Source organism: Pseudarthrobacter sp. rb (genome assembly GCF_056389225.1).
In genome coordinates this window covers 94,214-145,396 of sequence record NZ_JBWJAR010000012.1, presented here as the reverse complement: position 1 = coordinate 145,396, position 51,183 = coordinate 94,214, and the positions used below count along the sequence as shown (strand labels likewise).

Genomic DNA, 51,183 nt, shown 5'->3' with positions numbered 1-51,183 from the left:
GCCTCCACATCCAAATACCCGCACTGCGCGTCCTCGCGTCCCTGCATATGACAAGTCTTAACCACCAGACCCACCAGTCCAGTCGACGCGCCCCACATCCGCCGATTAGTTCAGCAGTCTCCTAGGGCCATGCCCCGCGGCTTGAAAGACTGGCCTAACCGCCTGCCCGAAGAACGCAAGGAACAGGATCATGGCCAGTCATATCCGCCCCGCCACGCAGCCTCTTCGGCCGTGAAGTTTCTCGATAACCCGCCGCGGTTCCTGTTTTTCACCGGCAAGGGCGGGGTGGGCAAGACCTCGGTGGCCTGTGCCGCTTCACTCTCCCTGGCCAGGGAGGGCCGGAAGGTACTGCTGGTCAGCACGGACCCCGCCTCGAATATCGGTCAGGTCTTCGGCATGGCCATTGGAAATACCATCACCGCCATTCCTCAAGTGCCGGGCCTCTCTGCACTGGAGATTGACCCGGAACAGGCGGTCGACGCATACCGGGAGCGGATCCTGGCCCCGGTCCGTGGAGTACTGCCCGAGCAGGAACTGGCCGGTATCACGGAGAGCCTGTCCGGTTCCTGCACCACAGAGGTGGCGTCCTTCGACGAGTTCACCAGCCTGCTTGGAGACGACGCCTCGTTTGCGCAGTACCACCACATCGTCTTTGATACGGCGCCTACCGGCCACACCATCCGCCTGTTGCAGCTTCCCGGGTCATGGACCGATTTCCTCGCTACCGGTGCAGGCGAACCGTCCTGCCTGGGACCTCTGTCTGGACTGGACAAGCACAAAGAAGTGTATGCAAAGGCGGTCCAGGCGCTCACGGATCCCCTGCGCACCCGGCTTGTCCTGGTGACCCGTGCGCAGGCGTCGTCCCTGAAGGAGGTTGAACGGACTTACCTCGAGCTCCACCGGATCGGAATCAGCGGAGGGTACCTGGTGGTCAACGGCGTCTTTCCCCAGGCCGGCGGCGAGGAGGAACTTGCACAAGCCGTTCGTGCACGGGAAGCAGCGGCCCTGGCGGTGATTCCCGAGCCAATCGCCGCTCTCCCCCGCGACGTTCTCGACCTCAAACGCGTAAATATGGTGGGTATTACAGCGCTCGAATCCCTGTTCAGCACCGCTGACGGTGCTGGGGAGGACCCCGCGTCAATCCCGGAGATCGAGGATGCTCCGCTCGCTGCCTTGGTGGACGGCATCGAGCGCGACGGCCACGGGCTGGTGATGTGCATGGGCAAAGGCGGCGTGGGAAAGACCACGGTTGCCGCCGCACTCGCGGTCTCCCTGGCCAAAAGGGGACATGCCGTCCACCTCACCACCACCGATCCGGCAGCACACCTTGCCGAGACACTCCATGGGCCTGTTGCAGGGCTGAAGGTGTCCCGGATCGACCCCGCAGCGGCCATCGAGGAGTACCGCGCCCACGTGATGGATACCAAGGGCCGCAGCCTGGATGCTGAAGGACGCGCAGCCTTGGCCGAGGATTTGATGTCTCCCTGCACGGATGAGGTGGCGGTGTTCCGGCAGTTTTCCCGGGTGGTCCAGGAGTCACGCCGGAACTTCGTGGTAATGGACACCGCTCCCACTGGACACACACTGCTGCTCCTGGATGCCACGGGCTCGTACCATCGGGAGATTTCCCGCCAGGTGGGGAGCTCGATGGGGTTCGTGACCCCGCTCATGCGCCTGCAGGACCCGGCAATGACGAAGGTCATCCTGGTCACCCTGGCTGAAACAACGCCGGTGCTGGAGGCCAAGGAACTAAAAGACGATCTGGAACGGGCCGGGATCGAGCCGTGGGCCTGGGTCATCAACAACTCGATCGCCGCTGCCCACCCTCACACCCCACTGCTTCAGGCCCGCGCCGCACACGAAATTCAACAGATCGCCAAGGTGCGGTCCATGACGGACAGGGTTGCCCTGATTCCCCTGTTGCCGGAAGAGCCCGTGGGGGAAGCGAGATTGACCACGCTGACCGCGTTCACCAGCCAGCGGGTGTAGGGAACGCCAGAAAGCGGACGACGACGGGTGGGCGCCCGCCGTCGTCCGCTTCTTTTGGCTGCTACTGGCTGAAGGGGACCTTTTCCCAGTTCAGCACGTCGGCGCCTTTGGCGCTGTTGCCGGCCACCGTGAAGCGGACGTAGTCCACGGCGTTGTTGGCGCCGTCCACGGTGATGCGCTGGAGGTTGTCCGCGGCGGGTGCGCCGTAAATGTCCAGCCAGGGCGAGCCCGCGGCGAGGGGCTGGTTTTCGGCGAAGACGTGGCTGTCACCGTTGATGAGGTAGACCGGGGCGTCGAAGTTGTTGGTTTCCTTGATAATCGCCTGCACAATCTTCCGGAAGCCGGAGACGGTGTCAGGGTTGGCGGTGGCGTCGGCCAGCAGCGACGGATCGAACATGTCCGCCTGCTGCATGAGCACCACGGCGCGGTCGTTGCTGCGCCTGGCGTCGGCGAAGGTCTGGTGGATCTGGGCGATGACCGCGTCCGTGCGGTGTTCCACCTCGGCGAGCTGCTTGGGCGTGGCGGCCGTCTTGCCCAGCCCGGTCCACGGCAGGAGGGAGTTGTTGCTGCCTTGGACGTTCAGCACGGAGAAGGCCACCCGGTTCTGCTCGAAGCGGACGTCTTCCGGGAGCCCCAGGTTCTCCTGCGACTTCACCGGCATGGTGGCGCCCAGGGTCTTGCCGGGCTGGTTGAAGAACACCTCCCGGATCTTGTCCAGGCGCTCCAGCGGATTGTAGGCCCCGTTGTTGGTGCGGTGGCAGTCCACCCACTCGTTGTCGCCGGGCGTGTAGACCAGAGGATGGGTGAAGGTGTCGAACTGGGCGCGGATGGAGGAGAAGTACTCGTCCGAGCAAACGGAGGAACCGTTCTTGATATCGCCCACGTGTGCTACAAACGTCAGGTCCTTGTCTGCGTTGAGATCCTGGATGCGGGACGGAAACTTGGCGATCTCGGCGGCGCCGTAGGGGATGTCGCCGATGGCGGCGAAGGTAAAGGCCTGGTTGCTGTCGCTGGTGCTGTCCGCCTGGCTTGTTTCGGCGAAGGCGGGCTGCGACGCAAGGAGGCCGAATGCCAGGGTGAGCGCCGCCGTCGTAATGGTCAAAGTCTTTGAAGGCATGGGGAGGGTCCTGTTTCTGGTGGATGTTGGAGTAGGGGCTCAGGCGCCGCGGGCGGTGAGGAACTGCTGGAGGCCGGCGAGATCGTCGGTGTTGATGTGGTCCACGCCGGCGTCGGCGAGTTCGGTCCAGACAGCGTCGCGGGCGGCACCGGGCTGGTCCGGGGTGGCCCAGAAGCGGACGCGGTAACCGTTGGCGTGTGCGGTGGCCACGAAGGCGCGCAGCTTGGCGCGCTCGGCCTCCGGCATGGGGCCGACGCCCTGCCAGGTGAAGAGCTTGGTCCAGTTGTCGCTGACCAGCGGCATCAGGGCGGCGGGCAAGCCGGATGTGAGGTCGGTGGAGCGGCCGTCGTAGAAGCTGAAGCGCTTGTCCTGGGCCTGCATGGTGGCCAGCGGTCGGTTGCCGCTGATGACGGCGGTGACCGGGCCGGTCTTGACGTTGCCGTTGGTGTAGCGGCTCATGATGTCGCGGTGTTCGGCCAGTTCCTGCTCCGGGGCGGCGTAGGTGGCCTCGCCCTCGCTCTTGATATCGATCAGGAGTTGCAGGCTGCCGTCCCACGTGGGGTAGACGCTGTGGCCTGGCTGGCTGCGGACCAGGTCCTGGAGTGGGTCGAGGTAGAGGCTCTCGAGCGTGACTCCCTGTTTGGCCTCAGCGAGGTCGTGGGCCACGCGCAGCTCACCGTCGACCAGCCACACGTCCGCCTCGACGCTGGTGAAACCGTGCTCCAGTGCGTCGAACAGAGGGCGGTCATGCTCGTAGTCGTTGTGGGCGTGCGTCCCGGCGAGGGGCTGGCCGACGACGGGCGCCGGATTGGGCGCCTCGGCCCCGGCCTGGGCGGGGGCTACGGCTGTCCCGGCCAGGGAGGCAAGGATGGCGACGGCGGCGAGGGTGCTTTTCACGAACACGGGAGTACTCCTGGTACCTCGGGGATGTCCGCCCGGTGATGGGGTGTTCCGGGCGTGGGGGTGCGTGAAAAGACTGCTGTGCTTGGCGAAACGGTTCAGGGCGTCTTGGTTGCATCATGGTGAACGGCCGGGAACATCAATGTCGAGGAGGGCATGAGTTTCCCAGCCGTGATGGAGGTGGCGGGAGTGTCCTCCGGGCAGCCAACTAACCGTTCGCTAGGAGACCGCGAGATAATCCACAACCAATACCTCCAGCACGCTGGCCTCTTCCGGAAGCCAGCCCGGCGGCCAGAGTGTCGGTGCCCGGTCCGGCTGCTCGGCGTTGTACTGACGGCCACTTGGAGAAGTCCAGCCCGGCGGCTCATTCCTGGAAGCCGGACCCGGGCTCCAGCGGGTTCGGTGCTTGAGCCGGTGATGCTTGGGGCACAACTGTCCCAGGTTGCTGATTCCGGTGGTGCCTCCGCGCTCCCAGGCCCTGAGATGGTCCGCCTCATTGTCTTGGCTGTGGTTGCTGCAGCCGGGGAAGGTGCATTTTCCATCCCGCATCCTCAGCCACCGCTTGAGCGACTCGGTGAGCCGGTAGTTGGTGCGGCCAAGTTCAAGCGGAGCTCCGTCGCGGGGGTCCACCAAAATCCGGTAGAACGAGTTGGCCCCTTCCGCGACCAGTTTGCGCGCCATCGATGCCGGGATGGGCCCGTAGTTGTCGAGTTCGGCGGGTGCGTCCGTGGCACCGAGGAGGGAAAAGACCGGCACTGTGACCAGCACATCAGCCTTGAGGGATGACCCAGGCCCGGCGAGGTCCCCGGTGTCACCGAGCAGCAATTTTGCGGCCACGTCTGCCCTGAGCTGGGTAAGGGTTCTCGGCTCGTCCGGTCCCTGCAACCCACGGGCCAGGGCAGACGTCCTGTTCCAGGCGGCACAGGCCTTGTCCGCAGCCATGTACAGCGAAACCCAGGCCATACCGTCCCGGTCCGGCGAGTACTCCATCCGCCGATCCGCAACGGACTTCACATGCCTGATCGTCAGGGACTCGGGGTGATGGCGTTCCCGCCAGGCACGTACTTTCCGACGGAAACGGCCCGGGACCAGCTCTCCGGCAGATGCACCCCGCGCCGCGTTAGGCGCCTCCGGGTCCAGGAAGTGGGCTTCCAAGTCAGTTGCTGCTGCAGCGTCCAGGCTGCTGGTTTCGTCGACCATGATCTGGGCATGCCGCCAGGAGACGGCGCCAGCCTCCATGGCGTTGAGCGTCGCCGGAAGAGAGGTGGTGAGCGCATGGGCGTCCTGCAACAGCGCGGATGCGGCTCCTTCGCCGATGGTGAGCGTGCAGGCGACTTCGGCGACGACACTCATGTCCCGCGCCGATGATTCAGAGGCGCTTTGCGCCGGCGCTTCCATGGCGGCTGCGGCCTCCGAATACTCTGCGAGCAGCCGCACTTTCACGGCTGCAGTAGCAGCTTCGATTCGGGCCACGATGCCCAAGCCGTCCAGGCAGGACTCGGCAAGTTCCCGAAGCGGATCAAGACTGTCGACGCCGTGAGCATTATCCGCGGCTTCCGAAGAACCGCTCAGGGCTCCTGTTAGTTCGTCCACCAGCCCGGTCAGGGATGCGACGGCACCAGCGAGTCCGGCCGCACCCTTCGCATCCATAACCGTTCCGGTTTCCATAACCAAAGACTGTCACTCGGGTCTGACATTTTGAGTCCGTCGCCGCAACCCATCCGCATCGGCCATTGGCCGCCGCTTCTGCGTCCCGCCGATGGCAATCGCATCTTCGTTCCTGCTGTCCACGGGGGCAGCGGAGTTCTCGCAGACTTCCGGCACTGGCACTGAATTAGTAGCAGGCGGCCTGTTGGGCGGCCTGCGGCGAACCGGGCGACGGCGGGCGGTTCCCGCCGTCGAGAGGGCCCAAAGTACGTGTGAACGGTATGGCACACGTCGGCACCGGCGGCGCCATACCGTTACTCCTGGCGGAACGCCGAGATGCCGGTGATCCGGTGGCCCAGGATAAGGGTGTGGACCTCATCAGTACCTTCATACGTGCGCACTGATTCAAGGTTGTTCGCGTGCCGCAGGGGCGAGTAGTCCAGGGTGATGCCGTTACCGCCAAGGATGGTGCGCGCTTCCCGGCAGATGGCGATGGCCTCGCGGACGTTGTTCAGCTTGCCCACGGAGATCTGCACAGGCTCCAGCGTCCCGGCGTCCTTCAGCCGACCGGTATGAAGTGCCAGCAAGGTCCCCTTTTGAATTTCCAGCAGCATATTCACCAGCTTTTCCTGCGTGAGCTGGTACCCGGCCAGGGGCGTGCCGAACTGGAGCCGGTCCCCGGCATAGGCGAGCGCTGCTTCGTAGGAGTCCCGGGCCGCGCCCATGGCGCCCCAGATGATCCCGTAGCGGGCTTCATTAAGGCACGAGAACGGGCCGCTAAGCCCGCGGGCGCCGGGCAGGAGTGCAGTGGACGGCAGCCGTACTTCATCGAGGCTGATGTCACATTGGATTGAGGCGCGCATGGAAAGCTTCGAGTCGATGGGCGTTGCGGTGAAGCCTGGGGTGTCCGTCGGGACGATGAACCCGCGGATGCCCTCGGCGGTGTTCGCCCAGATGACCGCAATCTGGGCCACTGAGGCAAGACCGATCCAACGTTTCGCCCCGTTGATGACCCAGCCGCCGTCCCCGTCGGGTGCGGCAAAAGTCGCCATGCTGGATGGGTCGGAGCCTGCCGTCGGCTCGGTAAGCCCGAAGCAGCCGATCTTCTCACCCCGCGCCATCGCCGGCAGGTGCTCGTTCCGTTGCTCCTCGGACCCCCACTTGTGGATGGCACTCATGGCCAGGGAGCCCTGGACGCTAACGAAGGTCCGAAGCCCTGAGTCGCCGGCTTCCAGCTCCATGGCGGCGATACCGTACTCGACGGCGCTGCGGCCTGGGCATCCGTAGCCCTTCAGGTGCATCCCGAGGACCCCCAACTTCCCAAGCTCGGGAACAATCTCGAGCGGGAAACGGGCATCCTCGTACCAGCCGGCAATGTTGGGCCGGATCCGTTCATCCACAAAGTCACGGACCGTGCTGCGCAGCTCCAGTTCCCTGGGCGTCAGGAGGCTGTCGAGGTTGAGCACGTCGTCGAAGACCAGGGCGGGTGCGGGTGCGGTTACGGTCACGGTGGTTCTCCTGGCGGGTCAAGGGGCGGGTCGATGTCCGTGCGGGCGTGATTTGCACCACCCGGTGACCTGAACCGCTGTGCCAGTCCGATTGCCGTCAGATCCAATACCTAATAAGGATTCGGCTGATGCCCGAAGCGCATCAATGGACACTTCAGTCCGGTGACGGAAGGACCTCTTCCGAGAGCCGGAGTACCTCGCGCAGCGCCGGGCTGGCATTGTCCTTCCGCCAGACCAGCCGCAGCTGGATGACGTCAGCCGGGTCGTCGAGGGGAAGAAACACGACACCCGGGTGGCTGAAGTTCTCGGGCACGGAGGACACTGTCAGGGCTACACCGATTTCGGCTGCCACGAGCGCCATCAGCGTCTGCGAATCCGGCGCCACTTGGGCGATTTCCACGACATACCCCGCGGCACTGGAAAGCCTCCGAAGGTGGTCGTGGAGGATCGCGCCCGGATGCTCCGGCAACGTAACGAAAGGCTGCTCCGCAAGGTCTGCCATGCATAGCGAAGCCTGTCCGCTCAAGGGGTGGCTTTCATACAGGGCCACCACGAGCCGTTCGTTGGCCACGATCCGCGAGTCGAGGACAGCGGGAATGAAATTCCAACGGCCCAGGCCCACTTCCATGGCCCCGCTCATCACCTTGTCCATGGCCGGTAGCGCGAAGTTGGAGCTGGACAGCTCAAAGTCGATTCCGGGATGTACTTCCCGGACACGCTTGGCGAGCCTGCCGACCATCACATGCGAGGAGACCCCGGCAAAGGCGACCCGAACCCGCCCGGTTTCGCCCCGGCCCACCGAAGCGACCGCCAGGCGGCCCCGCCGGCAACCTTCGAGTATGTCGCGAGCCGGGCCGACAAGCGCCTGGCCCTCGGCAGTCAACTGCACAGTCCGCGTGCTGCGGATAAACAGGGGCGCCTTCAGTTCATGCTCAAGCCGCTGGATGGATCGGCTCAATGGCGGCTGGGCCATATGGAGCCGACGCGCCGCCCTGCCGAAATGTAGTTCCTCGGCCACGGCGAGGAAGGCCCGGATCTGATGTATTTCCACTCCCGCGCTCAGCTCCTGCCCAGGTAAACGTCATTGTCCATACGCCCAAGATACCCAAATGAGTTCGCCCACATTAGTGACAGCCAGGTATCAGTCCAGCACCAAATACGTATTGGACGTGAATCAGTCCACTTGCAAGGGTTAGTGATGCAGACCACATTGCGGAGGATTTAGATGACACACCCGATCGACGAATCGGTCTCCAGAAGCCAGGACCATTCCGCTGGAGGCGACGATAAGCATGACTTTGATGCCTTGGGCCGGGCAAGCGCAGGGCCCCTCGCAGGCGTTGTGGTCGCAGATTTCAGCAGAGTGCTGGCTGGCCCGTACGCCACCATGCTCCTAGCTGACATGGGCGCCACAGTGATCAAGGTGGAGGGACCAGAAGGAGACGACACCCGTACGTATATGCCCCCGGTCCGGGATGGCGAGGCCACATTTTTCCTCGCGGTTAACCGCAACAAACACTCCATTGCCCTGGACCTGAAGGATCCGGAGGACCTCGACGTAGCGCGTTCACTGATCAGCACCGCCGACGTCATGATCGAGAATTTCAAGCCCGGCAACATGGCGCGGCTGGGCTTGGATTATGCCGCTGCGGCCGAATTGAACCCAGACATTATCTACGCTTCCATTACTGGATTCGGCACCGGAGCCGGCGCACATATTCCGGGATATGACCTGTTGGTGCAGGCTGCCTCGGGAATGATGAGCCTGACCGGGGACCAGGACACCCAACCGTACCGGGCAGGCGTCGCCCTGTTCGATGTCATCACAGGCCTGCACGCTGCCATCGGCATCCTGGGGGCGCTGCACCATAAGGACCGGACCGGCGAGGGTCAGCTGGTGGAGCTGAATCTGCTGACCTCGGCCCTGTCCGGCATGGTGAACCAGTCTGCGGCCTACGTAACGGGCGGTGTGGTACCCACCAGGATGGGCAACGAACACCCCAGCATGTATCCATATGCCCCAATGCAGACCGGGGACGGCACCATCATCATCGCGACGGGAAATGACGCCCAGTTCGTCCGGCTCTGCGGGGCTCTGGGGATTCCCGGAGTCGCCCGGGATCCGAAATTCGCCACGACACTGCAGCGCAACGCCAACCGCAACGAACTGCGGGGCATCCTCCACGCCCAGTTGGCCGCCCAATCAGCCGACGAATGGTTCCGTGAGCTCTCCTCGGCAGGGCTGCCCTGCGCTCCCATCCAGGATGTCCGCGGCGGTGTCGAGCTGGCCGAACAGCTGGGGCTCAACCCGGTAGTGATGGCGGGCGAAGGGCCACGGAAGATACCCACCGTCCGCCACCCCGTTGAATATTCCCTTACGCCGGTGGACTATTCACTCGCGCCGCCCGGATTGAACGAAAGCTCCGGGCTGGTGCGGGACTGGCTGCTGCACCGGAAAGCACTGGTCCATGCCTGAAACCTACCGGACCCGCGTCTCCCCAAGGTGGTCCGACCAGGACCTCAACGGGCATGTCAACCACGCCGCCGTCGTCACGCTCCTGGAGGAGTCAAGAATCAAATGGCGGTCTTCAATGCCGGGTATACGTCAAGGTGACGCGACCCCCACGGTGGTAGCCAGCCTCGAAGTGAACTATCGGCGGCCCGTTCACCACGGCGAAGACCTGGAGGTTGAACTGACCGTGACCAGGATCGGCACGAGTTCATTCAGCCTGGAATTCAGGGGTAGCCAGCGCGGGGCAGTCGCCGTAGACGGCCGGACCGTGCTGGTTTCAGTCAATCCGGGCACCGGCAAGTCCCGGCCCTTGGCGAAACACGAGCGCCACTGGCTCGCCCTTTTCCAGCCTTCACAAGGAAACACGGACCCGCAGCGTAAGCAGGTTCCCGATCACACACCATTGGAGCTCACTCGATGACACCGGAAACCGCCGCGAACGGCGTCGATTTTTACCTCATGGACGATTTCCTCAGCGCTGAGGACCGGGCGCTCCGGCTCAAAGTCCGCGCCTTCGTGGACAAAGACCTGCTGCCCGTCATCAATGGCTACTGGGAACGCGCCGAGTTTCCTTTCGAACTTGTTCCCAAGCTTGCCGGGCTCGGAATTGTCGGAACAACCATTCAGGGTTACGGATGTCCTGGGCTAAGCCGGCTTGCCGCCGGGATTGTTGCCGCGGAAATCTCCCGCGGCGATGGTTCCGTCAATACTTTCCTCGGCGTCCAGTCAGGACTGGCGATGGGAACCATCAACATGCTCGGCAGCGAGGAGCAAAAGCAACGCTGGCTCCCTGAAATGGCTGCCCTGGCCAAGATCGGCGCCTTCGCCCTGACCGAACCCGAGCACGGATCCGATTCGGTGGCACTCGAAACCAGCGCGCGCCGGGACGGGGACAGCTACATCATCAATGGACGCAAGCGCTGGATCGGCAACGCCAGCATGGCCGACGTCGTCATCATCTTCGCCCGCGACGAGGCGGACGCCAAGGTCAAGGCCTTCGTGATGGAGCGTAACGAAGACGGCAGCTTTCCGGACGGCTACTCCGCCGAAGTCATCACCGGCAAGATCGGCAAGCGGGCGATCCTCCAGCCGGACATCACCCTCGAAAACCTGCGGGTCCCGGCCGCCAACCGGCTCACGGAATGCCACTCATTCAAGGATGTCACCCGTGTGCTCACCTCCACGCGCAGCGGCGCGTCCTGGGAGTCCTACGGCCATGCAATGGCCGCATACGAGATCGCCTTGGACTACGCGAAGACCCGGCAGCAGTTCGGCAAACCGATCGGCAGTTTCCAGCTGGTGCAGAACAAGCTGGCCAACATGCTCGCCGAACTGACGGCGATGCAGCTGATGTGCTTCCGGCTGGCCGTGCTCGCCGAGGACGGCCGAATGACCGGGCCCATGGCCTCGCTGGCCAAGATGCAGACTGCCCGGAAAGCACGCTGGATCTGTTCCGAAGCGCGGGACATGCTCGGCGGCAACGGTGTGCTGCTGGAGAACCACGTGGCCAGGCACATGACCGACATGGAGGTCGTCTCCACTTACGAGGGCACGGACTCCATCCAGTCACTTCTCGTTGGCCGGGAGATCACCGGCCTCTCCGCCTTCAGTTAGCGCCCCGCCGGGCTGCCCCGGCTTCCACAGGCACGAAACCAACAGATCCACACATGCAAAGGAAAAGTCATGAGCAATTTCACCAACCGGGTGGCCGTGGTCACCGGCGGGGCGCAAGGAATAGGCGCGGCCACCGCGCTGAAACTCGCCACCGGGGGTGCCACCGTCGTCGTCCTTGACCTCAACGAGGGCGGTGCCAAGGCCACCGCGCAGCGGATCTCGGACCACCCGGACGTCTTGGCAGCCGGCGGAAAGGCCGTTGCCGCCTGCTGCGATGTCACGGATGAGGCAGCCGTGGACGGCGTATTCGGTGACATTCACCGGGAGTTCGGCCGCCTCGACATCCTGGTGAACAATGCCGGCATCACCCGTGACAACATGTTTTTCAAGATGGAGCGGCCTGACTGGGATTCGGTCCTGGCCACCAATCTCACGAGTGCCTACCTCTGCACGCGCGCTGCCCAGCGCTACATGGTTCCGGCCAAGTACGGCAAGATCGTCTCGCTCAGCAGCCGCAGCGCGCTGGGCAACCGCGGGCAAGCCAACTACGCAGCTGCAAAGGCAGGCATCCAAGGCCTGACGGCGACGCTTGCCATCGAACTCGGCCCGTTCAACATCACGGTCAATGCCGTGGCACCGGGTTACATCGCCACTTCGATGACCGCCGCAACGGCCCAGCGTGTTGGCGCCAGCCCGGCCGAGCACCAGCAGGCGGTGGCGGAACGCACCCCGTTGGGACGTGTAGGCCAGCCCGAGGAAGTAGCCGCGGCCGTCGCGTTCTTCGCCGGCGACGACTCCTCTTACATCTCGGGACAAACCCTTTACATCAATGGCGGAGCCCGCTGATGCCCGAGGCATTCCTCGTCGGGGGCGTCCGCACCCCGGTGGGTCGACACGGCGGCGTGCTGGCCACCGCCCGCCCCGACGACCTGGCCGCGCTGGTGCTGCAGGCCGCAGTGGACCGGGTCGGTGTCGATCCTGCCACCATCGACGAGGTGATCCTGGGCTGTGTGAACCAGGCCGGGGAGGACAACCGTAACGTTGCCCGGATGGCCTCGCTGCTGGCCGGGTTCCCGCACGCCATTCCGGCGGTGACGGTCAACCGGCTTTGCGCCTCCGGCCTAACCGCCATCAGCATGGCGGCGCAGTCGATACGCAACGGTGACGCCGACCTTGTGGTCGCGGGCGGTGTGGAGTCGATGACCCGCGCGCCCTGGGTGATGGCCAAGCCGGACAAGCCATACGCCAAACCGGGTGAACTCGCGGACACCTCAATCGGTGCGCGGTTCGTCAACCCGCGGATGGAGCCGGGGGCGCTGTTTTCCATGCCGGAGACGGCAGAAGAGGTAGCCAAGCGGGAAAACATCTCCCGTGCCGACGCGGACAGCTTTGCACTGCGCTCGCACCATCTGGCTGTGGCGGCGATCGACGCCGGCCGCTTCAGTGATGAGATAGTCCCGGTTCCGGTCAAAGACAGACGGGGGGAAGTCTCGCTGGTGGACACAGATGAGGGACCCAGGCGCGGCTCAACCGCCGACGCTTTGGCCGCCCTCCGGCCGATCGTGGCGCCCGGAGGGGTGGTCACCGCCGGCAATTCCAGTTCCCTTAACGACGGCGCATCTGCCGTAGTGGTGGCCAGCGGCGAAGCCGTGGAACGCTACGGGCTCACCCCACGGGCCCGCATCGTCGCCAGCCAGGCGGCCGGTGTAGCGCCGCAGGTAATGGGCATCGGCCCGGTGCCTGCGACACAAAAGGCACTGGCCAAGGCCAACTGGGACCTGGACGGCGTGGGGGCCGTCGAACTCAACGAGGCGTTCGCTGCGCAGGCGCTGGCCTGCATGCGGCTGCTCGGAATGGATGCGGGAACCGTCAACAACGACGGCGGTGCGATTGCTCTGGGCCACCCCCTGGGCTCCTCCGGAGCACGGATCGTCGTCACGCTGCTGGGCCGGATGGAACGCGAAAACGCCGACCGGGGCCTGGCCACCATGTGCGTGGGCCTGGGCCAAGGCGTCGCCATGCTGCTGGAGAGGGTTTAAATTGAAACTGTTCAAGGACGCCGCCGAGCTGGCCAGCATGGTTGGTCAGGAAATCGGGGTGAGCGGGTGGCATACCCTGGACCAATCCCAGATCCAGGCGTTCGCCGACGCTACCCTGGACCAACAGTGGATACACACGGACCCGGAGCGGGCAGCAGGCGGACCCTTCGGTGCCACGGTTGCCCATGGATACCTCAGCTTGTCGCTGCTGCCATACCTGGCCGGTCAGGTGTACCGGGTCGACGGGGCCGCAATGATCATCAACTATGGGCTGAACAAGGTCCGGTTCCCTGCGCCCGCCAGGGTCAACTCGCGCATCAGGGACCGGCTGACACTGGCCTCGGTGAGCGAGACAGCCAATGGGCGGCAGCTGCAGTTCCATCACCTGATCGAACTGGAAGGCTCGCAAAAGCCTGCCTGCATAGCGGAGACTGTCTCCCTGCTCCCGAGCTGAGCTGCTCCTGAAGACCTTGCACCACCATCCGAACAACGACGTTACGGCCGAGCCTGCCTGCAGGCTCTTTCCGAGGGAGAAACCCCATGAGCACAGAAAACTCAAACCTGAAATACGTCGACGCTGACCTCCAGGGGCCGGCGTCGGAACTGAAGGTGTCGCCTGCTGAACTGCGCCGCACCTCCGTGTCGTCCTTCCTTGGTTCCGCTTTGGAATACATGGACTTCACGCTTTATACCCTGGCGGCGGCGCTCGTTTTCGGGCCGCTGTTCTTCCCCAACACAGACCCGGCCATGGCATTGCTCGCCAGCTTTGCCGCGTTTGGTTCCGGATTCCTCGTCCGGCCCCTGGGCGGGGTCTATTTCGGCTACCTTGGGGATAAATACGGGCGGAAATCCGTCCTGGTCATAACCGTGGGAATGATGGGGATCGCCACTCTGGGAATGGGTCTTTTGCCCACGTTTGCCCAGATCGGGGTCATGGCCCCCATCCTCCTGGTGCTCCTGCGGCTTATCCAGGGCTTCGGCGCCGGCGCCGAGCTGTCCGGGGCCTCGCTGCTGCTGGTGGAATCCGCCCCGTCGAATAAGCGCGGCTTTTACGGCGCCGTGGTGGCACTGGGAACGGCAACGGGTGTGCTGTTGGCCAGCGGACTGTGGCTGCTGCTCTCGCAAATGCCCAAAGACGAGTTCCTCGCCTGGGGGTGGCGTCTTCCCTTCCTACTGAGCGTCGGTACCACCCTTGTGGCCCTGTATTTGCGGCGCAGTGTGAGCGAATCACCGGTCTTCGAGGCGGTGAAGGCGCGGCGGGCAGCGGCGCGCCTGGAGGCCAAGCAACAAAGCGTCTGGCGTGACGTTGCCGATTCCAAGAAGGCCTTCCTCGTCTCACTGGGCATCAAACTCGGCGAAAACGGCTCCGTGTACCTCGTCAAGGGATTCCTTATCGGATGGACGGTGTCTGTGGTGAAGATGGATCCCAATCTGGTCACTACGGGCGTGACGCTCGGCTCCGTTTTGGGCGTGCTCACGGTCCTGCTGACCGGTAAGCTCACTGACCGGTTCGGCCGACGCAAAGTTTGGCTCTGGCTCTCCGGGTTCCAGTTCGCCTTCACCATTCCCGCGATGCTGATGATCGAAACACGGAACCCCGTATTGGTGGCCCTGGTCTTCGTTGTCTATGTAGGCGGTCCGCTGCCGAACCTGTATGGCGTGGAGTCCACTTGGCTGGTGGAGATGTTCGGCTCCAAACGCCGCTTCTCCTTTATGACGACGGTCAAGGAAATCGGCGCGGTCCTGTCCGGCGGTCTCGGCCCCATCATTGCAGCCAGCGTCGTTGCTATGACCGGGCCGGGCTGGATCCCAGTTGCCGGAATCCTCATGGCCTACGCGGCGATCGGCCTTGCGGCCGGGTTCTTCGCGCCGGAGACCAAGGGCCGGGACCTCAATGCGGAGGCGGACGCGTTCTAAGTCCACAAAAGCGGGCGACGGCGGGAGCAATGCCCTGCGTGGCGGCGAGCGGACGACGGCGGGTGGGCACCCGCCGTCGTCCGCTTTGGTTGAAAAGGCCGGACGTTCAAATCCCCGGTTGGTCGCGGCGGGCTGGCGGGTGCAACATGACGGTTCCGAGCGACCAATGCGCGTAAATGTCGCCGCTCGGATGTAAGTTTTTGCTTCATCAGCTTGAACTTGATGGACACATGGTTGTGTTCGACGTTAACGGCCTTACTGGGGGTAAGTCATGGAGTTTGCAGAGAAACTTTCAGCGCTGGCAGCAAAGGTGCGTCAGCAGCGAGGTGTTATTCAGACGGAAGAGGCAACGAAGAATGCCTTCGTCATGCCGTTCATTTCAACCATTCTTGGCTATGACGTCTTCAAGGCCGTGACCACTCCAAGCGGAGTTGAAAACAGCGTGGACATTGGCCGTGTCTACTCCACGACCTCACACCCGGACGGCACCACCGATTGGTATGCAAGTACTTACAGGGACCATTCCATGACACGAGGAGGCGAACTGCAGGAAAGAAGCACCCACGTGAACTTTTCAGCAGCCAACTGCACTTACTTGGCCGACATTCACTACGCGAACGTCGCGTACCAGTTCCACAGAATCAACCTTGACTGCCCGCACTGACCCGGATCTCTTAACGGGCTCTTTAGACCTCCGCGACAGGAGCCGCGAACTGCGCCTCGTACAGCCGCGCGTAGGCCCCGCCCGCAGCCAGCAGTGAAGCGTGCGTCCCCTGCTCCACGATCTGCCCAGCCTCCATCACCAGGATGAGATCGGCGTCGCGGATCGTGGAGAGGCGGTGCGCGATCACAAAGGACGTCCGGTCCGACCGCAGCGCGCTCATGGCCTTCTGCACCAGCACCTCCGTCCGGGTATCCACCGAAGATGTCGCCTCATCGAGAATCAGGACAGACGGCTGCGCCAGGAACGCCCGGGCAATCGTCAGCAACTGTTTCTCGCCGGCGGACACGTTGGACCCTTCGTCGTCCAGCACGGTGTCGTATCCCTCGGGCAGGGACTTCACAAAGCGATCAACATAGGTCGCCCGGGCAGCTTCCAACACGTCTGAAGAGGAAGCAGCAGGGCGCCCGTACGCAATGTTGTCCCGGATGGTCCCGCCGAACAGCCACGTATCCTGCAGCACCATCCCCATCCGCGAGCGCAGGTCGTGCCGGCTCATGGTGGTGATGTCCACACCATCCAGAGTGATCCGCCCGCCGTCCAGCTCGTAGAACCGCATCATCAGGTTCACCAAGGTGGTCTTGCCCGCACCCGTTGGCCCCACAATCGCCACAGTCTGCCCCGGCTCGGCCACCAAAGACAGCCCGCTAATCAGCGGCTTGTCCGGCGAATACGAGAAGGACACATCCTCAAACACCAGCCGCCCCCGGGCAGCACCGTCAGGGCTCTGCAGCGAAGCCCCAACAGGATCCGGCGACTGCTCCTCCGTGTCCAACAGCTCGAACACCCGCTCGGCAGAGGCCACCCCGGACTGCAGCAGGTTCGCCATGGACCCCAGCTGCGCCAGCGGCTGGGTGAACTGCCGCGAGTACTGGATGAACGCCTGCACATCGCCCAGCTGCATCGCCCCGGACGCCACTTGCAGGCCGCCCACCACCGCGATGCCCACGTACACCAGGTTCCCGATGAACGTCATGGCCGGCATGATCAGCCCGGAAATGAACTGCGCCCCGAAGCTCGCCTCATACAGCTCTGCGTTCTTTTGCCGGAACCGCTCCCCCACCTCGCGCTGCCGGCCGAACACTTTCACCAGTGCATGCCCGGTGTAGGTCTCCTCGATCTGCCCGTTCAGCTCGCCGGTGTTCTTCCACTGCTGCACGAACAGCTTCTGCGAGCGCTTGGCAATCAGCGTGGTGATCCCCAGCGTCAGCGGAATGGTCACCAAGGCGATCAGCGCCAGTGTGGGCGAAAGAATGAACATCATCACCAGCACACCCAGCACCGTCAGGACGGACGTCACCGCCTGGCTGATGGACTGCTGCAGGCTCTGCGAAATATTGTCCACATCGTTGGTCACCCGGCTGAGCAGCTCGCCGCGCTGGATCGAATCGAAATACCGCAGCGGCAGCCGGTTGATCTTCGCCTCAATCTGTTCGCGCAGCCCGTACACAGTCCGCTGCACCACGCCGTTCAGCACATAGGCCTGCCCCCACATGAACGCCGAGCCCAGCACGTACAGCACCAGCGCCCACGTCAGCACACTGGCCAGCGCGCCGAAGTCGATCCCCGCGCCCGGCGTCAGCGTCATGGCGCTGAGCATGTCCGCCTTCTGGTTCTCCCCCGACGCCCGCAGCATCGCAATCAACTGCGCCTGCGTCATCCCCGGCGGCAGCTGCTTGGACACCACACCGGAAAAAATCAGGTTGGTGCCCTCGCCCAGCAGCCGCGGCCCAATCACCTGCAGCACCACGCCCGCCACAGCCATGGCCAGCACCAGCATCAGCCAGAACCGCTCCGGCCGCAGCGTGCCCAGCAGGCGCTTGGCAGAACCACTGAAGTTCATTGCCTTCTCGGCCGGGACATTCATCCCGGCGAACGGTCCGCCGTGCCCGGGGCCGCCGCGCGGCCTGGGAATGCGTACGACGTCGGCCTGGCCGCTTCCGGAGGCGGGCGCACCTTTGGTGCCGCGTGCTGGAGTGGGCCCGTGGCTCATACCGTCTCCTCGGCTGCCAGCTGGGACGAGACAATCTCGCGGTACGTCTCTGAGGTCTCCAGCAACTCGTGGTGCGTGCCCTGCGCCACGATCCTGCCGTCGTCGAGCACCAGGATCTCGTCCGCGTCAACAATGCTGGACACGCGCTGGGCGATGATCACCATGGTGGCGCCGGCGATGTTCCGCTTGAGTGCCTGGCGCAGCCGCGCATCAGTGCCGGTGTCCAGGGAGGAGAACGAATCGTCAAAAATGTAGAGTTCGGGCCGCTTCACCAAAGCCCGGGCAATGGCCAGCCGCTGCCGCTGCCCGCCGGAGACATTGGTGCCGCCCTGGGAGATGGGCGCATCCAGCCCTTCCTCCATCTGCTCCACGAAGTCCCGGGCCTGGGCGATTTCCAGCGCGGTCCACAGCTCCTCCTCGGTGGCATCCGGGTTGCCGTACAGCAGGTTGCTGCGAACAGTGCCGGAAAACAGGTAGGGCCGCTGCGGCACCAGGCCGATGTGCCCCCAGAGCAGGTCCGGATCCAGGTCGCGGATGTCCACGCCGTCCATCAGCACCGCCCCCGAGGTGACGTCGAAGAGCCGCGGCATCAGGTTCACCAGGGTGGTCTTGCCCGAGCCGGTGCTGCCGATGATCGCCGTGGTCTGCCCCGCGCGGGCGGTGAAGCTGATCCCGGACAGGACGGGCTGGTCGGCACCCGGGTAGGCGAATCCGACGTCGCGCATTTCCAGCTCACCGCGGCGAACCGCGCTGGTGACCGGCTGCTCCGGCGGCAGGACGCTGGAACGGGTGCCCAGCACCTCGCCGATCCGGTCCGCGGACACCGACGCCCGAGGAATCATCACCGCCATGAACGTGGCCATCATGACGGACATCAGGATCTGCATCAGGTAGCTGAGGAACGCGATCAGGGTTCCCACCTGCATTGACCCGTCCTCGATCCGGAACGCCCCGAACCAGATCACCGCCACGCTGGAGACGTTCAGGACCAGCATGACCGTGGGGAACATGAGGGCCATCAGCCGGCCGGCGCGGAGGGCAACATCGGTGACGTCGGTGTTGGCGCCCGCGAACCGTTCCGTCTCCATGTCTTCCCGGACGAACGCCCGCACCACCCGGATGCCGGTGAGCTGCTCGCGCAGCACCCGGTTGACGGTGTCGATCCTGGCCTGCATCTTGCGGAACAGCGGCACCATCCGCGTGACAATCAGGCCGACGGCGATCAGCAGCACCGGGACGCACACGGCAATGAGCCACGACAGTTGGGCGTCCTGCCGGATGGCCATGATCACCCCGCCGATGCTGAGCATGGGCGCGGCCACCATGAGCGTGGCGGACATGAGCACCAACTGCTGGACCTGCTGGACGTCATTGGTGGAGCGGGTGATCAGGCTGGGGGCGCCGAAGCGGGTGACCTCCTGCTCGGAGAACTGCCCCACCCGCTCGAAGATGGCCCCCCGCAGGTCCCGGCCCAGCCCCATCGCGGCCTTGGCGCCGAAGTACACCGCCACCACGGCGCACGCGATCTGCGCCAGGGTGATGAGCAGCATGACGCTGCCGGTGGACATGATGTAGCCGGTATCGCCCCGGGCCACGCCCTGGTCAATGATGTCCGCGTTCAGCGTGGGCAGGTACAGCGACGCGATGGACTGTGCCAGCTGGAAAACCACGACGGCGACCAGCAGCGGCCGGTGCGGCCGGAGGTATTCAACGAGCAACTTCCAGAGCATGCGCAAAAGCCCTCATCTGACGGAATGTCCACAAACGTGGTGCGAAGGTCAGTGTACGTCCGGGAAGAGCCGATGATCCTTACAGATGGCTGGGAAAAACGGCAGGTTCTCCCTCGGCGTATTCGGGGGACGCGCCGGGGATCCAGCGGAGCCGGTGGGTACGTGAGTGTGAGAGAATTGGATGGGCGTCAAGAACGCGCCACCCCACCGAAGGATGGAAGAAACAACGATGTTTGCCGGCACACGGAACCCCTCCCAGCACACTGCCAGGTTCGGAATCGCCTTTATCGGCGTCCTGCTCATCGCAGTCAACCTTCGGGTGTCCTTTGTCAGCGTCGGACCGGTCCTGGTCAACATCAGCGACGACCTGGGGTTGTCCAGTGCCGCAGCGGGATTCCTCACCGGCCTCCCGCTCATCGCTTTCGCGGTCTTTTCGCCCCTGGCGCCCGGCTTCGCGGCCCGGCTGGGCCTGGACCGGGCACTCTGGACGTCATTGCTGATCCTCGCCTCCGGCATCGTGCTTCGCTCCCTGCCCGTGCCTGGATTCATCTGGGCCGGGACGGTATTGATCGGCGTGGCCATAGCGTTCCTCAACGTCCTGGTCCCCTCCCTCGTCAAGCGGGACTTTCCGTTGCGGGTCAGCCAGGTCACCGGCAGCTATACCGCGGCCCAGGCCGCGTTCGCAGCGGTGGGGGCCGCCGTCGTCGTTCCCGTGGCCCAAACCTCGCCGGCAGGATGGCGGCTCGCCCTCGGCGCCTGGGTGGGGCTGGCCCTCATCGCCATGGCCGTGCTGCTGCCTTGGCTGCGCCGCCACGGGACAAGCGCCGTGCACGCCGCAAAGCAGGAACCGGCACACCGGTCGCCCTGGGGCTCGGCCCTGGGCTGGCAGGTGACGGCGTTCATGGGGCTGCAGTCGATCGCCTTCTACGTCCTGATGGCCTGGCTGCCCACCATTGAGCAAAGCCGCGGGATCCCCGCCACCACTGCCGGCGTGCACTTGTCCGTTTTCCTGCTGATCAGCGTGTTCGCCAGCCTGGGGGCGGGCGCGGTCCTGCACCGGGCACAGGACCAACGGCTGGTGTCCTTCGCCAGCGGGGCGCTGGTGTTCGTAACCTTCCTGGGCCTTGCACTCGCCCCTGACTTCATCCTCCTGTGGGTCCTGCTGGGCGCCGTCGGTTGCGGAAGCCTCATTGTCATTGCCCTGTCGCTGTTCAGCCTCCGGACCGTGAACCACCCGCAGGCAGCATCCTTATCCGGCATGGCACAGTCCGTGGGCTACGGGCTGGCCGCGGTGGGCCCGGTGGCCTTCGGTGCACTCCGGGATGCCAGCGGGGACTGGACGCTTCCGCTGCTCGGCACCGCCGGTGCCATGGCTATCCTGGCACTGACCGGGTTGTTCGCCGGCCGTGACCGTGTGATCAGGGAACCAGGCGGTCGGCACGGTAACGGTCAAACAGCGAGGTAAATGCATCCAGCGTCCGCCGGTATCCCGTAAAGCCGGCATCCCGGCTCTTCCCCATGTCCGTCACCACCTCGATGCCGCGGCCCAGGTCGCCGTCCGTATGCCACCAGCTCGCCACCCGGCCCAGGTCCGGTTCGCTGAGGTTGTGTTCCGCGGCGATCCGCCGCCACTGGTCTTCCCTGCCCGCCATGGAGTGCTCGAGGGGACGGGGCTCCCCCTGGTATCCCTCCCACTCCACGCCGAAGTAGGCTGCGAGTTTCGGCCACATCCAGCGCCAGCGGAACACGTCGCCGTTGACGATGTTGAAGGCCTCGTCAGCAGCCCCGGGGGTGGTTGAAGCCCAGAGCATGTGCTCGGCAAGCAGTCCGGCATCCGTCATGTCCGTGAGCCCGTTCCACTGCGTTTCCGACCCCGGGAAGACGAACGGCTGCCCGCTGTCCCGGCACAGGGTGGCTTGCGCGGCGAGCGTGAGTCCCATGTTCATGGCGTTGCCCACCGCATGCCCAATGACGGTGTGGGCGCGGTGCACGGACCAGGTGAACCCCTGCCGGGCCGCGGCCGCCCAGAGCTCGTCCTCCTGCGCGTAATAGAAGTTCGGCACTGGAAGGCGCGGTTCCTCCTCATGGAAGGGGGTGTCCGGCATTTCTCCGGCGGCGTATGCCTCGAACGGTCCCAGGTAATGCTTGAGTCCGGTCATCAGGGCAACGTGGGCCACGTCCTTGCCCTGCAGTGCTGAGAGGAGATCACGAACCATGCCCGCGTTGACGGCGATGTTCTCTTCCTCGGTAGCACGGCGCGACCATGCGGTGAAGAAGACATGCGAGGGGTTCTCCGGACCCAGCACAGCGGCAAGGGATCCAGCCGAGGTCAGGTCCGCGGAGAGCCACCTGACGCCGGGGCGTCCGGGACCGGGCCGGCGGGACAAGGCAAGGACTGCCCAGCCTTCGCCCACCAGGGTATCCACCAGGGCGGACCCTGCGATGCCGGTGGCCCCTACCACCAGCGCTGTCCGTCCGTTGCCCGCTGCTGTTCCTGATGCTGTTCCTGATCCGGTGGTCATAGTGCTCCTCTTGGTAGGTGCTTGGTTGCATCCGCGCCTCAGCGCGGCCTCACGCGTGGGCGGAGGCCCGCGCGCTGCGTTACGCCGGGACAGTGGGCCACCCTGGACCCTCTGGCAACAAGTCGGAGCGTCAGTCAGATATTCCAGCGCCGGCAAGTGGCGGACAGGAGGTGCCGGACAAATTGCGAGGGACGGGGCAATGACAGGCCGGGTTTCACCCATGGCGTAGGAGGGTCTTCTGCTGTCACCTGTCCATGTTCAAATAGGAGGGTTGCACCGGCTGCCCGAGTCCAACCGCGGCCTCGGCCCAACGGAAGGAATAAGCACATGACCGATCCCCAAGACCATCCCCCGGTCCCCACTCCCGGGAGCGCACAGGGCCTGGACCAGAAGGTTGAGGGCGGGTGCCCGGTGGCCCATGGCAGTGCCACCGCCCAGGGCAGTGAAAGCGAAAACCCGGCGATCGATTCGCCGACCCCCAAGGGACACCGGCCACGGACCAACCAGGACTGGTGGCCCAACCAGCTGGACCTCTCCGTGCTGCACACGCACGGCCAGGCGAGCAACCCGCTTGGCCCGTCCTTCAGCTACCGCGAGGAATTCCAGAAGCTCGACGTCGAAGCCCTCAAGCAGGACATCAGCCAGGTCCTGACCACTTCCCAGGACTGGTGGCCGGCGGACTTCGGCCACTACGGCGGACTGATGATCCGCCTGAGCTGGCACGCTGCCGGAACCTACCGCGTCCACGACGGCCGCGGCGGAGCAGGCGACGGCAGCCAGCGGTTCGCCCCGCTGAACAGCTGGCCGGACAACGCCAACCTGGACAAGGCCCGCCGTCTGCTGTGGCCCGTCAAGCAGAAGTACGGCCAGAAACTCTCCTGGGCCGACCTCCTGGTCCTCGCCGGCAACGTAGCCCTCGAATCCATGGGCTTCAAGACCTTCGGCTTCGCCTTTGGCCGCGAGGACGTCTGGGAGCCTGAACAGATCTTCTGGGGCCCGGAGGACGCCTGGCTCGGAGATGAGCGGTACACCGGTGAAGGCACCATGGCGGACAACGTCGGTTCCACCGAAATGGGCCTCATCTACGTCAACCCCGAAGGCCCCATGGGCAACCCGGATCCCGTGGCTGCTGCCGCGTTCATCCGTGAGACGTTCAAGCGCATGGCGATGAACGACGAAGAGACCTTCGCGCTGATCGCCGGCGGCCACACGTTCGGCAAGACCCACGGCGCCGGTCCCGCAGACGCACATGTGGGCCCCGAACCGGAGGGTGCAGACCTCGAGACGCAGGGCCTGGGCTGGCTCAGCACCTACGGCAGCGGCAAGGGCGGCGACACCATCACCTCCGGCCTGGAGGTCACGTGGACGGACAAGCCCACGCAGTGGAGCAACCGCTTCCTGGAAATCCTCTTCGAATACGAATGGGAACTGGTCAAGAGCCCCGGCGGCGCCCACCAGTGGGTTGCCAAGGACGCTCCCGAGATCATCCCGGACGCGCACGACCCCAATAAGAAGCACCGGCCCACCATGCTGACCACGGACCTGTCGCTGCGCTTCGACCCGGAGTACGAGAAGATCGGCCGGCGTTTCCTGGAGAACCCGGACCAGTTCGCCCTGGCCTTCGCCAAGGCCTGGTACAAGCTGCTGCACCGCGACATGGGACCGGTGGGCCCGCACATGCTGGGGCCCTGGGTTCCGGAGGCTCAGCTGTGGCAGGATCCTGTTCCCGCCGTCGACCATGAACTGATCGGCGAGCAGGACATCGCCCAACTCAAGGCCAAGCTCCTCGACTCCGGCCTGACCATCCCGCAACTGGCGGGCACGGCCTGGGCGTCGGCTGCAACGTACCGCAAGACGGACCGGCGCGGCGGGGCCAACGGCGCCCGGATCCGGCTGGAGCCGCAGCGCAGCTGGGAAGCCCACGAACCGGAGCAGCTCGATGCCGTGCTTCCCGTCCTTGAGCGCGTGCAGGAGGAGTTCAACTCGGCACAGTCCGGCGGCAAGAAGGTCTCGCTCGCGGACCTGATCGTCCTGGGCGGTGCCGCCGCGGTGGAAAAGGCAGCAGCCGACGCCGGGTTCCCCGTCACGGTGCCGTTCCGTCCGGGCCGCACGGACGCCACCCAGGAGCAGACCGACGTCGAATCCTTCCAGTACCTGGAACCGCGGGCCGACGGCTTCCGCAACTACCTGCGCCCCGGCGCGAAGGTCCAGCCGGAGACCCTCCTGCTCGACAAGGCGTACATGCTGGACCTTTCCGCCCCGGAGATGACGGCACTGGTGGGCGGCATGCGTGCCCTCGGCACCAATGTGGGCGGCTCCAGCCACGGTGTACTGACGGACAAGCCGCAGGTCCTGACGAACGACTTCTTCGTCAACCTGCTCTCGCCCGGCACCAAATGGAAGGCCTCCGAGTCCGAGGAGAACTCGTACGAGATCACCGACGTCACAACGGGCGAACTCAAGTGGACGGCCACCCCGGTGGACCTGGTCTTCGGCTCCAACTCCCAGCTGCGGGCACTGGCCGAGGTCTACGCCAGCGATGACGCCAAGGAGAAGTTCGTGAACGACTTCGTGGCCGCCTGGGCAAAGGTCAGGGAACTGGCCCGCTGCGACCTGGACTAGCCGGTAGACCCCAGTCTCCGGGCCGGCTGCATCCCGCAGCCGGCCCGGAGCTGTTTGGCGCTTTTTATTGGTCAGCCGGGAAGCTGATGACCGCTGTGGTCCCGCCGCCGGGTGACTCTTTCAGGCTCAATTCGCCGCCGTGCGCCTCGGCAATGCGGCGGCAGATGGCCAGCCCAAGGCCGGAACCGTGCCCGTCCCCCTGCCGGTGCAGCCGGACCAGTGGTTCCAGCACGCGCTGCCGGTCCGCCGGCGCAATGCCCTTGCCGTTGTCCGCCACCAGCACCGTGATCCCGTGGTAATTCGAAATGCCGCTGATCCGCACGTTGAGGTCCCGGTCCGGGCTCCGGTAGTTCATGGCATTGGCCACCAGGTTCTGTAGCAGGGTTCGCAATTGCCCCGGGTCCACGTGGAGCTTCATCTCCTCGCTGTCCAGGACGGCTCCGGGTCCGAAGGACAGGCCCAAATCCCTCGCCACCTCGGCCGCCACTTCCTGAAGGGATACGCGCTGCCGCTGGAGGACTCCGCCCATCCGTGAGTAGGTCAGGACGTCCTCGAGCATGGCCAGCATGCGGTGGCCACTGGCGCCGATGATCTGCAGGTACTCGGCCGCCGGGTGGTCACCGTCCACTTCATCGTCTGCCAACTCCACGTAGCCCAGCATGGTGGTGAGTGGTCCGCGCAGGTCATGGCTGACGCGTCCGGCAAACTCCGCCAGCTTCGCATTGCTTTCACGCACCTCGTCGAGGGCACTGTTCAGCTGCAGCGTGCGCCGCTGGAGCTCAAGCAGCTGCACTGCCTGGCGGGCCAGGATCTCCAGCATGTCCAGCTGGTCCTTTTCGGGTGTGCCCGCTGAATTGGAAAAGACGCACAGGGACCCCAGCACGAACCCCGACGACGTCTCGAGCGGAACCGAAGCATAGAACCGGACGGCGGCGATTTCCCCTGTCACAAACGGATTCGATGCGAGACGGGGGTCCAGGGATGCGTCCGGGACAACCGTTGTCTTCCCCGAGAGGAAGACTTGTGCGCACATGGAGTCCTCCCGGGCGCAGACGGCGGCCTCAAAGCCGACGGCGGCCACCTGCTGTTGCTCATCGGAAGTGACAACGTTGATCACGCCGTAGGGGACGCCGCAGAGCTTTGCGGCCAACTGAACAAGGTTCTGGAGGGGTTCCATTGAAAGCGCCTCATCAACGCTCCGCTGCCGTCCCCCGCTGTTGGCGAAGGTGAACCCATACTCCTGCAGTAATTCGTCCCGTCCGAGTGGATCGCCGAGCGCTGCTGTCATCGAGTGCGTGCCAACCATGAACGTCCCTTCCCAGACCGCAAAGGGGTCCCCGGGGAGATAGTACAGGCCACCACCTGTGTCCCGGGAATACGTTTCCCCGCTCCTCTGCCGCGGGCCGGGATCCCGAGGCATCGCTCCGGGAGGCGGCATAGGATCCAGGTATGGCCCAACTCATCGTCCCGGACCCAGCCCTCCACTCTTCCTGGCTGGAGGGAACTGCGGAGTTCCAAGGTGCCCACCTGGACGGCGCAGGCGCGGAGGGCTGGTCCCTGGCCGATCTCCGGGACCCCGCCGTCTTTGGCCGCTTCGTCGAGGCCCTCATCAAAGACGCGCTGCCGGACACGGTGCGGAAGCCAGGCTACGTGCCCTGCACCTACCTGTGGATTGCCGACGGCGGCACGTTCCTTGGGTCCCTGGCCATCAGGCACGGGTTGAACGACTACCTCCTCAACGAAGGTGGGCATATCGGCTACAGCGTCCGGCCCTCCGCCAGGCGCCGCGGCCATGCCGCGAAAGCACTTGCCGATGCGCTGCCCCTGGCACGGGCGCTGGGAATCGCGCGGGTTCTCCTGACGTGCGACGAGGACAACGACGGCTCGCGTGCAACCATCGAAAAGAACGGCGGCCAATACGAGGACACGCGCAACGGCAAGCGCCGCTACTGGATCGACACCGAATAGCCGGCGAACGCGTGCCAGACTTACCGGGTGATCACAGAACACGCGCTGCTTCCGGTCATTCCCGGCCGGGAAGAGGACTTCGAGGCAGCTTTCGCCCAGGCCCGGCACATCATCGCTTCAATGCCTGGCTTCGTCGCCATGTCCCTGTCGCGCTCGATCGAATCTCCCCACACGTACCTGCTGCTCGTTGAATGGGAGTCGCTGGAGGACCATACAGTGGGCTTCAGGGGATCCCTTGGGTACCAGCAGTGGCGTTCTTTGCTGCACCGCTTCTATGAGCCGTTTCCGGTGGTGGAGCACTTCGAAACCGTTAGCGCCACGCCGTAAGCCGCCGCGCGGACGTTGGGGGGAAGCCCCCGCGCGAGTCTCGCTCCAGCGCAGGGGCTTCCAGTGCTTCCTGCCGGGGAACTGGCGTTGGAAACAGTTATAAATTACCGGCCGGTAGCTTGCGGGAATCACAGATTGCAGCGGCTTTGGCCAATCTTGATGGAACTTTGAGGGAGGCCTCGGCCCCTTTAGTCCGAAGGCCCGTTTAGTCTGCCGGGCCCGCCGAGGCGTCGGGGTCCTCCTCCGGCTCAAAAGTGTTGGGCTCGGCCCCGTCGGAGATCCCGACGCCGTCTTTCCCGCCGGGGATCCCGCCGTCGGGGTTTCCTTTCCTGGCCGCCGTGTCCTCCTGCGGTTCGTCCTCAGGCAGTGAATCAGGTGAATTGATGGACATCGCTCCTCCTTCTGTGGCTGGGCCTCAACGCTAACAGCCGGTGCCGGAAAAGGCTCCGGAACAACTCGAGGTTTTCTGCCCCTCCCCCAAAAGACCGCCGACTGCTAGCTGCCGGATGCGGCTGCCCGCTGCTGCCTCAGGATGTAGCGCTGGAGCTTTCCCGACGGCGTCTTGGGCAGGTCCGCAACGAAGTGGATGCGGCGCGGATAGGCGTGGGCGGCGAACTGCGTCTTGACCATGGTCTGCAGTTCAACCACCAGGGCATCACTGGCGGCGGTGCCGTCCGCCAGGACAACATAGGCCTCCAGGACTTCACCGCGCAGTTCGTCGGGAGCGCCCACCACGGCACTTTCCAGGACCGCCGGATGGGTGGACAGGACGCTTTCCACGTCGAACGGGCCAATCCGGTATCCGGCCATGATGATCACGTCATCATCGCGGGAGGAGAAGAAGTAGTAGCCGTCCGCGTCCACCATGCCCGCGTCCCCGGTCAAGTACCACTTGCCGTCCGCACTGAACCTTTCGGCGGTCTTCTCCGGGGCATCCTGGTAGCCCTTGAACCACATCATGGGGCTCCCGGCCACGTTGACGGCTACTCGGCCCAGTTCACCCGGCGCAGCCGGTTCGTCAGCGTTGTCCTTGAGGACCGCGCAGCTCCACCCCGGCAGGGGCCGGCCCATGGAACCCGGCCTCAGTTCCGTCCTCACGTCGTCATGCCAGGCGTTGATGATCATCATTCCGTGTTCGGTCTGCCCGTAGTGGTCCCGCACCGGAACGCCCAGCACCTCCCGCGCCCAGCTGATCACCTCAGGGGTCAGCGGTTCTCCGGCGGATGAAGCGCGCCGAAGCTGGAAAGGACCCGTTCCGGCGTCGGCTTTCGCGCGCATGGTGCGGTAGACGGTGGGCGCTGCGGCGAAGTTGGTGACGGAAAATGCCTCCAGAACCCTAAAGCTGAGTTCCGGCGAGAACCCGGGGCGCAGCAGGATGTTTCGCCGTCCCGCCGCCATGGGACCGAGGATCCCGTAGTACAGGCCGTACGCCCAGCCGGGGTCTGCGGCATTCCAGAAGACATCCCCTTCATCGACGTCCAGGCCCAGTTCGACGTACTGGCGGAACGCTGCCAACGCCCGGACCGGCACCGGCACGCCCTTGGGGGCGCCCGTGGTGCCGGACGTAAAGATCAGTACCAGGGCACCGTCACCTCCCACAGCTTCGGCGGCGATACCCGGCCGCTGCCTGGCCAGGAGCGGCGTGAGCGCCAGGTCCGGCTGGGAGGCTTCTTCACCGGCAACCACCACGGCGGCGGCCGTTTCCTGGAGCTTCGTCCGCTGGTCGGGGTCGGTGATCACCACCTTCGCACGGGAAGCGGTAAGGCGAAGTTCAATGGCAGGCCACGCAAAGGCCGTGAACAGTGGCACATGGACGGCCCCGCGCCGCCAAATGGCCAGGAGCATGACCACCAGGTCTGCCGACTTTCCCATCAGGGTGGCCACCGCGTCCCCGGGGCCGACCCCCAGTTCTGCCAGGGCGGCGGCTCCCCGTTCCGAGCGCTCCCGAAGCCCGCCGTAGGTGATGTCCTCCGAGGAAAGATCAGCTGCCACCACTGTGAAGGCAACAGCGTTGGGATCGTGGCTGTCGCACAGGAGCTCGGCCGCGCAGGCGTCCGGCGCACCGTAGGTGGCGAGAAGGGCATCGACGGCTGGAACCGGACGGGACATTCATTCTCCTTTGAACAACAGCACCTTGAAACACCGGCATGTGTAACACCGTGGAATCAACCTACTGCACTGAGATGGCCGTCACATGCCGCGCCCTGCTGTCATGCGACGACAGGTCACCCCTGGGCGCCGGGCGGCCGGATGATCCGCCGCTGCGTCGCAGCAGCGATTGCGGCCGTGCGGTTGTCCACGCCGAGCTTGCCGTAGATGTGCACCAGGTGGGTCTTTACCGTCGCCTCCGAAATGAAGACCTGCCTGGCAATGGCGCGGTTGGACAGTCCCGTGGCCAGCAGTTCCAGCAGCTGCACTTCCCGCGGGGTCAGCGACGTGCCGGGGTTGCTGATCCGGTTCATCAGCAGCGCGGCCGCCCGCGGTGCCAGGACCGTGCCGCCGGCGGCAGCCTGCAGCACCGCCTGGCGCAGCTGTTCCGGCGGGGCGTCCTTCAGCATGTAGCCGCTGGCCCCTGCCTCCACGGCGGCGAGGATGTCCGCGTCGGTGTCATAGGTGGTGAGGATGAGCACCGGCGGCGGAGCGTCGAGCTTACGGATCTCGGCCGTGGCCGTGACGCCGTCCATGCCTTCCCCCATCTGCAGGTCCATGAGGACCACATCCGGCGCCTCGTCCAGGGCGGTCAACCGGGCCAGTTCTTTCAGAGCTGCCCTGCCGTCAGGGGCCTCCGCGGCGATCGAAATGCCCTCAAAGGCGGTGAGCATGGCACGCAGCCCGGCGCGGACCACGGGGTGGTCGTCCACCAGCAATACCCGTATGTCGCTCACGGTTCCTCCACCGGGAGCCTGATGGCCACCACTGTGCCCTCGCCCGGCGCCGACTCCACCGCCAGCGTGCCGTTCAGGGCGGCGACGCGTTCCCGCAGCGAGCGCAGGCCGAAACCGCTGCCGTCCGCTGCGCCCGCGGCACTTTCCGGAGCGGACGGGTCAAAGCCCGTGCCGTCGTCGTACACGTCCATGGTCACTTCACTGCCCAGGAAGGCAAGGCTGACGACGGCGGTGCTTGCCCGGGCGTGTTCGCGGACGTTGGCGAGACTCGCCTGCGCAGCCCGCAGCAGGGCAACGCGGACGGGCTGGGGCAGTTCCTGTGGCTCGCCGTCCACCTCCAGCCGGCAGCGCAGCGGCACCCCTGCGGCGTCGGCGTCTGTCCCGGCCCTGTCGCACAGCCGTCCCAGGGCCTCCACCAGGGTGGTGCCCTCCAGTTGCGGTGAGGACAGGCCGCGGACAAAACTGCGGGCCTCGGCCAGGTTGTCCGCCGCGGTCTGCTGCACCAGCGCCAGCCGGCCTGAAGCCGTGGCGGCATCACCGTCGGCGAGCGACTGGCCGGCGGCCCGCCCCAGCAGCACGATGCTGGACAGGCCCTGCGCCAGTGTGTCGTGGATTTCCCGGGCCAGCCGCTCGCGCTCCGCCAGCACGCCCGCCTGGTGCTGGGACCGCGCCAGCTCCTCCCGCGTCCGCCGCAGCTCGTCCGCCGCGCGCCGTTGGTTTTCCGCCTCGCGGTACAGGGCCGCGTAGGCCAGGCCGGTGATGACGGAAAAGATCGCGCCCAGGACGGGCCCGACGACGGCCGCGGCGTGCGGGACAGGAGCACCGCTGGCGGCCCATTGGGAAGCGATGACCGCGACTGTCATCAGCGCGATGGTCAGGAGCGCGGCACGCCGTGGCAGCAAATGAAGGTGCAGGAAAAAGATGGGGAACGCCAGCCAGGCGAAATCGGCGCTGCCGGCGAGCAGGAAGACCCACAGTGCCGTGACCAGGCCCAGCCAGAGCAAACCGTACCGGCGGGGATCCACCCCGGTCCGCCCCTCGGCGTGGCGCTTCTCCAGGACCGTGCCGGCCAGGTAGACAGCAGCAAGGACGACGGCGGCGCCGGCCCACACCCAGCGCAGGGTACCTCCCGCCATCAGCATCCGGACCAGGCCGACGGCCAGCAGCAGCGCGAAGCCGGTGTGCAGCGTGACCCGCAGGACGCGGAGGATAGCTGCGGATGATGCGTTTTCCAGGGCGTTCAGCGGCCCCCGCGCGGAAACACCTGCGGCCTTCTCCGGTGGTTGCGGCAGGGGCGTGGCAGGCATTTCATCAGCTTATGCCGGGGACCGCGGGGAGGGGATCAACCGAAAGGTTGACTCCGGGCTCAACCGTTCCATGCCCGTGGCTCAACCATCCCCGCGATGTCCGTGAAGGCGCCGGCCGGGAAGGTGGAACTACAGAACAATCCATCCCTGCTGAGAGAAGAAACAACGTGTTCCTGGCAATCCGCGATATCCGCTTCGCCAAAGGCCGGTTCGCCATGATGGGCGGCGTCGTAGCCCTGATCACCCTGCTGCTGGTCATGCTGTCCGGCCTGACCGCGGGCCTTGCCGAGCAATCCACGTCCGCCATCGCCAGGCTCGGGGCAGCTGCGGCTACGCCGGTGGACACCATCGTCTTCGGCGCCCCCGGCTCCGGTTCCCCCAAGGCGTCCTTCACCGAAAGCTCGGTGACCGCCGCCCAGGTGGACAACTGGAAGGACCGGCCCGGGGTCCGGTCCGCCGAACCGCTGGGCATCACCCAGACGCGGGCGCAGACGGCTGATGGTTCGGGGACGGCGAATGTGGCCGTCTTCGGCGTATCACCAGGCAGCCCTATGGCACCTGTGGAGGTGTCCGCCGGCACGGCCGCGGTGGGTGCCTCGGTGGCGGAGGCCTTGTCGGTGGGCCAGGGCGACAAGCTGTCTTTGGGCGGCGTGGAACTTTCGGTCGCGGCCGTGGTGCCGGACCAGTGGTACGCGCACACCAGCGTGGTGTGGACCGCGCTGCCCGCATGGGCCAAGGCGGCACACGTGTCCGACGGCGGACAGCTGGCTACCGTCGTGGCCGTCACCTATGCCGACGGGGCCACAGTGGATGAGGCCGCAGCGAACGCTGCAGCACATACCGTCAGCGCGTCCCGAACCGGTTCCTTCCAGGCACTGGGCTCCTTCAAAAGCGAAAACGGGTCGCTGACCCTGATGCAGGCGTTCCTGTACGGAATTTCGGCGCTGGTGATCGTGGCCTTCCTGAGCGTCTGGACCATCCAGCGCACCCGGGACATCGCCGTTCTCAAGGCCATGGGCGCGCCCAGCACCTACATCCTGCGCGACGCCATGACCCAGGCCGCCATTGTGCTGCTGGCGGGCGCCGGAGTGGGCGGGGCCGTGGGTGTTGCCGCCGGAGCATTCGCGGCCCAGGCGGCCCCCTTCCAGCTGAACCTGGGCACCACGGTGATTCCCGTCGTCGGGATCGTTGCCCTGGGCCTGGCCGGTGCCGCGCTGGCTGTCCGCCGCGTCACCAAGGTCGATGCGCTCCTGGCGCTCGGCGGCAACTAACCCCTCTTCCCTCCCCCGAAAGGAACGCTCCATGTCTTTTTCAGCAGCAACCGCTCCCCTGAGCCTGGTCAATGTCACCCTCGAATACCCGGACGGCGGCGGGACCACCACCGCCCTGGACCAGGTCAGCCTCACCGCCTGCGCAGGTCAGCTGGTCTCCCTCGTGGGCCCCTCAGGATCCGGTAAATCCAGCCTCCTGGCCACCGCCGCCACCCTGGTCCAGCCGACCCGCGGGCAGGTCATCATTGACGGCACCGATACGGCGGGACTCAAGGACAAGGAGCTCACCGCACTGCGGCGCGAAAAAGTGGGCATTATCTTCCAACAGCCCAACCTGCTGCCGTCACTCACCGCCCTCGAGCAGCTCGTCATCAGCGACCACCTTCGTGGCGGGAACGCCAAAGCGGCCCGGGTCAAGGCAGCCGAACTGCTGGACGTCGTCGGACTCGCCGCGGCCGCCGGCAAGCTGCCGCACCAGCTCTCCGGCGGTCAGCGCCAGCGCGTCAACATCGCCCGGGCGCTCATGGGGAGTCCCAAGGTACTGCTGGTGGATGAGCCGACGGCGGCGCTGGACCACGAACGGAGCGCGGCCATTGTGGGGCTGCTGCGGCAGGTGACCACGGAGTTTGGCGTGGCCACGGTGATGGTCACCCATGACACCGAGTTCGTGCCCCTGACGGACGCGGTGGCCACCATGCGGGACGGCAGGCTCACGGCGCCGGTCAGTGCCCTCAGCCCAAGTGGTGCACCGTAAACGCTGTCAGGAACCCCACGGACGCTGTCAGCCCGGTGAGGTTGTGGTGCTCCTCGAAGGCTTCCGGGATCATGGTGTCCGCCAGCATGGCCAGGATGCCGCCGGCCGCAACGGACGTAATGAACGCGACCAGCTCGTCCGGCGCATCCTCCAGGGCCACGTACCCCAGCAGCGCGGCCACCCCGCTCAGGATCGCGATTCCACCCCACAGTCCGAACACGTAGCCCCTGCTCCGGCCGGCCTTCTTCATGCCGGCTGTCCCGGAAAGCCCTTCGGGCACGTTGGAGATGAAGACGGCCGCAAGCATGGCAGGACTCACCGCTCCCCCGGCCAGCAGGCCGACGCCAAGGACCACGGATTCCGGTACGCCGTCCAGCAGCGCCCCGACGGCGATTGCCGTGCCGCTGCCGGGATCGTCTTTTTCGGAGGGCTGCTGGTCTCCGGACCGCTTGCGGTGCTTGGCGCCGGCCTTGGCCAGGAGCATATTGGCGCCGACGTACACCACAGCGCCGGCCAGGAAGCCTGCCACCGTGGGCCACAAGCCGCCACCCTTGACGGCCTCGTCCACCAACTCGAACGCCAGGGCAGAGATCAGCACGCCCGCACCGAACGACATGATTGTGGAGACCACCTTGGACGGTATGGACCACCGCCAGGACACGGCTGCTCCCAGGACCAGCGCCGCACCGGCACCGGTACCCCATACAAGTGACATCAACCAAGTAGGCATACGTGTTCTGTCCCCAGCTGCGCAGAACTGAAACACGAGGCCATCAAACAAGTCCCGTCCGATGGCTGGCGGGCCCTACCCGGCCCGTGAGGCGCCGCGCGCAGAATTGATGGGATCTTGAGCCAAACCTTACGATCCCCATACCTTGCGGGTCCACGCTGGAGAGATCAGACCAACCAGCTTGCGGGGAGCAGGAAGTCATGGGAAGCAGAACAGCGTTGGACAGCGACGTCACAACCGTGGGCGGCGTGCTGACAGACCGGCAGCCGCTGGATTTCCACACGTTGGGCCTCGCCGGCTGCATCGACCGGCTCACGGCGCCCATGCGGCAGCGCGGGACCGTGGTCCACTGGGATACTCCGCACTGGGGCATCGAGATCCCGGCGGACTCCGCGTCCCTCCTGTACCAGTCCGCCCGCGAGGCACTCAGCAACGCCTTCAAGTACTCCGCTGCGCACACCCTCACCATCCAGCTGGCAGCCGTTGACCACGGCATCCGCCTGGTGGTGGCCGACGACGGCACGGGCTTTGACAGCGACCTCGCCACCTGCGGGCGGCACCACGGCTATGGATTGCGGCTCATGGCGGTCGCCGTGCAGGAAGCGGGTGGGGCCGTGGATATCAGCGCCACCCCGGGGATGGGCACCAGCGTGACGGTGACGCTGCCGCTGGACTGACCGCAGCCCCGGATCGCAGGCGCCAGACATGCCTGCCCAAAGACTCGGCTGCCCGCCGTTGCTGGGACGGCGGGCAGCCGTATGCCTGACGGAAAGCTCCCCGGTGGAGAACGGAACTAACGGGAAAGCTTGGCCGCATCCGGTTCCAGATCGCCGATGTGGCCCGGGGCGTTCGCAGCCAGGACCCTCGCCACGAAGGCCGCATACTCGTCCATGTAGTGCCCCAGGAACTTGGCGGTGGACGCATCCTCGACCTCACCGTCGTCCCCAAAAGCTTCTGCCTTGTAGCTGATGTAGGCCTCCGGCGCATTCAGCTGCGGGGCATCGAGGAAGCTCAGGACGCTGCGCATGGAGGACTGCATCACCGCCGTGCCGATGCTGCCCGGCGAGGCGCCGATGATGCCGGTGGGCTTGCGGGCAAAAGAGAGGGTTCCCCACGGGCGGGAGCCCCAGTCGATGGCGCTCTTCAGGGCGCCGGGTATGGAGCGGTTGTATTCGGGAGATACGAAAAGGATCCCGTCGGCGGCCTCGATGGCTTCCTTGAGGGCACGGCCCCCGGGCGGGAAGTCGGCGTCATAGTCGTAGCTGTACAGCGGGAGGTCCTTGATGGGAATCTGGGCGTCCAGCACACAAGCACGGCTGCGGCCAGAGGTGTGGATGCTCCTTGACAGGGCGGGTAGCTGGGCGCTGAATGAGGGGTACCGCAGAACACCGGCCCCGTCCCGGGACATGACAGGAGCAGCCATGACTGAGAATGCAGCAATGGGCGACGACAACCGGGTCCACAACCAGGCACCTGCCGAAGGCGACCCGGACGCAGACCCGCAGGACCTGCGCATGCATTCGCAGGACCCTGCCGAAGGAGCGGACGACGCCGGCGGCGCCGCCGATAAGTAGCCCCTCGCCGGCGGTACGTCCCACGCCACACCTTCCACCTCACCCGGCAGGCTGTCCTGCCCCGCAGCAGCCCCTTGCCCGGAGGCCACCGGTCTACTACGTTGTAACTGTAGTGAGAAAGCGCTTTCCCGCTGGATGCGGGAGTCCTGCGCGCGGCAACCAGCGGAATTGGATGACATGGCGGACAGCACCCTCATCAGGTGGATCGACGGACAAGCTCCTGCGGAAACCAGCGGCGGAAGCACGTGGGGCATGCCGTTCCCACGCGGCACAGTGCCTGGGGTGGAGGCCCTGGCAGTTGCGGACGCCACCGGCGCCCGCGTCCCCAGCCAGGCGTGGCCACTGGCCACCTGGCCGGACGGATCCCTGAAGTGGGCCGGCGTCGGGCTCCCGGCGACCTGCTCGCCGTCGGACACCTACCACGTGACGGCCGACGCCGGCACAGCCACCCGGGCCGGCCGGCCGTCGTCGGGCATCGCCTCAGTCGTGGTCACCGAAAGCGCGGACGCCATCACCGTGGATACCGGCGTCCTGCAGATGGTCATCAACTGCGGCGGTTCAACCCTGTTCAGCAGCCTTTCCCGGGACGGCAGGACCGTTGCCCGGGACGCCCGGCTGGTCAGCCTGCTGCAGAATGGCATCCCCGAAGGGTCAGGGACGGCCAGGCGGGAGGCCTTTACCGGCGAGGTCACGGCCGTCGCCCTCGAACAAAACGGCCCGGTCCGGGCGGTGGTGCGGCTGGAAGGCCGGCACCGCCAGGATGGTCCCGGCAACGGGCGCTCCTGGCTGCCCTTTGTGGTGCGCTTCTACTTCCACGCCAACGCCCGCAGCGTGCGGATGGTGCACTCCTTCATCTGGGACGGCGACCCGGAGCGGGACTTCCTGGCCGGACTCGGCGTACGGTTCACCGTGCCACTGGAGGCCGAACTGCACAACCGGCACATCCGCATTGCAGGAGCCGACGGCGGTTTCCTCGCCGAGGCAGTCCGCGGCCTGACCGGGCTCCGCCGGGACCCGGGCGCGGAGGTGCGGGAGGCGCAGATCGCCGGACGCGCCACTCCCCCGGAACAGACCTGGAACCCGGAGGTCTCCGGCCGGCTGCACCTGATCCCCACATGGGGCGACTACACGCTCAGCCAGCTCAGCGCGGACGGTTTCGAACTGCGCAAGCGCACGGCTGCGGGCCACGGCTGGGTGGGCATCTCCGGCGGAACCCGTGCCGCCGGTTTCTGCTCGGTGAGCGACAGCCGCGGCGGCCTGGGAATCGGCATCAAGGACTTCTGGCAATCCCATCCGGGGCAGCTGGACATCCGCGGCGCGGCGGGCAGCGAAGCCGCCCTGACGGCCTGGCTGTACTCCCCCGAAGCGCAGCCCATGGATCTGCGGTTCTACCACGACGGCCTGGGGCAGGACACGTTCGAGGAACAGCTCGAAGGCTTGGAAATCACGTACGAGGACTACGAACCGGGGTTCGGCAACCCCACGGGCATTGCCCGCACCCACGAACTGACCCTGTTCGCCTACGAGGCCACCCCGCCAACCGAAAGCCTGGCCGCCGACGCCGCCGCTGCCTCCACGCCCGCCCTGCTCCAGGCCACTCCGGAGTACCTGCATTCCGCGGGCGTGTTCGGCGACTGGGCCCCAGTGGACCGGAGCACGCCGGAACGGGCACGGCTGGAAGACCGGCTGGACTTCCTCTTCGATTTCTATGCCGGCCAGGTGGAGCAGCGGCGCTGGTACGGCTTCTGGAACTACGGCGACGTCATGCACACGTACGATTTCGACCGGAATGTGTGGCGCTATGACGTTGGCGGTTACGCGTGGGACAACTCGGAGCTCTCCCCGGACCTCTGGCTCTGGTACTCCTACCTGCGCTCCGGCAGGGCGGACATCTTCCGGTTCGCCGAGGCCATGACCCGGCATACCGGCGAGGTGGACGTCTACCACCTGGGGCCATGGAAGGGCCTGGGATCGCGGCACAACGTCCAGCACTGGGGCTGCAGCGCCAAACAGCTGCGGATCAGCACCCCCGCCTACCGCCGCTTCTACTACTACCTGACGGCGGACGAGCGCACCGGCGACCTCCTGGCCGAACTGGTGGACAGCGACCAAAACTTCCTGGGCCTGGACCCCGTCCGCAAAGTCCGCCCGGACGCCGCCACCTACCGGCCCAACCGGGGCGCCCTGGGCGTGGGTCTCGGGACAGACTGGGGCTCGCTCGCCGCCACCTGGCTCACCGACTGGGAAAGGACGGGCAACCCGCGCTCCCGCGACCGGCTGCTGGGCACCATGGCTGACATCGGCGCGCTCAAGTACGGCTTCCTCACCGGCGAGGCGCTGTATGACCTGGACAAGGGACGGTTCGACACCGGCCGGGAGCAGATCTCTGTGTCGCACCTCAGCGCGGTGTTCGGGCTGGTGGAGATCTGCAGTGAGCTGGTGGACCTGGCACCGGACCCGCAGTTCGAGCGGGCCTGGCTGCAGTACTGCCGGCTGTTCCTGGCCACGAAGGAGGAGCAGGTGGAGGCGGTAGGACAGGCGCTGGAGGGCATCCACCTGACCCAGGCGCACAGCCGCCTGACGGCCTACGCGGCGGCAAGGTTGCAGGATCGTGACCTGGCAGCCCGGGCCTGGGAGAGTTTTGCCGAGGGCGGGGAACACCTGAACCATGGATCAGCGTTCTCGCTGCGGCGGATCGCGCCCCCGTTCGTGCTGCAGCCGGTGGATGAGGCGCCCACCGTCTCCACCAATGACACCGCGCAGTTTGGGCTTGCCGTCATCCAGAACCTTGCGTTGGTGGGCCAGTACCTGGACTGACGCAACCTGCCCGGCCAAAACCGCGGCGGCGGCACCCGGCCCGGTGCCGCCGTCGTCCGCTTATCCCTTCCAGGCAACGCTTAGGTAACGCCCGGAATTGCACCATTGCGGGAGGCAGGAGAAGTTACGCAGTCGACGCCTGCCATCTGTTTACACCCCCTTTAAGGCGGTCATAGGGTGCTCACCTAAACAAGGTTGAAAGCAGCCTTGGGAAGGGAAAGAGCACCATGAAAAGCAAGATTGCGGTCATGGCCCTGGCTGCCCTGAGCTTGATTCTGGCCTTAGTCGCCGGGGCCCCCGCATCAGCCCATGCCGCCGACAAGCCGCTGATCGGCCTGACCTTTGACGACGGGCCATCCGCCGAGCGCACCGCTTTTGTCCTCGACGTCCTCAAGGAAAAGAACGTCAAGGCAACGTTCTTCATCCAGGGCTCCCACGCCCAGCAGTACCCGGACCTTGTCCGCCGGATCAAAGCCGAGGGGCACGTTATCGGCAACCACTCCTGGGACCACGCCAACTTCCCCGACCTCACCCAGGCGAACCAGAAGCAGGAAGTTGACCGCACCAACGCCACCCTCAAGGCCATCACCGGCACCACACCCGTGCTGATGCGCTTCCCGTTCGGCAACAGCACCCCCTACGCGCTCAAATACATCAGGAGCATCGGCATGAGCGGCGGCATCCAGTGGCACTGGGCGGTCGGCGAGCCCGGCGACTACGAGTGCCCCGGTGCAGCTGGAGTCGAGAAGTACGTGCTGGATGAGGTCACCTCGGGTGCAATCATCCTGCTCCACGACGGCAACGACGTCCTGTCCTGCCCCGCCTCCCAATGGGACTACCTGTCCAAGACCATCGACGCCATCCGGGCCAAGGGCTACGACTTCGGCGTGGTGGCTCCTTCCACCAAACCAAGCGCACTCAACGAGGGCTCCTACGGCGTCGTGGTGGCGCCCTGAGTAAGCCCGCCTTTCGGAGGTTTCGCGTTTTTGTCGCCCACCGCTCTGGAATCCGAAGCAGTCAGTAGGTATGTTGGTAAGCATGCTGATGATTTTTCCCTGGTCGTCAGTCCCCGGTAACAAAGCGAAGGAGACGTTATGAGCACGAAGGTGGAAAAACGCATTCTGGTGAACGTACCGGTGAGCACCGCTTACAACCAGTGGACCCAGTTCGAGGAGTTCCCGCACTTCATGGGCGGCGTCAAGAGCGTCACGCAGCTCAGTGACGACCGACTGGAATGGGTGGCCGAGATCGGCGGCGTCCGCAGGCAATGGGAAGCCAAAATCCTGGAGCAGGTCCCGGACCGGCGCGTTGCCTGGGCCGCCACCGAAGGTGCCACGAACGCCGGCGCCGTGGACTTCGAGGACGTCGGAGGCGGCCAGACCTCCCTCCGGCTGACCCTCGAATATGAACCCGAAGGCCTGGTCGAGAAGGTGGGCGACAAACTGAACGTCGTTGACCGGCAGGCGGAATCGGACCTGCAGAAGTTCAAGGAATTCATCGAGGATGAAGGCTACGCCAGCGGCGCCTGGCGCGGATCGGTGAACGCCGGCTCCGCGGTTGGCACCCCCGGCGTTGAACATGCGGGCGCGTCCCGTGGCGATTCCGGCAAAGCCGGCGTTTCCGGCAAGGTTGCCGCCGGCGTCGGCATTGCAGCGGCTGCCGGCGCAGCAGCGGCGATGGCAGCCAGCGGCAACAAGGACAAGACGGAGACCCGCGATGTGACGGTCACCGAGACCACTCCTGTGGTTCCGGCAGAACCGGTTGTTCCCGCGGAGCCCCTGACCGCCGGCTCCACCACAGGCTCGGCGGACGCAGGCGTCGGGGTTCCGGCAGCCGGCACGACGGCGGCGGCGGGCTCCACCGGTTCAGTCGCCGACTTGGGCGATGACAGGATCGGGCACGCCTTCGACCAGACCAACGGCCTGGTGGACACCACCGGGGAGTCCGACGAGACGCTCGAAGGCGAGAACCTCAGCGCCGGCGAACGGCGCGGGGACGACCGCGGCACCGAGGGCGGCCTTCCGCCGGTGGGTGGCAACCTCGGCGGCCACTGACCCGCACTGACCCACAAGCAAGCGCCGCCCGCCTTCCCCCAAGGCGGGCGGCGCTTTCGCGTCTCCGGCCGGCCTACTTGGCCGTTCCGGCGTAGTAGACGGCCGGCATGGCCGGTGCCTGCATACCCTCGCCGATGAAGAAGCTGGGGTGCGGCGGCTGGTTGTAGCCCACCGCTTCACGGGCCACGCCGGTCCGGTACATCGGGTCGTGCATCAGGGTGCGCAGACGGACCTCCGTGGGTGAGGTGGTGGTGTAGATCCGCAGCTCAGTGCTGTCGGCGGAGGGGAACACGAGTTCCTCGCGCCAGTCGCCCAGCAGGTCCGCCTGCAGGGACGGGTTGCCCTTGGTGTGGTTGTTGGTCCGCGCGCCGGAAGCGGTCAGGAGCCGGTCGCTGGTTTCGGTTCCCCAGTTCCACTTGGAGATGGTGGGCACTCCCATACCGGCCACGGCGTCGAAGTCATGGTCCACGATCTCCCGCAGCAGGTCGCCGTCCCACCAAGCCATGAAGTTGGCTGCAGGGATCTTGTCCGAGATCCGCTCACCCTTGGCGGACATCAGGAACCCCACCGGGGAGTTCCACGCGGCATCGCCGCCTACAGCCCAGCTTTCAGAGCCCGGAAAACGGGGGTCAATGTCGCCCGTGGCGCCGCGGCCTGTGTCCTTGACGGCGGGGATGCTCCACAGCACTTCGCCGGTGGCGGCATCGCGGAACGTGGCGCCGCGGTTGCCGCTCTGGCTCATGCTTTCGTGCACTGCGAAGGTCTCGAGCCCCGGCCGGGAGGGATCAAGATCGCCCGTGTGGATGGCGTCGCCGTGGCCCAGCCCGGTGTTGTACAGCGGAGTGCCGTCGTCGTCGATCGTCATGGAGCCAAAAACAAACTCGTCCTTGCCGTCCTGGTCCACATCCGCCACGGAGAGGTTGTGGTTGCCCTGGCCCTTGTACTCGGCTCCAGCCACATCGGAATCGAACTTCCAGCGCTTCACCAGCTTGCCGTTCACAAGATCGTAGGTGACCAGCACAGTGCGGGTGTAGTAGCCGCGGCTGAACATCATCGACGGGTGTTCACCGTCCAGATACGCCACTCCGGCGAGGAACCTGTCTACGCGGTTGCCGTAATTGTCGCCCCACGCGGATACAGCGCCGCGCGGCGGATCGTAGGGAACGGTGTCCATGATGGTGCCGCTGGCGCCGTTGAACACCGTGAGGAATTCCGGCCCGGACAGGACATAGCCGGCACTGGTCCTGTAATCCGCCGCAGCATCACCAATGACGGTTCCCGCCGCATCGGTGGTTCCGTCCGCGGTCTTGAACGCCACCTCGGCCTTGCCGTCACCGTCAAAGTCATAGGCCAGCATCTGCGTATAGTGGGCGCCCGCCCGGATGTTGCGGCCCAGGTCGATGCGCCACAGCCTGGTGCCGTCCATCCTGTAGGCGTCCACGTAGACGTTCCCGGTGTAGCCGGACTTGGAGTTGTCCTGTGCATTGGACGGGTTCCACAGCTGGATGATCTCGTACGCGCCGTCACCGTCAAGGTCGGCAACGCTGGAATCGTTGGCGCTGTAGGTGTACGGCTTTCCATCCTTGCTGACGCCGTCCGCGGGCTTGTCCAGCTTGATGGGGAGGTAATTCTGTGCCAGCGGACTGAACCCGGCACTGAGCTTGTCCTGCCCGTTGCCGTTGCCCACGGTCTTGATCACGTACCTGGAGTCCGCCGTTCCCGCCGGGTCAAGGTATGTGGTGGTGTCCCGGATGGGCTCGGGGGTAATGAGGACGCCGTCGCGGATGACCTGGAAGCCAACGCTGTCCTGGTCCAGGCCCAGCATCCGCCAGCCCAAGCTGACGCCCTGGTCCGTCAGGACGGCAACCGGGGCGCGGTCCAGGTTTTCCACCTGGCGCGCGAGGCCTGAGTGTGCGCGGGGAGCCGGAGCGGCAGGGCCTCCCGGGCCCGGGTCAGCGGCAGCAAACGGGACGCCGGCCAAGGCCATCACTGCCGCAGCGAGCGTGGCCGCCGCGGCAGCGGGCACAGGCTTCCGCGCCCTGCCCGCCGGGGATTTCGGGGAACACATTGAGGGGTTTGCCAAAAGAACATCTCCTTTGATGCGGCGGCAGCTGAGTCTGCCGCAGACGTATTTGGAACGTTTCATTCAAAGCAACTCTTGGCCCCGGGAGTGATTGCGGGGAGGAGAGGGTGACAAGGAAAACGCTTTCTGCCCTTTAGGTTTATCAGCGCTTTACAAGAACGGTCAAGGTCTTGACCGGTAGTAATTGGGAGAAAATGTTCTCCTGCGTTCGCCTGTCCGCCACCACCGCCCGCCCTCCCTGGCAGCAGGCGGGCCTCGCAAGGGCTGCTCGCTATTTGTGTGCGGCCGCCTGCAGCAGGGGCACTGTGCGGGTGGGCATCACTTCCACCAGGGACATGGCGGTGCTGGTGCGGACGACGCCGTCGATCGCCAGCATCGCGTTGGTGATCCGGTGCAGGTCGGCCGGGTCCCTCGCGGCCACCTTGGCCAGCAGGTCGGCATCGCCGGTGGTGGCATGCATTTCAATGATCTCCGGGATGGTCTGCAACGCTGCCACGGCAATGTCGCTGGATGACTGGCTGATGGAAATCGAGATGAAGGCGATCAACGGCAGGCCCAACGCCTCGGTCCGCACCCGCTGGCTGAAGGGTGCCAGACTGCCGTCCTTGGCGAGGCGGCGGAGCCGGGCATGCACTGTATTGCGGGCTACCCCCAGCGTTCGGGAGAGGGACAGGACAGTAGCCTGCGGGTCCCGGTCGAGTGTGAGGAGGATCTCTGCGTCAAGGGCGTCAATGAGGTGCATAGTGAGCATTTTGCCACTGCTTGCGACAAGATCAGCCGGATCTGTCCTACTCAATCATCCCCTGTTGCGCAGACGTCCTGAATTCACTGATCATGCTGTCCATGACCAGCACGCTTCCAGAAGCCGCAGCCCCAGAGGTCCGCGCCGCCGTCGCCCAGCTTCCCGCCTACGTGGCCGGCAAGGGCGCCCAGTCTGCCCTGACCGCGGCTCTTGCCTCGAACGAAAGCCACTTCACTCCCCTGCCGTCCGTTGTCGACGCGATTGCCGCAGAGGCCGGCAGGATCCACCGGTACCCGAGCATGGGCGCGCTGGAGGCACGGGAGGCCATTGCCGGGCACTTCGGTGTCAGTGCTGATGAGGTTGCCGCCGGACCGGGAAGTTCCGGAGTGCTGCAGCAGATTATTTCCGCCGTCTGCAGCCACGGTGACGAAGTGGTGTATGCCTGGCGGTCCTTCGAGGCCTATCCCATCCTGGTGGCGGTGGCCGGCGCCGTTTCGGTCCCCGTGCCGCTGCTGGCAGATGAGCACCACGATCTCACGGCCATGGCTGCGGCCATTACGGAGCGCACCCGGCTGGTGATCCTGTGCTCGCCGAACAACCCCACCGGGGTATCCATCAGCGCGGAGGCGCTGGAGGAGTTCCTCCACTCCGTCCCCCCGCGGGTACTGGTAGTGCTGGACGAGGCGTATGTTGAGTTCCAGCGCGGCCCGGGCGTCGACTCCCTGCATTTCTACCGCCGCTACCCCAACCTCTGCATCCTGCGGACCTTCTCCAAGGCGTACGGGCTGGCTGGGCTGAGGATCGGCTACGCCATTGCCCGGCCGGAGATCGCCGAAGGCCTTCGGCGCACGGCCGTTCCTTTTGGCGTCAACAGGATGGCGCAGGCCGCCGCGGTCGCTTCGCTTGCTGCAGGGGACGAGATCCTTGAGCGCACCGAGGCGGTGGCGCAGGAACGGACCCGCGTCATCGGAGCACTTCGGGGCCTGGGCTGGGACGTCCCGGACAGCCAGGCGAACTTCTACTGGGTGCGGGCTTCGGACGACCTGCGCGTGCAGCTCCTTGAGGCGCTGGCCCAGGCCGACATCCTGGCACGCGGCTACGCGGTTGACGGCGTGCGCATCACCCTGGCCGATGCCGCCACCAATGACCGCGTGCTGGCTGTCCTGGCAGACCGCGGGCGGTTTGCAGCGCAGTGAGCACGTCCATAGAGGTCCATGCTGACGCAACCACTACTGCCCCGGCCACGCTCCTGGAAGAGCCGACGGCGGGATGTCCTGCGCCGCCGTCGGCCGTCCGCCATTCCGTGGTTGAGGACGTCCTGGGCATCCTGACCGGCACCTTTGCGGCGTCACTGGGCCTGTTCCTCCTCAAGTCCAGCGGCGCCGTCACCGGCGGCACCGCGGGCCTGGCGCTGTTGCTCAGCTACTCCGTTGCACTGCCGTTTGGTGTCATCTTCTTCACCGTGAACCTGCCGTTCTTCGCGCTGGCGGTCTGGAAGAAGGGGTGGAATTTCGCCCTCCGCACCGGGGCGGCCATCGCCCTCGTTTCCGTGATGGCAAGCCTGCACCCTGCCGCGCTGGGGTCACTGCACCTCGATCCGGTGTACGGCGTGGTGGGCGGAAACCTGCTGGCCGGCGTCGGCCTCCTGATCCTGTTCCGGCACCAGTCCAGCCTGGGCGGCTTCAATATTCTTGCCCTGCTGCTGCAGGAGAAGCTGAACTGGCGCGCCGGATATGTGCAGATGGTGCTGGACGTTGCCATCGTGCTGGCATCGCTGGTCCTGGTGCCGCCGCTGCTGGTGGTGCTGTCCGCTGCCGGCGCCACGCTGCTGAACCTCATCCTTGCGCTGAACCACCGCCCGGGCCGCTACCTGGGTAAGTAGGTAGCCGGAACCCCGCCCTTTTATTCCCGGGAACCGGCTGAAATATCTGCAGGGGGACCGCTGTTGCCGCCACTATGACAACAATCGGAATCATTGGTGCAGGACATATTGGCAGCCAGGTCGCACGGAAGGCCGTGGAACTGGGCTACGACGTGGTCATCAGCAACTCGCGCGGGCCGGAGACGCTCCAGGACCTGGTGGCTGAGCTTGGCCCGAAGGCCCGGGCGGCCACTGGAGCCGAAGCGGCAGCCGCGGGCGACTTCGCAGTGGTGACCGTCCCGCTGAAGAACTACAAGGACGTCCCGGTGGAGCCGCTGGCCGGCAAGGTTGTGATCGACACGAACAACTACTACTGGGAGCGGGACGGCAGGATCCCCGCCCTGGACAACGGCGAGGCCACCACCTCCGGGCTGCTGCAGGAGCACCTGCCGCAGTCCAAGGTGGCCAAGGGCTTTAACCACATCATGGCCGCGGACATCACCACCGACGGATCACCCGCCGGCACCGCCGACCGGCGCGCCCTGGCCACCGCCAGCGACTATCCGGAAGCAGCCGAGCTCGTGACCCGCCTCTACGACGAATTCGGTTTCGACACCGTCAATGTTGGCCCGCTCTCGGAGAGCTGGCGTGTGGAGCGGGACCGTCCGGCTTACGTGAAGCGGCAGACCGCCGCCCAGCTGAAGGACAACCTGGCCAAGGCTCCGCGCACCATCTGATCCGTCTTTCCGGATCCCCCCAGGCTCCGTCTTTCCGGATCCCCCCAGGCTCCGTCTTTCCGGATCCCCCCAGGCGATTCCGGATCCCCCAGGCCAAACTGGCCGGCAGTCCCTGCTGCCGGCCAGTTTCTTTTAACGGCACTACTTCCGGGCCGGAACCAACACCACTTCGAACGGGCTGGGCGGCTGGTTGAACTGCGCATTCACGGCGGCCAGCGTATTTCCGAACAGGGCCACGGTAGTGGGGACATTGAACGAGTCGCTCTTGATCGTGCCTTCCACAACGCCGGAGGACAGGTCCCCGGACAGATCAATGCGGGCTATCTGGTTCAGCTGGTTCTGGACCGCCCACAAGGTGCCACCGCGCACCAGGATGCCGTCCACGAAGGGGACGCTGACGCCCTCAATGGCGGCGCTCTCCCCCGTTTCAGGGTTGACCGTGTATACCGCGCCGTCGGCTGTATGCGCCACCAGCAGGACGTTGCCGTCGTCAGCCGAGGCAATGCCGTTGAGGTTGAAGTCCGGTGTGAGGTCCGCGGCCGGGCCGCTCAGCTTCAGGGTCTTCACCGTGCCCAGTTCACCGTCTTCTCCCACCGGCAGGAAGTAGAGTTCCGCCGCGGCCGAATTGGTGAACCAGGCGCCCTCGCTGGTGAGGGTGACATCGTTGATGAATCCCTTGGCCAGATCAAAATCGGCCACGGGTTCGCCGGTGTCGGTGTTGTAGACGAAAGCCTTGCCGGTGGTGGCACCCGCCACGAACAACAGGTTGTGGCAGGGATCGGCCTTCATTCCGGCGGCTGCGCGCCCCGCGGGGGCGTGGATGAAGCGGGTGGCGGTGCTTTGGCGGAGGTTCCCGCGGAAGATATCACCGGTGGTGAGTTCCCCTGCGTAAAAAGTCCTCCCCTCCCCCGCCGCGATGCCCTCCGCGGAGGTGGCGCCGTCGAGCACTATCTCCCCTGATCGGGGCGCGGCCGACGCCGGAACGGCTGTGGGGAGGAGCAGTGAAAGCAGGGCGACAAGTCCTGCGGCGGCACGGCGGCGTGCTGTTCGGCGCATGCTGGTTCCTTAGTCTGGTTTGATGCGCGCGGGGCCCATCTGCGGAAGCTCCGCACGATTGGTTCTGCCAGTTTAAGCGCCCGTATTGGGCTTGCGAAGGCATGGGGGTACCCAATCTGCTTACAATCGAAACCTCTGACCACTACCGAGGGACCCATGAAGAAATTCGCCACAGCCCTGTTTGCCGCCGGCCTCGTTGCTTCCGCTACGGCCTGCACCGCCACACACCAACTGACCACCGCTGAGACCTGCGAGCGGATCCAGGCCGTTGTGTCGAACCCCGCCAACAACGCCGGGAAGACGGGCATGAACAACCTCGCCAACCAGATCCGTCCCATCCACGCCGTGGCCTCGGACGACCTCAAGCCTGCCCTGGCACAGATCCTCGCGTACACGGACGAACAGGCCAAGGAGAACCCGGACAAGGACAAGCTTGCCGATCTGCAGTCCGGCTACCAGGAGGCCGGCAGCACCTACAGCAAGTTCTGCGGCCAGGCCGGCGGCCAGTAGTCAGCTGATCCAGCCCGGGCGTCCCGTTCGCCCGGGCTGCGTCAAAGCGTGGCCGGATCCGTGTTGGCACCGCAGAGGATGACGGCAACGCGCTCGTTCGTCCCCGGCACATACGCGCCCGAGGTCAACGCAGCGTAAGCCGCTGCAGCGCCGTGTTCCACCACGATCCGGTAGTCGTTCCAAAGCGCCGAGCGTGCGGCAATGATGTCCGCGTCGCTGACCAGGACGCTTTCGACGCCGCAGCGGACCGCCACTGAGAAGCCGATCTCGCCTACGCGGCGGGCACCCAGCGAGTCGGCTGCAACACCCGATACGGCGACGTCCACCGGCCCACCGGCTGCCAGGGCGACGTGCAGGGTTGGCGCTGTTTCCGGTTCCACGGCCACCACTTTCGCGGCGCCCTCGACGGCTGCGGCTACCCCCGCCATCAGCCCGCCACCGCCCACTGCCACCAGGACGGTGTCCACGTCCGGCACCTGCTCCAGCAGCTCCGAGCCCACTGTTCCGGCACCGGCAACGATTTCGGGCTGGTCATAGGCGTGGCAGTACACCGCGCCGGTTTCCTCGGCGTGGGCCACTGCGGCCTGGTAGGCGGCCGCGTACTCCGCACCGCCCTGCACCACGGTGGCGCCGATGGCCTTCAGCTTGGCGACCTTGACGGCGGGCGCGGCTTCCGGGACAAAGACGGTGGCCGGAACCCCCAGCTGCGTCGCGGCATAGGCATTGGCCAGCCCCGCGTTTCCGCCGGAGGCCACCACGACGCCGACGCCGCCCCTGAGTTCCCCGCGCTCCTTGGCGGCCAGGATGCGGTTAAGCGCGCCGCGGGCCTTGAATGTGCCCGTGTGCTGCATGAACTCGCATTTGAACCAGACCTGGCCGTCGGACAGGCCCAAGTCCGCCTCCATCACCGGCGTTCTGCGGATAAGGCCGGCTGTCCGGCGCGCGGCCTGGTCAATGTCGGTGCGGGAGATCATGCCTAGACTTCGTCGTCCCAGGTACCCGGCTCCCCCAGCGCCTCTTCCGGCTTGCTTTCCTCCGGTTTGTTGGCGCCGGCCGCGTCCCCGCCCCCAACATACGCCGCCGGAACGGTTCCGGCGGCGTGGACCTGCTGTTCCTCACGGATGTTCGCCGCGCCCGGCTGTTCGGGGTGCTGCCCGGACTGGGGTGCATTCTTGGCGGCCTCCCTGGCTTCGTCCGGATCGCCCGGGCCCCGGAGGTCTGCGGTGTTCTGGGGATCGTCGCTGGAAACGGTCATGGTCCTGCCTTTCACCTGGGAACTGCCTGTTCTGCAGTTGCCTGTTGTGGAACTGCCTGCCCGGCCGGGGAGACCCCTTCCGGGCCTCCAGCCTACGGTCTCGAGGCAGCCGACGGCGCCTTCCGGCGCGCAATTCCCAGGAGCCCGGCGCGCGATTCCCGGCAGCGTCGAATGGAATGTCATGATGCTTTCCATGGGCAAGCCGCACCCCGCGTGCTTGCCCCCGTGACCGGTGGCATGTTCAACCAGGCAGCCGCCACGAGACCGGAGCCTGCCATGACCGCTATCCAGATCATCCCGCTGGTGATCCTCGTGGCGATGTTCGTCATCGCCACCAAATGGCCGCTGAACATCGGGGTGATGGGGCTGGTGGCCTCCTTCGGCGTCGGCTATTTCATGCTGGGGATGTCGGACCGGGAGATCCTGGCGGAGTTTCCCGCCAGCATCGTCTTGACCATCATTGGCGTCACCTACTTCTTCAGCATGGCCCAGCGGAACGGCACCATCGACATCATCGTCAAGGGCTGCGTGCGGATGGTCCGGGGAAAGACCCTGCTGCTGCCGTGGGTGTTCTTCCTGATCGCCGCCGCGCTGACCTCGCTCGGCACCTTCTCCCCCGCCGCCATCGCGCTGCTCGCTCCAGCAGCGCTCGGATTCGCCTACGAATCGAGGATCCACCCCGTACTCATGGGCGCGTTCATCATCAACGGCGCCCACGCCGGCGGCTTCTCCCCGCTGTCCGTTGCCGGTGTGCTGGTGCATGACATCGCCCTGAAGAACCATTTCCCAATCGCCCAGGGCGGCCTGTTCACTGCCAGCTTCGCCGTGAACCTGATCCTCTCAGTGCTCACCATTGTCCTGTTCGCCCTGATCGGCAGGCTGCGTGACGGCACCGCGGGTCAGCACGCGGACATCGACACCTCCGCCACCGGACGCCCGCACGGACAGCAGGTCCTGACCCTGGTCCTGATCGCCGTGATGCTGGCAGCCACCCTCGGTTTCCACCTGCCCATCGGCTTTGTGGCCCTCTCCGCAGGCCTGCTCCTGGCATTCATCAACATCAAGGAGCACAAGACCTTCATCGGCGGCATTTCCTGGTCCACGGTCCTGCTGGTTGCCGGGATGATCACGTACGTCTCCCTGCTGGAGCACGTAGGGGTCATCGACACCCTTGCCGAGCAGGCCCTGGCCCTGGGTACGCCGCTGCTGATCGCGCTGGTCCTGTGTTATGTGATCGGTGTCGGCTCGGCCTTCGCTTCCTCCACCGCCCTGCTCACCGCGTTCATACCCCTGGCCGGACCCCTCCTGGCCACGAGCTCGCTCAGCGCCTCCGGAACTGTTGCCGCGCTGGCCATCGCAGCCACCGTCGTCGACGTCTCCCCCTTCTCCACTGACGGCGCACTGGTGGTGGCCAATGCCCGGGATCACGACCGGCAACGGGTCTACAAGCAGCTGACGTTCTATGCGGGCGGCGTGGTGCTGGTGGCGCCTGCCCTGGCCTGGGCGCTGCTGGTACCCACCAACATCATGTAGGTCCTGGTTCCATCCCGACCCTCCGGGCCACCGGGCCGGGCTCGACCCGGTCCAGACCCTCTGAAGGGCCGTCATGCAGTTTCGCATCGTCCCTGCCTGTGAACTCCAGCTCATCCGGGACATTGCGCCCGCTCCCGCCGTTAAAGGATCGGCGGAGGAGGCCGGATGATCATTGTGCTGACAGGCATCGACGGATCGGGAAAGTCGACGGCGGCCCGCGCCCTGGTTTCGATGGTGCGGGCCCGCGGTGGACGGGCCTTGCTGGTGAGCAACCATGCGGGCCGGCGGGTCATGTCCCTGGCCGCGGCCAGGCTGGGAGTGCGGCTGCCGGACAGGGTGGCAGACCGAATCGAAACCCTTCTCCGGGTGGGCAACGTGCTGGTATCGCACCTGCGCGCCAGCCGCTTCGACGGCCTGGTGGTCATGGACCGCCACCTTCACTGCCAGCTGGCACTGCGGCACGCAAAAGGGCTGTCCCGGGGACGATTCCTCCCCTGGCTGTTGGCCCGGCTGCCGCAACCGGACGCCGTCTTCCATCTGGACATCGACCACGCCGAAGCGCACCGCCGCATCATTGCCCGCGGGAGGGATTCGGAGAGCCTCGCTGACCTTGCCGCCTTCCACCACGGGTACCGGGAACTGCCGGAGTACACGGGCTTTTTGCGGATAGACGCCTCCGCACCGGCCGACGAGGTCGCGGCGGAGCTGAATTCCCGGCTGGAGTTCGCGTAGACCTGAGGGCCACGCAGGACACGACGCGCAGGCCGGCTCGGGCACGCAGGGAGCGGGCCCACGAAGCTGTGGCCCGGAACAGAAGCGGGGGGGGGGGGGGGGGGGGGGGGGGGCGGGCCGCGCCGGCGGGGGGGGGGGGCGGGGCGGCCCCGCGGG

Annotated in this window: 45 protein-coding genes and 1 pseudogene; 26 read left to right on the top strand and 20 right to left on the bottom strand. The window is 65.9% G+C overall.

The window, feature by feature from the left end:
* The first annotated feature begins 231 nt into the window (after positions 1–231).
* Positions 232–1,989 carry an arsenical pump-driving ATPase gene (arsA, locus tag ACWRN3_RS16130; protein WP_476741285.1) on the top strand — a complete coding sequence of 586 codons (1,758 nt, stop codon included), beginning with the start codon at positions 232–234 and terminating at the stop codon, positions 1,987–1,989.
* A gap of 61 nt (positions 1,990–2,050) precedes the next feature.
* Here the strand turns inward: arsA and ACWRN3_RS16125 are convergent, their stop codons facing one another.
* From ACWRN3_RS16125 to ACWRN3_RS16105, 5 genes are all read right to left on the bottom strand, one after another.
* Positions 2,051–3,106 (bottom strand): hypothetical protein, encoded by a 1,056-nt coding sequence (locus tag ACWRN3_RS16125; RefSeq protein ID WP_476741284.1) that lies wholly within the window; start codon positions 3,104–3,106, stop codon positions 2,051–2,053.
* 39 nt (positions 3,107–3,145) lie between these two features.
* Complete coding sequence (locus ACWRN3_RS16120; RefSeq protein ID WP_476741283.1) at positions 3,146–4,009, bottom strand: phosphatidylinositol-specific phospholipase C/glycerophosphodiester phosphodiesterase family protein; 864 nt, start codon at positions 4,007–4,009, stop codon at positions 3,146–3,148.
* A gap of 216 nt (positions 4,010–4,225) precedes the next feature.
* A complete protein-coding gene (locus tag ACWRN3_RS16115) occupies positions 4,226–5,674 on the bottom strand; it encodes an HNH endonuclease signature motif containing protein (RefSeq protein ID WP_476741282.1) in 1,449 nt (482 codons plus the stop codon).
* Positions 5,675–5,967: 293 nt separating this feature from the next.
* A complete protein-coding gene (locus ACWRN3_RS16110; protein ID WP_476741281.1) occupies positions 5,968–7,161 on the bottom strand; it encodes an acyl-CoA dehydrogenase family protein in 1,194 nt (397 codons plus the stop codon).
* Between the two features lie 154 nt (positions 7,162–7,315).
* Complete coding sequence (locus ACWRN3_RS16105; protein ID WP_255173370.1) at positions 7,316–8,212, bottom strand: LysR substrate-binding domain-containing protein; 897 nt, start codon at positions 8,210–8,212, stop codon at positions 7,316–7,318.
* A 174-nt stretch (positions 8,213–8,386) separates the two neighbouring features.
* On the opposite strand from ACWRN3_RS16105, the gene ACWRN3_RS16100 reads away from it, so the two are divergent.
* From ACWRN3_RS16100 to ACWRN3_RS16065, 8 genes and pseudogenes are all read left to right on the top strand, one after another.
* Positions 8,387–9,637, top strand: a complete 1,251-nt coding sequence (locus tag ACWRN3_RS16100; protein ID WP_324643213.1) for a CaiB/BaiF CoA transferase family protein — start codon at positions 8,387–8,389, stop codon at positions 9,635–9,637.
* Positions 9,630–10,094, top strand: coding sequence for an acyl-CoA thioesterase (locus tag ACWRN3_RS16095; RefSeq protein ID WP_476741280.1), 465 nt, complete (start codon positions 9,630–9,632; stop codon positions 10,092–10,094). The genes ACWRN3_RS16100 and ACWRN3_RS16095 overlap by 8 nt, the downstream gene beginning before the upstream one ends.
* Positions 10,091–11,287 carry an acyl-CoA dehydrogenase family protein gene (locus tag ACWRN3_RS16090; RefSeq protein ID WP_476741279.1) on the top strand — a complete coding sequence of 399 codons (1,197 nt, stop codon included), beginning with the start codon at positions 10,091–10,093 and terminating at the stop codon, positions 11,285–11,287. The genes ACWRN3_RS16095 and ACWRN3_RS16090 overlap by 4 nt, the downstream gene beginning before the upstream one ends.
* 69 nt (positions 11,288–11,356) lie before the next feature.
* Positions 11,357–12,133 carry a 3-oxoacyl-ACP reductase FabG gene (gene fabG, locus ACWRN3_RS16085; RefSeq protein ID WP_324643214.1) on the top strand — a complete coding sequence of 259 codons (777 nt, stop codon included), beginning with the start codon at positions 11,357–11,359 and terminating at the stop codon, positions 12,131–12,133.
* Positions 12,133–13,326, top strand: a complete 1,194-nt coding sequence (locus tag ACWRN3_RS16080) for a thiolase family protein (RefSeq protein WP_476741278.1) — start codon at positions 12,133–12,135, stop codon at positions 13,324–13,326. The genes fabG and ACWRN3_RS16080 overlap by 1 nt, the downstream gene beginning before the upstream one ends.
* Before the next feature lies 1 nt (position 13,327).
* Complete coding sequence (locus tag ACWRN3_RS16075; RefSeq protein ID WP_255173376.1) at positions 13,328–13,780, top strand: MaoC family dehydratase; 453 nt, start codon at positions 13,328–13,330, stop codon at positions 13,778–13,780.
* Between the two features lie 86 nt (positions 13,781–13,866).
* Positions 13,867–15,243 carry an MFS transporter gene (locus ACWRN3_RS16070; protein WP_255173377.1) on the top strand — a complete coding sequence of 459 codons (1,377 nt, stop codon included), beginning with the start codon at positions 13,867–13,869 and terminating at the stop codon, positions 15,241–15,243.
* A 271-nt stretch (positions 15,244–15,514) separates the two neighbouring features.
* A pseudogene (locus tag ACWRN3_RS16065) lies at positions 15,515–15,649 on the top strand (restriction endonuclease); the annotation flags it as partial.
* A 280-nt stretch (positions 15,650–15,929) separates the two neighbouring features.
* On the opposite strand, the gene ACWRN3_RS16060 reads toward ACWRN3_RS16065, so the two are convergent.
* The gene (locus tag ACWRN3_RS16060; protein ID WP_324643215.1) at positions 15,930–17,957 is read right to left on the bottom strand and encodes an ABC transporter ATP-binding protein; all 2,028 of its coding nucleotides are present in this window, start codon (positions 17,955–17,957) and stop codon (positions 15,930–15,932) included.
* A complete protein-coding gene (locus ACWRN3_RS16055; RefSeq protein ID WP_476741277.1) occupies positions 17,954–19,687 on the bottom strand; it encodes an ABC transporter ATP-binding protein in 1,734 nt (577 codons plus the stop codon). Before ACWRN3_RS16055 ends, ACWRN3_RS16060 begins: the two co-directional genes overlap by 4 nt.
* A 229-nt stretch (positions 19,688–19,916) precedes the next feature.
* On the opposite strand from ACWRN3_RS16055, the gene ACWRN3_RS16050 reads away from it, so the two are divergent.
* Entirely contained in the window at positions 19,917–21,152 is a 1,236-nt protein-coding gene (locus ACWRN3_RS16050) for an MFS transporter (RefSeq protein ID WP_476741276.1), read from the top strand.
* Here the strand turns inward: ACWRN3_RS16050 and ACWRN3_RS16045 are convergent.
* Complete coding sequence (locus ACWRN3_RS16045) at positions 21,106–22,209, bottom strand: SDR family oxidoreductase (RefSeq protein WP_255173381.1); 1,104 nt, start codon at positions 22,207–22,209, stop codon at positions 21,106–21,108. The two genes, ACWRN3_RS16050 and ACWRN3_RS16045, sit on opposite strands and share 47 nt — an antisense overlap.
* A gap of 327 nt (positions 22,210–22,536) precedes the next feature.
* Between ACWRN3_RS16045 and katG the strand changes: the two genes are divergently transcribed.
* A complete protein-coding gene (katG, locus tag ACWRN3_RS16040; protein ID WP_476741275.1) occupies positions 22,537–24,831 on the top strand; it encodes a catalase/peroxidase HPI in 2,295 nt (764 codons plus the stop codon).
* Positions 24,832–24,895: 64 nt separating this feature from the next.
* On the opposite strand, the gene ACWRN3_RS16035 is transcribed toward katG, so the two are convergent.
* Positions 24,896–26,137: a GAF domain-containing sensor histidine kinase gene (locus ACWRN3_RS16035; protein ID WP_476741274.1), complete on the bottom strand. Its 1,242-nt coding sequence runs from the start codon at positions 26,135–26,137 to the stop codon at positions 24,896–24,898.
* A 143-nt stretch (positions 26,138–26,280) separates the two neighbouring features.
* Between ACWRN3_RS16035 and ACWRN3_RS16030 the strand changes: the two genes are divergently transcribed.
* Both ACWRN3_RS16030 and ACWRN3_RS16025 read left to right on the top strand, forming a co-directional pair.
* Entirely contained in the window at positions 26,281–26,799 is a 519-nt protein-coding gene (locus ACWRN3_RS16030) for a GNAT family N-acetyltransferase (RefSeq protein ID WP_476741273.1), read from the top strand.
* A 27-nt stretch (positions 26,800–26,826) separates the two neighbouring features.
* Complete coding sequence (locus ACWRN3_RS16025) at positions 26,827–27,126, top strand: antibiotic biosynthesis monooxygenase family protein (protein ID WP_255173385.1); 300 nt, start codon at positions 26,827–26,829, stop codon at positions 27,124–27,126.
* A gap of 205 nt (positions 27,127–27,331) precedes the next feature.
* Here ACWRN3_RS16025 and ACWRN3_RS16020 read toward each other — a convergent pair whose 3' ends face one another.
* The 4 genes from ACWRN3_RS16020 to ACWRN3_RS16005 all read right to left on the bottom strand — a co-directional run bounded on the left by ACWRN3_RS16020 (position 27,332) and on the right by ACWRN3_RS16005 (position 31,318).
* Positions 27,332–27,517 (bottom strand): hypothetical protein, encoded by a 186-nt coding sequence (locus ACWRN3_RS16020; RefSeq protein ID WP_141159249.1) that lies wholly within the window; start codon positions 27,515–27,517, stop codon positions 27,332–27,334.
* A 104-nt stretch (positions 27,518–27,621) separates the two neighbouring features.
* Entirely contained in the window at positions 27,622–29,235 is a 1,614-nt protein-coding gene (locus ACWRN3_RS16015; RefSeq protein WP_476741272.1) for an AMP-binding protein, read from the bottom strand.
* Positions 29,236–29,351: 116 nt separating this feature from the next.
* On the bottom strand, positions 29,352–30,011 hold the full coding sequence (locus tag ACWRN3_RS16010) for a response regulator (protein WP_476741271.1): 660 nt from the start codon (positions 30,009–30,011) through the stop codon (positions 29,352–29,354).
* Positions 30,008–31,318 carry a sensor histidine kinase gene (locus ACWRN3_RS16005; protein ID WP_476741270.1) on the bottom strand — a complete coding sequence of 437 codons (1,311 nt, stop codon included), beginning with the start codon at positions 31,316–31,318 and terminating at the stop codon, positions 30,008–30,010. Before ACWRN3_RS16005 ends, ACWRN3_RS16010 begins: the two co-directional genes overlap by 4 nt.
* A 167-nt stretch (positions 31,319–31,485) precedes the next feature.
* Here ACWRN3_RS16005 and ACWRN3_RS16000 point away from each other — a divergent pair, with 167 nt between their 5' ends.
* The gene (locus ACWRN3_RS16000) at positions 31,486–32,589 is read left to right on the top strand and encodes an ABC transporter permease (protein WP_476741269.1); all 1,104 of its coding nucleotides are present in this window, start codon (positions 31,486–31,488) and stop codon (positions 32,587–32,589) included.
* Between the two features lie 31 nt (positions 32,590–32,620).
* Entirely contained in the window at positions 32,621–33,343 is a 723-nt protein-coding gene (locus tag ACWRN3_RS15995) for an ABC transporter ATP-binding protein (protein ID WP_255173389.1), read from the top strand.
* Here the strand turns inward: ACWRN3_RS15995 and ACWRN3_RS15990 are convergent.
* On the bottom strand, positions 33,321–34,073 hold the full coding sequence (locus ACWRN3_RS15990; RefSeq protein WP_159630406.1) for a ZIP family metal transporter: 753 nt from the start codon (positions 34,071–34,073) through the stop codon (positions 33,321–33,323). The genes ACWRN3_RS15995 and ACWRN3_RS15990 overlap by 23 nt on opposite strands.
* 200 nt (positions 34,074–34,273) lie before the next feature.
* Here ACWRN3_RS15990 and ACWRN3_RS15985 point away from each other — a divergent pair, with 200 nt between their 5' ends.
* Positions 34,274–34,750 carry a sensor histidine kinase gene (locus tag ACWRN3_RS15985; protein ID WP_255173390.1) on the top strand — a complete coding sequence of 159 codons (477 nt, stop codon included), beginning with the start codon at positions 34,274–34,276 and terminating at the stop codon, positions 34,748–34,750.
* 116 nt (positions 34,751–34,866) lie between these two features.
* Here ACWRN3_RS15985 and ACWRN3_RS15980 read toward each other — a convergent pair whose 3' ends face one another.
* Positions 34,867–35,496, bottom strand: a complete 630-nt coding sequence (locus ACWRN3_RS15980; RefSeq protein ID WP_476741268.1) for an NADPH-dependent FMN reductase — start codon at positions 35,494–35,496, stop codon at positions 34,867–34,869.
* Here ACWRN3_RS15980 and ACWRN3_RS15975 point away from each other — a divergent pair.
* From ACWRN3_RS15975 to ACWRN3_RS15960, 4 genes are all read left to right on the top strand, one after another.
* A complete protein-coding gene (locus ACWRN3_RS15975; RefSeq protein WP_476741267.1) occupies positions 35,495–35,647 on the top strand; it encodes a hypothetical protein in 153 nt (50 codons plus the stop codon). The two genes, ACWRN3_RS15980 and ACWRN3_RS15975, sit on opposite strands and share 2 nt — an antisense overlap.
* 177 nt (positions 35,648–35,824) lie before the next feature.
* Positions 35,825–38,464 carry an exo-rhamnogalacturonan lyase family protein gene (locus tag ACWRN3_RS15970; protein ID WP_476741266.1) on the top strand — a complete coding sequence of 880 codons (2,640 nt, stop codon included), beginning with the start codon at positions 35,825–35,827 and terminating at the stop codon, positions 38,462–38,464.
* A 227-nt stretch (positions 38,465–38,691) separates the two neighbouring features.
* Positions 38,692–39,420: a polysaccharide deacetylase family protein gene (locus tag ACWRN3_RS15965; protein ID WP_476741265.1), complete on the top strand. Its 729-nt coding sequence runs from the start codon at positions 38,692–38,694 to the stop codon at positions 39,418–39,420.
* Between the two features lie 138 nt (positions 39,421–39,558).
* Entirely contained in the window at positions 39,559–40,518 is a 960-nt protein-coding gene (locus ACWRN3_RS15960) for an SRPBCC family protein (RefSeq protein WP_476741264.1), read from the top strand.
* A 73-nt stretch (positions 40,519–40,591) separates the two neighbouring features.
* On the opposite strand, the gene ACWRN3_RS15955 is transcribed toward ACWRN3_RS15960, so the two are convergent.
* The gene (locus ACWRN3_RS15955; RefSeq protein WP_476741286.1) at positions 40,592–42,586 is read right to left on the bottom strand and encodes a rhamnogalacturonan lyase; all 1,995 of its coding nucleotides are present in this window, start codon (positions 42,584–42,586) and stop codon (positions 40,592–40,594) included.
* 286 nt (positions 42,587–42,872) lie between these two features.
* The gene (locus ACWRN3_RS15950; RefSeq protein WP_476741263.1) at positions 42,873–43,352 is read right to left on the bottom strand and encodes an Lrp/AsnC family transcriptional regulator; all 480 of its coding nucleotides are present in this window, start codon (positions 43,350–43,352) and stop codon (positions 42,873–42,875) included.
* Between the two features lie 83 nt (positions 43,353–43,435).
* On the opposite strand from ACWRN3_RS15950, the gene hisC reads away from it, so the two are divergent.
* The 3 genes from hisC to ACWRN3_RS15935 all read left to right on the top strand — a co-directional run bounded on the left by hisC (position 43,436) and on the right by ACWRN3_RS15935 (position 45,941).
* On the top strand, positions 43,436–44,539 hold the full coding sequence (hisC, locus tag ACWRN3_RS15945) for a histidinol-phosphate transaminase (RefSeq protein ID WP_476741262.1): 1,104 nt from the start codon (positions 43,436–43,438) through the stop codon (positions 44,537–44,539).
* Entirely contained in the window at positions 44,536–45,225 is a 690-nt protein-coding gene (locus ACWRN3_RS15940; protein ID WP_476741261.1) for a YitT family protein, read from the top strand. The genes hisC and ACWRN3_RS15940 overlap by 4 nt, the downstream gene beginning before the upstream one ends.
* Positions 45,226–45,299: 74 nt before the next feature.
* Positions 45,300–45,941 carry an NADPH-dependent F420 reductase gene (locus ACWRN3_RS15935; RefSeq protein WP_476741260.1) on the top strand — a complete coding sequence of 214 codons (642 nt, stop codon included), beginning with the start codon at positions 45,300–45,302 and terminating at the stop codon, positions 45,939–45,941.
* Between the two features lie 141 nt (positions 45,942–46,082).
* Here ACWRN3_RS15935 and ACWRN3_RS15930 read toward each other — a convergent pair whose 3' ends face one another.
* On the bottom strand, positions 46,083–46,997 hold the full coding sequence (locus tag ACWRN3_RS15930) for an SMP-30/gluconolactonase/LRE family protein (protein ID WP_476741259.1): 915 nt from the start codon (positions 46,995–46,997) through the stop codon (positions 46,083–46,085).
* A 156-nt stretch (positions 46,998–47,153) separates the two neighbouring features.
* On the opposite strand from ACWRN3_RS15930, the gene ACWRN3_RS15925 reads away from it, so the two are divergent.
* Positions 47,154–47,507 (top strand): hypothetical protein, encoded by a 354-nt coding sequence (locus ACWRN3_RS15925; protein WP_476741258.1) that lies wholly within the window; start codon positions 47,154–47,156, stop codon positions 47,505–47,507.
* 41 nt (positions 47,508–47,548) lie between these two features.
* Here ACWRN3_RS15925 and ACWRN3_RS15920 read toward each other — a convergent pair whose 3' ends face one another.
* Positions 47,549–48,481 carry a threonine/serine dehydratase gene (locus ACWRN3_RS15920; protein WP_476741257.1) on the bottom strand — a complete coding sequence of 311 codons (933 nt, stop codon included), beginning with the start codon at positions 48,479–48,481 and terminating at the stop codon, positions 47,549–47,551.
* A 2-nt stretch (positions 48,482–48,483) separates the two neighbouring features.
* Positions 48,484–48,762 (bottom strand): hypothetical protein, encoded by a 279-nt coding sequence (locus tag ACWRN3_RS15915; RefSeq protein WP_255173402.1) that lies wholly within the window; start codon positions 48,760–48,762, stop codon positions 48,484–48,486.
* A gap of 276 nt (positions 48,763–49,038) precedes the next feature.
* Between ACWRN3_RS15915 and ACWRN3_RS15910 the strand changes: the two genes are divergently transcribed.
* Both ACWRN3_RS15910 and ACWRN3_RS15905 read left to right on the top strand, forming a co-directional pair.
* Entirely contained in the window at positions 49,039–50,295 is a 1,257-nt protein-coding gene (locus ACWRN3_RS15910) for an SLC13 family permease (RefSeq protein WP_255173403.1), read from the top strand.
* Between the two features lie 165 nt (positions 50,296–50,460).
* Positions 50,461–51,027 (top strand): AAA family ATPase, encoded by a 567-nt coding sequence (locus ACWRN3_RS15905; RefSeq protein WP_255173404.1) that lies wholly within the window; start codon positions 50,461–50,463, stop codon positions 51,025–51,027.
* The last annotated feature ends 156 nt before the right edge of the window (positions 51,028–51,183 follow it).

Excerpts from the sequence above, each read along its gene's own strand:
- ACWRN3_RS16125 (WP_476741284.1), bottom strand. The coding sequence starts at position 3,106 with ATGCCTTCAAAGACTTTGACCATTACGACGGCGGCGCTCACCCTGGCA.
- ACWRN3_RS16115 (WP_476741282.1), bottom strand. The coding sequence starts at position 5,674 with ATGGAAACCGGAACGGTTATGGATGCGAAGGGTGCGGCCGGACTCGCT.
- ACWRN3_RS16100 (WP_324643213.1), top strand. The coding sequence starts at position 8,387 with ATGACACACCCGATCGACGAATCGGTCTCCAGAAGCCAGGACCATTCC.
- ACWRN3_RS16095 (WP_476741280.1), top strand. The coding sequence starts at position 9,630 with ATGCCTGAAACCTACCGGACCCGCGTCTCCCCAAGGTGGTCCGACCAG.
- ACWRN3_RS16090 (WP_476741279.1), top strand. The coding sequence starts at position 10,091 with ATGACACCGGAAACCGCCGCGAACGGCGTCGATTTTTACCTCATGGAC.
- fabG (WP_324643214.1), top strand. The coding sequence starts at position 11,357 with ATGAGCAATTTCACCAACCGGGTGGCCGTGGTCACCGGCGGGGCGCAA.
- ACWRN3_RS16080 (WP_476741278.1), top strand. The coding sequence starts at position 12,133 with ATGCCCGAGGCATTCCTCGTCGGGGGCGTCCGCACCCCGGTGGGTCGA.
- ACWRN3_RS16070 (WP_255173377.1), top strand. The coding sequence starts at position 13,867 with ATGAGCACAGAAAACTCAAACCTGAAATACGTCGACGCTGACCTCCAG.
- ACWRN3_RS16060 (WP_324643215.1), bottom strand. The coding sequence starts at position 17,957 with ATGAGCCACGGGCCCACTCCAGCACGCGGCACCAAAGGTGCGCCCGCC.
- ACWRN3_RS16055 (WP_476741277.1), bottom strand. The coding sequence starts at position 19,687 with ATGCTCTGGAAGTTGCTCGTTGAATACCTCCGGCCGCACCGGCCGCTG.
- ACWRN3_RS16050 (WP_476741276.1), top strand. The coding sequence starts at position 19,917 with ATGTTTGCCGGCACACGGAACCCCTCCCAGCACACTGCCAGGTTCGGA.
- ACWRN3_RS16045 (WP_255173381.1), bottom strand. The coding sequence starts at position 22,209 with ATGACCACCGGATCAGGAACAGCATCAGGAACAGCAGCGGGCAACGGA.
- katG (WP_476741275.1), top strand. The coding sequence starts at position 22,537 with ATGACCGATCCCCAAGACCATCCCCCGGTCCCCACTCCCGGGAGCGCA.
- ACWRN3_RS16035 (WP_476741274.1), bottom strand. The coding sequence starts at position 26,137 with ATGGTTGGCACGCACTCGATGACAGCAGCGCTCGGCGATCCACTCGGA.
- ACWRN3_RS16030 (WP_476741273.1), top strand. The coding sequence starts at position 26,281 with ATGGCCCAACTCATCGTCCCGGACCCAGCCCTCCACTCTTCCTGGCTG.
- ACWRN3_RS16020 (WP_141159249.1), bottom strand. The coding sequence starts at position 27,517 with ATGTCCATCAATTCACCTGATTCACTGCCTGAGGACGAACCGCAGGAG.
- ACWRN3_RS16015 (WP_476741272.1), bottom strand. The coding sequence starts at position 29,235 with ATGTCCCGTCCGGTTCCAGCCGTCGATGCCCTTCTCGCCACCTACGGT.
- ACWRN3_RS16005 (WP_476741270.1), bottom strand. The coding sequence starts at position 31,318 with ATGCCTGCCACGCCCCTGCCGCAACCACCGGAGAAGGCCGCAGGTGTT.
- ACWRN3_RS15995 (WP_255173389.1), top strand. The coding sequence starts at position 32,621 with ATGTCTTTTTCAGCAGCAACCGCTCCCCTGAGCCTGGTCAATGTCACC.
- ACWRN3_RS15990 (WP_159630406.1), bottom strand. The coding sequence starts at position 34,073 with ATGCCTACTTGGTTGATGTCACTTGTATGGGGTACCGGTGCCGGTGCG.
- ACWRN3_RS15985 (WP_255173390.1), top strand. The coding sequence starts at position 34,274 with ATGGGAAGCAGAACAGCGTTGGACAGCGACGTCACAACCGTGGGCGGC.
- ACWRN3_RS15975 (WP_476741267.1), top strand. The coding sequence starts at position 35,495 with ATGACTGAGAATGCAGCAATGGGCGACGACAACCGGGTCCACAACCAG.
- ACWRN3_RS15980 (WP_476741268.1), bottom strand. The coding sequence starts at position 35,496 with ATGGCTGCTCCTGTCATGTCCCGGGACGGGGCCGGTGTTCTGCGGTAC.
- ACWRN3_RS15970 (WP_476741266.1), top strand. The coding sequence starts at position 35,825 with ATGGCGGACAGCACCCTCATCAGGTGGATCGACGGACAAGCTCCTGCG.
- ACWRN3_RS15965 (WP_476741265.1), top strand. The coding sequence starts at position 38,692 with ATGAAAAGCAAGATTGCGGTCATGGCCCTGGCTGCCCTGAGCTTGATT.
- ACWRN3_RS15960 (WP_476741264.1), top strand. The coding sequence starts at position 39,559 with ATGAGCACGAAGGTGGAAAAACGCATTCTGGTGAACGTACCGGTGAGC.
- ACWRN3_RS15955 (WP_476741286.1), bottom strand. The coding sequence starts at position 42,586 with ATGTGTTCCCCGAAATCCCCGGCGGGCAGGGCGCGGAAGCCTGTGCCC.
- ACWRN3_RS15950 (WP_476741263.1), bottom strand. The coding sequence starts at position 43,352 with ATGCTCACTATGCACCTCATTGACGCCCTTGACGCAGAGATCCTCCTC.
- hisC (WP_476741262.1), top strand. The coding sequence starts at position 43,436 with ATGCTGTCCATGACCAGCACGCTTCCAGAAGCCGCAGCCCCAGAGGTC.
- ACWRN3_RS15935 (WP_476741260.1), top strand. The coding sequence starts at position 45,300 with ATGACAACAATCGGAATCATTGGTGCAGGACATATTGGCAGCCAGGTC.
- ACWRN3_RS15930 (WP_476741259.1), bottom strand. The coding sequence starts at position 46,997 with ATGCGCCGAACAGCACGCCGCCGTGCCGCCGCAGGACTTGTCGCCCTG.
- ACWRN3_RS15925 (WP_476741258.1), top strand. The coding sequence starts at position 47,154 with ATGAAGAAATTCGCCACAGCCCTGTTTGCCGCCGGCCTCGTTGCTTCC.
- ACWRN3_RS15920 (WP_476741257.1), bottom strand. The coding sequence starts at position 48,481 with ATGATCTCCCGCACCGACATTGACCAGGCCGCGCGCCGGACAGCCGGC.
- ACWRN3_RS15915 (WP_255173402.1), bottom strand. The coding sequence starts at position 48,762 with ATGACCGTTTCCAGCGACGATCCCCAGAACACCGCAGACCTCCGGGGC.
- ACWRN3_RS15910 (WP_255173403.1), top strand. The coding sequence starts at position 49,039 with ATGACCGCTATCCAGATCATCCCGCTGGTGATCCTCGTGGCGATGTTC.
- ACWRN3_RS15905 (WP_255173404.1), top strand. The coding sequence starts at position 50,461 with ATGATCATTGTGCTGACAGGCATCGACGGATCGGGAAAGTCGACGGCG.